Annotated in this window: 49 protein-coding genes, 2 tRNA genes and 1 other RNA gene (2 of these 52 cut by a window edge); 24 read left to right on the top strand and 28 right to left on the bottom strand. The window is 59.7% G+C overall.

All coding sequences use genetic code 11. The annotated features are described in order from the left end of the window. From pgi to ACIPIJ_RS26385, 4 genes are all read left to right on the top strand, one after another. Positions 1–291: the end of a glucose-6-phosphate isomerase gene (gene pgi / locus ACIPIJ_RS26400; protein ID WP_401082530.1), read on the top strand. The gene continues 1,374 nt to the left of window position 1, outside the view; the window shows 291 of its 1,665 coding nt (coding positions 1,375–1,665); its start codon lies off the left edge, out of view; the stop codon is at positions 289–291. 251 nt (positions 292–542) lie between these two features. Beyond that, positions 543–2,477, top strand: coding sequence for an acetate--CoA ligase (gene acs, locus ACIPIJ_RS26395; protein WP_401082527.1), 1,935 nt, complete (start codon positions 543–545; stop codon positions 2,475–2,477). Between the two features lie 41 nt (positions 2,478–2,518). Then, positions 2,519–3,388 (top strand): oxygenase MpaB family protein, encoded by an 870-nt coding sequence (locus ACIPIJ_RS26390; protein WP_401082524.1) that lies wholly within the window; start codon positions 2,519–2,521, stop codon positions 3,386–3,388. 78 nt (positions 3,389–3,466) lie between these two features. Beyond that, positions 3,467–6,403 carry a DUF748 domain-containing protein gene (locus ACIPIJ_RS26385; RefSeq protein WP_401082521.1) on the top strand — a complete coding sequence of 979 codons (2,937 nt, stop codon included), beginning with the start codon at positions 3,467–3,469 and terminating at the stop codon, positions 6,401–6,403. A gap of 67 nt (positions 6,404–6,470) precedes the next feature. Here ACIPIJ_RS26385 and ACIPIJ_RS26380 read toward each other — a convergent pair whose 3' ends face one another. Next, a complete protein-coding gene (locus ACIPIJ_RS26380) occupies positions 6,471–6,884 on the bottom strand; it encodes a VOC family protein (protein WP_010955354.1) in 414 nt (137 codons plus the stop codon). Between the two features lie 60 nt (positions 6,885–6,944). On the opposite strand from ACIPIJ_RS26380, the gene ACIPIJ_RS26375 reads away from it, so the two are divergent. Then, complete coding sequence (locus ACIPIJ_RS26375; protein ID WP_401082518.1) at positions 6,945–7,247, top strand: putative quinol monooxygenase; 303 nt, start codon at positions 6,945–6,947, stop codon at positions 7,245–7,247. 77 nt (positions 7,248–7,324) lie between these two features. Here ACIPIJ_RS26375 and ACIPIJ_RS26370 read toward each other — a convergent pair whose 3' ends face one another. From ACIPIJ_RS26370 to rlmE, 16 genes are all read right to left on the bottom strand, one after another. Then, on the bottom strand, positions 7,325–7,675 hold the full coding sequence (locus tag ACIPIJ_RS26370; protein WP_401082516.1) for a BON domain-containing protein: 351 nt from the start codon (positions 7,673–7,675) through the stop codon (positions 7,325–7,327). Positions 7,676–7,940: 265 nt separating this feature from the next. Next, positions 7,941–10,046, bottom strand: a complete 2,106-nt coding sequence (pnp, locus tag ACIPIJ_RS26365; protein WP_401082513.1) for a polyribonucleotide nucleotidyltransferase — start codon at positions 10,044–10,046, stop codon at positions 7,941–7,943. Between the two features lie 249 nt (positions 10,047–10,295). Next, a complete protein-coding gene (rpsO, locus tag ACIPIJ_RS26360) occupies positions 10,296–10,565 on the bottom strand; it encodes a 30S ribosomal protein S15 (RefSeq protein ID WP_016489163.1) in 270 nt (89 codons plus the stop codon). 146 nt (positions 10,566–10,711) lie between these two features. After that, positions 10,712–11,629 (bottom strand): tRNA pseudouridine(55) synthase TruB, encoded by a 918-nt coding sequence (truB, locus tag ACIPIJ_RS26355; protein ID WP_401082510.1) that lies wholly within the window; start codon positions 11,627–11,629, stop codon positions 10,712–10,714. Positions 11,630–11,632: 3 nt separating this feature from the next. Continuing rightward, on the bottom strand, positions 11,633–12,031 hold the full coding sequence (rbfA, locus tag ACIPIJ_RS26350; protein ID WP_401082507.1) for a 30S ribosome-binding factor RbfA: 399 nt from the start codon (positions 12,029–12,031) through the stop codon (positions 11,633–11,635). Between the two features lie 116 nt (positions 12,032–12,147). Then, entirely contained in the window at positions 12,148–14,676 is a 2,529-nt protein-coding gene (infB, locus tag ACIPIJ_RS26345; protein ID WP_401082504.1) for a translation initiation factor IF-2, read from the bottom strand. A gap of 27 nt (positions 14,677–14,703) precedes the next feature. Next, the gene (gene nusA, locus ACIPIJ_RS26340; RefSeq protein ID WP_346615333.1) at positions 14,704–16,185 is read right to left on the bottom strand and encodes a transcription termination factor NusA; all 1,482 of its coding nucleotides are present in this window, start codon (positions 16,183–16,185) and stop codon (positions 14,704–14,706) included. A gap of 59 nt (positions 16,186–16,244) precedes the next feature. Next, positions 16,245–16,703: a ribosome maturation factor RimP gene (rimP, locus tag ACIPIJ_RS26335; protein ID WP_033702568.1), complete on the bottom strand. Its 459-nt coding sequence runs from the start codon at positions 16,701–16,703 to the stop codon at positions 16,245–16,247. 130 nt (positions 16,704–16,833) lie between these two features. Further along, positions 16,834–16,910, bottom strand: a tRNA-Met gene (locus ACIPIJ_RS26330). Between the two features lie 98 nt (positions 16,911–17,008). Further along, a tRNA-Leu gene (locus ACIPIJ_RS26325) sits at positions 17,009–17,094 on the bottom strand. 21 nt (positions 17,095–17,115) lie between these two features. Next, complete coding sequence (secG, locus tag ACIPIJ_RS26320) at positions 17,116–17,508, bottom strand: preprotein translocase subunit SecG (RefSeq protein ID WP_401082501.1); 393 nt, start codon at positions 17,506–17,508, stop codon at positions 17,116–17,118. 4 nt (positions 17,509–17,512) lie between these two features. Beyond that, complete coding sequence (tpiA, locus tag ACIPIJ_RS26315; RefSeq protein WP_401082498.1) at positions 17,513–18,268, bottom strand: triose-phosphate isomerase; 756 nt, start codon at positions 18,266–18,268, stop codon at positions 17,513–17,515. A 66-nt stretch (positions 18,269–18,334) separates the two neighbouring features. Continuing rightward, the gene (gene glmM, locus ACIPIJ_RS26310) at positions 18,335–19,675 is read right to left on the bottom strand and encodes a phosphoglucosamine mutase (RefSeq protein ID WP_401082496.1); all 1,341 of its coding nucleotides are present in this window, start codon (positions 19,673–19,675) and stop codon (positions 18,335–18,337) included. A gap of 16 nt (positions 19,676–19,691) precedes the next feature. After that, complete coding sequence (gene folP / locus ACIPIJ_RS26305) at positions 19,692–20,543, bottom strand: dihydropteroate synthase (protein ID WP_401082494.1); 852 nt, start codon at positions 20,541–20,543, stop codon at positions 19,692–19,694. Positions 20,544–20,551: 8 nt separating this feature from the next. Then, a complete protein-coding gene (ftsH, locus tag ACIPIJ_RS26300) occupies positions 20,552–22,456 on the bottom strand; it encodes an ATP-dependent zinc metalloprotease FtsH (protein ID WP_401082492.1) in 1,905 nt (634 codons plus the stop codon). A 203-nt stretch (positions 22,457–22,659) separates the two neighbouring features. Next, positions 22,660–23,286, bottom strand: coding sequence for a 23S rRNA (uridine(2552)-2'-O)-methyltransferase RlmE (gene rlmE, locus ACIPIJ_RS26295; RefSeq protein ID WP_258703328.1), 627 nt, complete (start codon positions 23,284–23,286; stop codon positions 22,660–22,662). Between the two features lie 102 nt (positions 23,287–23,388). On the opposite strand from rlmE, the gene ACIPIJ_RS26290 reads away from it, so the two are divergent. Beyond that, on the top strand, positions 23,389–23,697 hold the full coding sequence (locus tag ACIPIJ_RS26290; RefSeq protein WP_102683191.1) for a YhbY family RNA-binding protein: 309 nt from the start codon (positions 23,389–23,391) through the stop codon (positions 23,695–23,697). Between the two features lie 12 nt (positions 23,698–23,709). On the opposite strand, the gene ACIPIJ_RS26285 is transcribed toward ACIPIJ_RS26290, so the two are convergent. From ACIPIJ_RS26285 to grpE, 8 genes are all read right to left on the bottom strand, one after another. Beyond that, positions 23,710–24,159, bottom strand: coding sequence for an MFS transporter (locus ACIPIJ_RS26285; protein WP_401082488.1), 450 nt, complete (start codon positions 24,157–24,159; stop codon positions 23,710–23,712). Beyond that, on the bottom strand, positions 24,137–24,619 hold the full coding sequence (greA, locus tag ACIPIJ_RS26280) for a transcription elongation factor GreA (RefSeq protein ID WP_346615326.1): 483 nt from the start codon (positions 24,617–24,619) through the stop codon (positions 24,137–24,139). Before greA ends, ACIPIJ_RS26285 begins: the two co-directional genes overlap by 23 nt. Continuing rightward, positions 24,616–27,837 carry a carbamoyl-phosphate synthase large subunit gene (gene carB, locus ACIPIJ_RS26275; protein WP_401082485.1) on the bottom strand — a complete coding sequence of 1,074 codons (3,222 nt, stop codon included), beginning with the start codon at positions 27,835–27,837 and terminating at the stop codon, positions 24,616–24,618. The genes greA and carB overlap by 4 nt, the downstream gene beginning before the upstream one ends. A 106-nt stretch (positions 27,838–27,943) precedes the next feature. Beyond that, complete coding sequence (carA, locus tag ACIPIJ_RS26270) at positions 27,944–29,080, bottom strand: glutamine-hydrolyzing carbamoyl-phosphate synthase small subunit (protein ID WP_401082483.1); 1,137 nt, start codon at positions 29,078–29,080, stop codon at positions 27,944–27,946. 261 nt (positions 29,081–29,341) lie between these two features. Next, positions 29,342–30,145, bottom strand: a complete 804-nt coding sequence (dapB, locus tag ACIPIJ_RS26265) for a 4-hydroxy-tetrahydrodipicolinate reductase (RefSeq protein ID WP_401082480.1) — start codon at positions 30,143–30,145, stop codon at positions 29,342–29,344. A 13-nt stretch (positions 30,146–30,158) separates the two neighbouring features. Next, entirely contained in the window at positions 30,159–31,283 is a 1,125-nt protein-coding gene (gene dnaJ, locus ACIPIJ_RS26260; protein WP_401082477.1) for a molecular chaperone DnaJ, read from the bottom strand. 198 nt (positions 31,284–31,481) lie between these two features. After that, entirely contained in the window at positions 31,482–33,407 is a 1,926-nt protein-coding gene (dnaK, locus tag ACIPIJ_RS26255) for a molecular chaperone DnaK (protein ID WP_401082474.1), read from the bottom strand. 101 nt (positions 33,408–33,508) lie between these two features. Beyond that, on the bottom strand, positions 33,509–34,063 hold the full coding sequence (gene grpE / locus ACIPIJ_RS26250) for a nucleotide exchange factor GrpE (protein ID WP_401082472.1): 555 nt from the start codon (positions 34,061–34,063) through the stop codon (positions 33,509–33,511). Between the two features lie 191 nt (positions 34,064–34,254). Between grpE and recN the strand changes: the two genes are divergently transcribed. Then, the gene (gene recN, locus ACIPIJ_RS26245; RefSeq protein ID WP_401082470.1) at positions 34,255–35,928 is read left to right on the top strand and encodes a DNA repair protein RecN; all 1,674 of its coding nucleotides are present in this window, start codon (positions 34,255–34,257) and stop codon (positions 35,926–35,928) included. An 85-nt stretch (positions 35,929–36,013) separates the two neighbouring features. Here the strand turns inward: recN and fur are convergent, their stop codons facing one another. Next, positions 36,014–36,418: a ferric iron uptake transcriptional regulator gene (gene fur, locus ACIPIJ_RS26240; RefSeq protein WP_008096237.1), complete on the bottom strand. Its 405-nt coding sequence runs from the start codon at positions 36,416–36,418 to the stop codon at positions 36,014–36,016. Between the two features lie 97 nt (positions 36,419–36,515). On the opposite strand from fur, the gene ACIPIJ_RS26235 reads away from it, so the two are divergent. Beyond that, on the top strand, positions 36,516–37,052 hold the full coding sequence (locus ACIPIJ_RS26235) for an outer membrane protein assembly factor BamE (protein WP_401082467.1): 537 nt from the start codon (positions 36,516–36,518) through the stop codon (positions 37,050–37,052). Positions 37,053–37,118: 66 nt separating this feature from the next. Here the strand turns inward: ACIPIJ_RS26235 and ACIPIJ_RS26230 are convergent, their stop codons facing one another. Further along, entirely contained in the window at positions 37,119–37,553 is a 435-nt protein-coding gene (locus tag ACIPIJ_RS26230; protein ID WP_401082464.1) for a type II toxin-antitoxin system RatA family toxin, read from the bottom strand. Positions 37,554–37,716: 163 nt separating this feature from the next. On the opposite strand from ACIPIJ_RS26230, the gene smpB reads away from it, so the two are divergent. Next, positions 37,717–38,199 carry an SsrA-binding protein SmpB gene (gene smpB / locus ACIPIJ_RS26225; protein ID WP_012312633.1) on the top strand — a complete coding sequence of 161 codons (483 nt, stop codon included), beginning with the start codon at positions 37,717–37,719 and terminating at the stop codon, positions 38,197–38,199. 70 nt (positions 38,200–38,269) lie between these two features. Here smpB and ACIPIJ_RS26220 read toward each other — a convergent pair whose 3' ends face one another. Then, positions 38,270–39,037, bottom strand: a complete 768-nt coding sequence (locus ACIPIJ_RS26220; protein WP_401082460.1) for an FCD domain-containing protein — start codon at positions 39,035–39,037, stop codon at positions 38,270–38,272. Between the two features lie 255 nt (positions 39,038–39,292). Between ACIPIJ_RS26220 and ACIPIJ_RS26215 the strand changes: the two genes are divergently transcribed. From ACIPIJ_RS26215 to ACIPIJ_RS26145, 15 genes are all read left to right on the top strand, one after another. After that, complete coding sequence (locus ACIPIJ_RS26215) at positions 39,293–40,963, top strand: lactate permease LctP family transporter (protein WP_401082457.1); 1,671 nt, start codon at positions 39,293–39,295, stop codon at positions 40,961–40,963. A 61-nt stretch (positions 40,964–41,024) separates the two neighbouring features. Continuing rightward, positions 41,025–42,170, top strand: a complete 1,146-nt coding sequence (lldD, locus tag ACIPIJ_RS26210; RefSeq protein ID WP_401082455.1) for an FMN-dependent L-lactate dehydrogenase LldD — start codon at positions 41,025–41,027, stop codon at positions 42,168–42,170. Between the two features lie 74 nt (positions 42,171–42,244). Continuing rightward, on the top strand, positions 42,245–45,055 hold the full coding sequence (locus tag ACIPIJ_RS26205; RefSeq protein WP_401082452.1) for an FAD-binding and (Fe-S)-binding domain-containing protein: 2,811 nt from the start codon (positions 42,245–42,247) through the stop codon (positions 45,053–45,055). Positions 45,056–45,215: 160 nt separating this feature from the next. Continuing rightward, entirely contained in the window at positions 45,216–45,509 is a 294-nt protein-coding gene (locus tag ACIPIJ_RS26200; RefSeq protein WP_401082449.1) for a hypothetical protein, read from the top strand. 98 nt (positions 45,510–45,607) lie between these two features. After that, positions 45,608–45,999: a transfer-messenger RNA gene (gene ssrA / locus ACIPIJ_RS26195) on the top strand. 188 nt (positions 46,000–46,187) lie between these two features. Beyond that, on the top strand, positions 46,188–47,444 hold the full coding sequence (locus ACIPIJ_RS26190) for an integrase domain-containing protein (protein ID WP_401082446.1): 1,257 nt from the start codon (positions 46,188–46,190) through the stop codon (positions 47,442–47,444). Between the two features lie 973 nt (positions 47,445–48,417). Further along, entirely contained in the window at positions 48,418–49,815 is a 1,398-nt protein-coding gene (locus tag ACIPIJ_RS26185; RefSeq protein WP_401082444.1) for a YfjI family protein, read from the top strand. Then, positions 49,799–50,158 (top strand): hypothetical protein, encoded by a 360-nt coding sequence (locus ACIPIJ_RS26180; RefSeq protein ID WP_401082441.1) that lies wholly within the window; start codon positions 49,799–49,801, stop codon positions 50,156–50,158. Before ACIPIJ_RS26185 ends, ACIPIJ_RS26180 begins: the two co-directional genes overlap by 17 nt. After that, positions 50,136–51,116: an integrase domain-containing protein gene (locus ACIPIJ_RS26175; protein ID WP_401082438.1), complete on the top strand. Its 981-nt coding sequence runs from the start codon at positions 50,136–50,138 to the stop codon at positions 51,114–51,116. The genes ACIPIJ_RS26180 and ACIPIJ_RS26175 overlap by 23 nt, the downstream gene beginning before the upstream one ends. Beyond that, on the top strand, positions 51,113–51,439 hold the full coding sequence (locus ACIPIJ_RS26170) for a hypothetical protein (RefSeq protein WP_401082435.1): 327 nt from the start codon (positions 51,113–51,115) through the stop codon (positions 51,437–51,439). Before ACIPIJ_RS26175 ends, ACIPIJ_RS26170 begins: the two co-directional genes overlap by 4 nt. 386 nt (positions 51,440–51,825) lie before the next feature. Next, entirely contained in the window at positions 51,826–53,706 is a 1,881-nt protein-coding gene (locus ACIPIJ_RS26165; RefSeq protein WP_401082433.1) for an ATP-binding cassette domain-containing protein, read from the top strand. Continuing rightward, positions 53,681–55,078, top strand: a complete 1,398-nt coding sequence (locus ACIPIJ_RS26160) for an ATP-binding protein (RefSeq protein WP_401082430.1) — start codon at positions 53,681–53,683, stop codon at positions 55,076–55,078. The genes ACIPIJ_RS26165 and ACIPIJ_RS26160 overlap by 26 nt, the downstream gene beginning before the upstream one ends. Then, on the top strand, positions 55,056–56,264 hold the full coding sequence (locus ACIPIJ_RS26155) for a hypothetical protein (protein ID WP_401082428.1): 1,209 nt from the start codon (positions 55,056–55,058) through the stop codon (positions 56,262–56,264). The genes ACIPIJ_RS26160 and ACIPIJ_RS26155 overlap by 23 nt, the downstream gene beginning before the upstream one ends. 2 nt (positions 56,265–56,266) lie before the next feature. Beyond that, positions 56,267–57,211 (top strand): hypothetical protein, encoded by a 945-nt coding sequence (locus ACIPIJ_RS26150; protein ID WP_401082425.1) that lies wholly within the window; start codon positions 56,267–56,269, stop codon positions 57,209–57,211. Continuing rightward, positions 57,184–57,671, top strand: the beginning of a protein-coding gene (locus tag ACIPIJ_RS26145) for a hypothetical protein (RefSeq protein WP_401082422.1). 706 nt of this gene lie beyond the right edge of the window; only the first 488 of its 1,194 coding nucleotides appear in the window; its start codon is at positions 57,184–57,186; the stop codon falls past the right edge of the window. The genes ACIPIJ_RS26150 and ACIPIJ_RS26145 overlap by 28 nt, the downstream gene beginning before the upstream one ends.

Raw genomic sequence — 57,671 nt, 5'->3', positions numbered from 1 at the left:
GAGAAGCTCGCCCCGCACAAGGTGATCCCGGGCAACCGCCCGAGCAACACCCTGGTGGTCGAGCGCATCAGCCCGCGTCGCCTTGGCGCACTGGTAGCGATGTACGAACACAAGGTCTTCGTGCAAAGCGTCATCTGGGGTATCAACGCCTTCGACCAGTGGGGCGTGGAGCTTGGCAAGGAGCTGGGCAAGGGCGTCTACCAGCGCATCGTCGGTAGCCTGGAAGACAGCGCCGAAGATGGCTCGACCCAGGGCCTGATCAACTACTTCCGCGGCCGTCACCGCGGTTGATGGCACCGGGGCCGTCAGCGGCCCCACCTCGGCAAACACACCCTCGCACCAGCCTATTCCAGGCTGGCCTGCGCTGTAACATCTCGTTAAGGTGCGCCTTGGCCGCCCGTCAGCCAACTGACCACACACAGGGTTCACCATCAAGGTGGGCCCTTTGTCTCTCAAGGCCAGGCGAACCCTGCCTGACTACACTTGTCCATCGAATAGCCGTTGCAGTCCATCGCCCCGCCAAGCGCAAAGGACCCCCTGCCATGTTCGATATCCGTAACTATCCCCAAGCCCTCGCCGTCAGCCAGGCCGCCACGCTTTGCGCGGACGACTACCACCGCCTCTACCGCCAGTCGGTCGATGATCCCGACACCTTCTGGGCTGAACAGGCCAAGCGCCTGGACTGGATCAAGCCGTGGTCCAGTGTGCAACAGTGCGACCTCAAAACCGGCAAGGCGCGCTGGTTCGACGGTGCGCAGCTCAACGTCAGCTACAACTGCATCGACCGCCACCTGGCTGAGCGCGGCGAGCAGACCGCTCTGCTGTGGGAGGGCGACGACCCCAAAGATTCAAGGCCCATCAGCTACCGCGAGCTGCACCGCCAGGTCTGCCGCCTGGCCAATGCCCTTAAGGCACGCGGGGTAAAAAAAGGCGATCGGGTGTGCATCTACATGCCGATGATCCCCGAAGCCGCCTACGCCATGCTCGCCTGCACGCGTATCGGCGCCATCCATTCAGTAGTATTCGGCGGCTTTTCCCCGGATGCCCTGCGCGACCGCATTCTGGACGCCGACTGCCGCACCGTGATCACCGCCGATGAGGGCGTGCGCGGCGGCAAACGCATCCCGCTCAAGCAGAACGTCGACAAGGCGTTGGCCAGTTGCCCGGACGTCAGTAGCGTGCTCGTGGTGCGCCGCACCGGTGGCGACGTGGCCTGGAGCGAAGGCCGTGACCTCTGGTATGACCACGCCACCGAAGAAGCCGGCGACGACTGCCCGCCCGAACCGATGGAAGCCGAAGACCCGCTGTTCATCCTTTATACCTCCGGCAGCACCGGCAAACCCAAAGGGGTGCTGCACACCACCGCCGGTTACCTGTTGCAGGCCACCCTGACCTTCAAGGTGGTGTTCGACTACCGCGACGGCGAGGTGTTCTGGTGCACCGCCGACGTCGGCTGGGTAACCGGCCACAGTTACATCGTCTATGGCCCGCTGGCCAATGGGGCGATTTCACTGATGTTCGAGGGCGTGCCGAACTACCCGGACACCTCCCGCTTCTGGCAGGTGGTGGACAAGCACCAGGTGAACATTTTCTACACCGCCCCCACCGCACTGCGCGCGCTGATGCGCGAAGGTTCCGGGCCATTGCAGAGTACCTCGCGCAAGAGCCTGCGCCTGCTCGGCAGCGTAGGTGAGCCGATCAACCCGGAAGCCTGGGAATGGTACTTCGAGGAGGTCGGGCAAAAACGCTGCCCCATCGTCGACACCTGGTGGCAGACCGAAACCGGCGGCATCATGCTCACCCCGCTGCCCGGCACACAAAAGCTCAAGCCCGGCTGCGCGACCCAGCCCATGTTCGGCGTTCAACCGGTGCTGCTGGATGAACAAGGCAAGCTGATCGAAGGCCCAGGCGCCGGCCTGCTGGCGATCAAGGCCAGCTGGCCCGGACAGATCCGCAGCGTCTACGGTGACCACCAGCGTATGGTCGACACCTATTTCAAACCGATGCCCGGCTATTACTTCACCGGCGACGGTGCCCGCCGCGATGCCGATGGCGATTACTGGATAACCGGCCGCATCGATGATGTGATCAACGTCTCCGGCCACCGTATCGGCACCGCCGAGGTGGAAAGCGCGCTGGTGCTGCACGACAGCGTCGCCGAAGCGGCGGTGGTCGGTTACCCGCATGACCTCAAGGGCCAGGGCGTATATGCCTTTGTCACGACCATGAACGGGGTGACCGCAGACGATGCGCTCAAGGCCGAACTGCTGGCATTAGTCAGCAAGGAGATCGGCAGCTTTGCCAAGCCCGAGCTGATCCAATGGGCACCGGCCTTGCCCAAGACCCGCTCGGGCAAGATCATGCGGCGTATACTGCGCAAGATCGCCTGCAACGAGCTCGACAACCTGGGTGATACCTCGACCCTGGCCGACCCGAGCGTGGTGCAGGGGCTGATCGACAAACGCCTCAATCAATAGCCGGCGGCACCTGTTCATGGCCGCCCAGAATACAGGTCGCCATGGAAGCCCTACGCCGTCGCATCGAAACCCAGGTCATGAGCCTCACCGGGCTGGCCCTCGGCCAGCTCGACCTGGAATCCCCCAAGGGTGACCCCGGCCTGTTCGGCCCGCACAGCATGAGCTGGCGGGTTCATGGCGACTTCCCCAGCATGCTGGTCGGCGGCATCAGCGCGCTGATGCTGCAGGTGTTGCACCCTCTGGCCCTGGCAGGCGTATGGGACCACTCCAACTTTCGCCAGGACCTGCTAGGCCGCCTGCGCCGCACCAGCCAGTTCATCTCCGGCACCACCTTCGGCTCGACCCGCGACGCCGAGTGGCTCATCGAAAAAGTCCGCACCATTCACCTGCAGGTGACCGGCACCGCGCTGGACGGCCGCCCCTATGCCGCCAGCGATCCCGACCTGCTGACCTGGGTACACGTGGCTGAAGTGAGCAGCTTCTTGGCTGCCCACCTGCGCTACCGTGACCCGCAGCTGTCGCGCACCGATCAGGACGCCTACTACGACGAAATCGCCCTGATCGCCGAGCGCCTCGGTGCCCGCGACGTACCGCGCTCGTGCCAGCAGGTCGAGGACTACCTGCAACGCATGCGCCCACAGCTGCAATGCGACGCACGCAGCCTGGAAGTGGTCCGCATTCTGCTCGACGCGCCGGCACCGAGCCGCCTCGCTGAACCGGTCGGCAAGCTCATGCTCAAAGCAGGCGTCGACCTGCTGCCGGGCTGGGCCCAAGGCATGCTCGGCCTGCACCACGGCCCGTTGCAGCAGCGCATGATCCGCCTGGGGCTCACCCGCACGGCACCGGTGTTGCGCTGGGCCATGCGTGACGGTTCGGCGCATCGGGCCAAGCGGCGCATGGGCATGGAGTGAGGGCAAATGATCGCCGCAGCGGAACCGATTTAACCTGCCATACTCCAAGCACTCCGGCTTAGACAGACGAAGCGACACATGTACAAAGGATTGACTCGCGCCCTCGGCGCCCTGCTGGCTCTCGTGGCCCTCTATAGCCTGCTTGGCTTCCTCATTCTTCCAGGTGTCGCCCTGCGCATCGCCAACCAGCAGCTGGCGCACTATGCCACCGTGCCGGCGCAGCTGCAGCGTATCGAGCTCAACCCGTTCAGCCTGGAACTCACGCTGTGGGGCCTGCAGATCGGCGAGCCGGGCAAGGAGCAGGTCGGCTTCGATCGGCTGTACGCCAACCTGGCGCTGGACAGCCTGTGGACCCAGGCGCTGCACATCACCGCCGTGGAGCTCGACAAACCGCGCAACGAAGTGCTGTTCGCCAAAGACGGTACGCTCAACCTGCCCCAACTGTTCAAGCTGCCGCCCAGTGAAGCCAAGCCCGACGAGCCGCCCAGCGACCCGTTCCCACTGCGCATTGGCAGTATCAAGCTCAATAGCGGCTACCTGCACTTCGAGGATCAACGCCCGAGCGAACCCATCGTCTTCCTGTACGACGACATGAACCTGGAGCTCAAGAACCTCAGTACCCTGCCGGACGACAATGCCGACATGACCCTGGTGGCGAACGGCCCCAATGGCGGGCGCATCGACTGGAGCGGCACCTTGAGCCTGGCCCCGATCGCCTCGCAAGGTACGCTGAAGGTCACCGACGGCAAGATGAAGGCGTTCTGGCCCTACGTGCGCGATGCCGTGCCGTTGGTGCTGGAAGAGGGGGTGGTCAACCTCGACACCCACTACACGCTGAACCTGTCCAAAACCACTGAACTGCTGCTCGACAACACCTCAGTGCGTGTCGCGCCGTTCGCCATCAAGGCGCCGGACGGTCGCCAGTTGGCGCGCCTGGCCAGCCTGGAAGTCAGCGAAACCTCCATCGACCTGGCCAAGCAGCTGGTCACCGTCGGCAAGATCCGCAGCGAAAAACTGGAAACCTGGGCTGCACTGGAGCAAGACGGCCAACTTGATTGGCAGAAACTGTTCGCCAGCCAACCGGCCAAGGCCACGCCGAAGGAGAAGGAAGCGCCGGCAGCCGCCGAGCCCACGCCTGAAGAGAAGGCCGCCAAGGAGCCGGGCAAGCCCTGGCAGGTGCTGGTCAAGGACGTGCAGCTGCGCAACTATCAAGTGCACCTGGCCGACCGCAGCCAGAAAGAGCCAGTCGCGTTGGATGTCGGCCCGCTGAACCTGGACCTACAGGGCTTCGACAGCCTCAACCAGTCGCCCTTCACCCTCAAGCTCGACACCGGTATCGGCAAGCAGGGCAAGCTGCAAGCTGCCGGTGAGGTCAACCTGGCGCCGGTCACTGCCAAACTCGATGTCAGCACCCGCGACATCGACCTGCGTATCGCCCAGGCGTACATCAGCCCGTTCATCCGCCTGGAACTGCGCAGTGGCATGCTCGCCAGCGACCTCAAGGTCGACCTGAAAAGCACGGAGCCACTGGCCTTCAGCGTGGCTGGCAAGGCGCAGGTCAACCAGTTGCATACCCTGGACACCATCAAGGACCGCGACTTCGTCAAATGGCAGCAGGTGAATGTGGACGGCCTGGCCTACGTGCACGGCGATGCCCTGTCGATCGACAAGGTGACCCTGCTGCAGCCCTATGCCCGCTTCATCATCAACGAAGACCGCACCACCAACGTCGATGACCTGCTGATCCCGCAACCTGCCGGTACACCTGCTGCGAGCCAAGCCAAGCCGGCCAGTCCCTCCAGCAGCAAGCCGCTGGGCATCCGCATCGGCCAGATCAGCATCAACGATGGTTCGGCAAACTTCGCCGACCTGACCCTGACGCCCAACTTCGCCACGGCGGTGCAGCAGCTCAATGGCCAGATCGGCACCATCGACAACCGCAAGCCGGCACCGGCCAAGGTGGATATCAAAGGCAAAGTCGACCGTTACGCACCGGTCACCATCAAAGGTGCGCTTAACCCGTTCAACCCGATGGCCAGCCTGGATATCGCCACCAGCTTCAAGCGTGTCGAGCTGACCACCCTGACGCCCTATTCCGGCAAATTCGCCGGGTTTCGCATCCGCAAGGGCCGCCTCAACCTCGACTTGCACTACCTGATCACCAACGGCCAGCTGAAAGCCGAGAACAAGGTGGTGGTCGAGCAGTTGCAGCTGGGTGAAAAGGTCGACAGCCCGGACGCCGTCGACTTGCCGATCCGCTTGGCGGTCGCGCTGCTGAAGGACACCGAAGGCAAGATCTCGATCGAGCTGCCGGTCACTGGCGATCTCAACAACCCGCAGTTCAGCGTCATGCCGATCGTCTGGCAGACCCTGCGCAACCTGGTGCTGCGTGCAGCGCAGGCGCCGTTCAAGTTCATCGGCGGGCTGATTACCGGCGGCGGCTCGGAAGACCTGGGCAACGTCTCGTTCGCGGCAGGTTCAAGCGAGCTCAGCGGCGATGCGCAGTCGGCCCTGGACAAGCTTGCATCGGCCCTCAAGGAGCGCCCTGAACTGCGCCTGGAAATCGAGGGCACCAGCGCCCAGGGCAGCGATGGGCCGCTGATTGCGCAGCAGCGCCTGGAGCGTGAATACCAGGCGACCTGGTACAAGATTCTGCAGCGCCGTGGCGACAAGGTGCCGGCCAATGCCTCGATGCTGGTGGTCGACGACGATGACAAGCCGGCCATGCTCGAAGGCATCTACCGTACCCGCCTAAAGCAGCAGCCGCCGGCCGAGTGGCAACAGCTGAGCCGCGACGAGCGCACCACCAAGCTGCGCGAGGCAGTGATCAAATCGTGGGCAGAGAGTGCTGCGTTGCTGCGCACCCTAGGCCAGGAGCGGGCCAGCAGTATCAAGGATTACCTGGTCGAGAAAGGCAAGCTGGAAGATGACCGGGTGTATTTCATCGATACCACGCTGGGCCAGGCGGAAAAAGATGGCCGGGTGATTACCCCGATGCACCTGGACGCTGAGTGAATCCGTTAGGGCCTGTTCGCGGGTAAACCCGCGAAGAGGCCAGTACAGTCAATACACTGCCATCACTTCAAACCAACCGCTGCCCCGACACCGCTGGGTGATAGAGCGGCTGCACCTTGTTACCCGCCGGGTCGAGCAAGTGGAAGCTGCGCGCCCCGTCACCATGGTTGAAAGGCCGATCCAGCAAGGTCACCCCATGGGCCTTGAAGTACTGGTACCAGGCCTCCAGTTCCTCCACGCTGTCGACGATGAAGCCATAGTGATCCAGCGTCTGCAGGCCATTGGCAGCCCCGGCCCCGCGCCCCAGCGACAGGTTGTCGTTACCACAGGTCAGGTACACCAGGTCCTCGTTGGCCCGGTTCAGCACCTCCATGCCCAGCACATCGACATAAAAGCGCTCGCATTCTTCAAGGTTGGGTACCAGCAAGGCGATGTGGCGCAGGCCATTCAGGCGGCCGGGGCGTGCAGGCAATTCAGACATTGGCGCGACTCCATTTTTGTATACAATTCAGAATAGAATTTAAAACAAAAGGAACGCCTTGTGTACAGTCTGTTCATCAAGACACGCGTCAAGCCAGGTTGCGTCGAACAATTCCTCGCTGCCATCAAGGTCAATGCCGCCGCTTCCGTGGCCAGCGAGCCCGGTTGCCTGGTGTTTGACGTATCCCAGGACCGGGTCGATCCGCAGGTGATCTACCTCTACGAGATCTACCGTGATGACGAGGCTTACGAAGCGCACACCCGTACGGCGCATTTTCGCGACAGCCGCCCGTTGGTGGAGCCGCTGATCGCCGAGCAGGAGTATTTTGAAAGCGATGTGATCGCGCGCAATCCGGTGTATTGAGCGACAATGAAAAGCCCCGGCCGAGGCCGGGGCTTTGTGTATAAGTGGCCAAATCCGTTTGGCCGACGGGACATCCCTTATTCGGCTTTCAGGCCATCAGCCGAAACAGCCTTCACGCCTTTGATTTTCTTGGTGATGGCAACGGCCATCTCTTTCTGCGATTCGGTCACGGCGGTGGTCGACGACAGCGATACCACGCCTTTGTTGGTCTCGACCTTGATATCAGAGCCCGGAATACCTTTCTCGGTCAGCAGGTCCGATTTTACCTTGGTGGTGATCCAGGTATCGGAAGTAGCTTCCTTGGCTTTGGTCACCTCACCCGCCGCGAGCGTCATTGGGGCCTGGGTGGACTGCTGGGCGAATGCCGCATTAGCCATGGTCAGGGTCAGAGCGGTAGCAGTAGCGGCAGCAATGGCGAACTTCTTCATGTGAGTCACTCCTGTTTTTCGAAAGGTCTGCGCCGTTAGTCCTGGCGGCAGGTATGAAGGTAGTTGCACGGGCTGTGCCAGCTTTTCCGCTTCGCTTGTTTCCTTATAAATCAATTACTTAGGCGACTATGAGGAAACCATCAGTCGTGCAATTTGCAACCTGCGGCATAAATCTGCGTGCAAGATGCAAGTCCGCAAAAGGTTCCGCGCAGGCAATAAAAAAGGGCCCCATCAAGGGGCCCTTTTCTTACAGCGTGTCAGTCGCTTAGACGCCCGAAGCCTTGGCTGCGGCAACGTCCTTGATCGACAGCTTGATACGGCCGCGGTTGTCCACGTCCAGTACCAGCACTTCGACTTCCTGACCTTCTTTCAGGATGTCGGTGACTTTCTCGACACGAGCATCGCTCAGCATGGAGATGTGCACCAGACCGTCCTTGCCCGGCAGGATGTTGACGAAGGCGCCGAAGTCGACGATGCGCTCGACCTTGCCGACGTAGATCTTGCCGATCTCGGCCTCGGCGGTGATGCCCAGGATGCGCTGGCGAGCTGCCTCTGCCGCTTCCTTGGTTTCGCCGAAAATCTTGATCGAGCCGTCGTCTTCGATGTCGATCGAAGCTTTGGTTTCTTCGCAGATGGCGCGGATGGTGGCGCCGCCTTTGCCGATGACGTCACGGATCTTGTCGGTGTCGATCTTCATCGCGATCATGGTCGGAGCGTTGGCCGACAGCTCGGTACGCGATTGACCGATGATCTGGTTCATCTGGCCGAGGATGTTCAGGCGCGCTTCCAGGGCTTGGCCCAGGGCGATCTCCATGATCTCTTCGGTGATGCCGTTGATCTTGATGTCCATCTGCAGTGCGGTAACGCCTTTGGCGGTACCGGCAACCTTGAAGTCCATGTCGCCCAGGTGGTCTTCATCACCGAGGATGTCGGTCAGGACTGCGAACTTCTCGCCTTCCTTGACCAGGCCCATGGCGATACCGGCAACCGGCGCCTTCATCGGCACACCAGCGTCCATCAGGGCCAGGGAAGCACCGCAGACCGACGCCATGGAGCTGGAGCCGTTGGACTCGGTGATTTCCGAAACCACGCGGATGGTGTACGGGAACACGTCAGCGGCAGGCAGCATGGCCTGTACCGAACGGCGGGCCAGACGGCCGTGACCGATTTCGCGACGGCCAGCACCGCCCATGCGACCACACTCGCCTACCGAGAACGGCGGGAAGTTGTAGTGCAGCATGAAGGGGTCTTTCTTCTCGCCTTCAAGGGTGTCCAGCAGCTGTGCGTCACGCGCAGTACCCAGGGTCGCGACGACCAGGGCCTGGGTTTCGCCACGGGTGAACAGGGCCGAACCGTGAGTTTTCGGCAGCACGCCGACTTCGATGTTCAGCGGGCGCACGGTCTTGGTGTCACGGCCATCGATACGTGGCTTGCCGTTGACGATGTTCTCGCGAACGGTGCGGTATTCGATCTCGCCGAAGATTTCTTTGACTTCGGAAGCCGAAGGCTGGCCTTCTTCACCGGAGAACTTGGCGATCGCCTGATCGCGCAGCTCGCCCAGGCGCGCATAGCGGTCGGCCTTGACGGTGATGGTGTAACCCTGCGAAACGCCTTCGCCGAATTCGGCGCGGATGGCGTTGAACAGTTCGGTGTTGGCAACAGCGGGTTTCCAGTCCCAGGTCGGCTTGGCAGCTTCGGCGGCCAGCTCTTTGACAGCCTGGATAACGGCCTGGAATTCGTCGTGGGCGAACAGCACGGCACCCAGCATCTGGTCTTCGGTCAGCTCTTGGGCTTCCGATTCAACCATCAGCACGGCGTCGGAGGTACCGGCAACGACCATGTCCAGGCTCGAGGCAGCCAGTTGCTCGTAAGTCGGGTTCAGCAGGTAGCCGGTGCTTTCGTGGAAGGCAACGCGGGCAGCGCCGATCGGGCCTTCGAACGGAATGCCAGAGATCGCCAGGGCAGCCGAGGTACCGATCATCGCAGCGATGTCCGGATCGGTCTTCTTGCTGGTGGAAACCACGGTGCAGACGACCTGGACTTCGTTCATGAAGCCTTCAGGGAACAGCGGGCGGATCGGACGGTCGATCAGGCGCGAGGTCAGCGTCTCTTTCTCGGAAGGACGGCCTTCACGCTTGAAGAAGCCACCTGGGATCTTGCCGGCAGCGTAGGTTTTTTCCTGGTAGTGGACCGACAGCGGGAAGAAGCCCTTGCCTGGGTCGGCTTGCTTGGCACCGACCACGGTCACCAGCACGGTGACGTCGTTGTCGACGGTAACCAGCACGGCGCCGGTTGCCTGGCGGGCAATGCGGCCCGTCTCGAGAGTAACGGTCGATTGACCGAACTGGAATTTCTTGATTACCGGGTTCACGGTTTCCTACCTTTTCAGTGGCTCTGGGGGAACTGGTTTCTAGCGAATTCTTGGGCAGAACGGGGAATCGGCCCCATTGACCGTCCAGATACAACACGAGGCTGGGAGCCTGGCGCCGAGCGGAAAAAACCGCTCAACATTGCCAGGCTGCCAACCTCGGAGATACGCGTGGCGTGTCCGACGAGAACGCTGCAAAGCAGCGCCCCCGAAGCCTGCAACACGCCATGCACACCACTGACCAGGCCGCTATTAGCGACGCAGGCCCAGGCGACCGATCAGGGCGCTGTAACGAGTGGTGTCTTTGCCCTTCAGGTAGTCCAGCAGCTTACGACGCTGGTTAACCATACGGATCAGGCCACGACGCGAGTGGTGGTCTTTACCGTTGGCCTTGAAGTGGCCTTGCAGCTTGTTGATGTTCGCGGTCAGCAGAGCAACCTGAACTTCCGGGCTACCAGTGTCGCCAGCAGCTTGCTGGTAGTCGGTAACGATTTGAGCTTTTTCTTCAACGCTGAGGGCCATTTGGCTTCTCCTGATAACGGAACCCGCGAACGGGGTCCAATAGGCCAGGGACAAATCCCTGTATTAATAAAAAGGTGTGACCGTGCCTACTGACAGCCACCCTTGTATCCGCGGGCCTCAGCCAAAGCCTTGACCCGTGGTATCGATCATTCCGACCGAATCAGTCGACGCGGCGCAACGCGCCCGTCTTCGCTCACTTCACCAATACCGATGAAGCGGCCATTGTGATCCTGTACCCGGACCATGCCGAACTGCGGCGCGTCCGGCGCGCGTACTGCCTGGCCATGCAGCCAGTAGAAGGCGCTGTGCTCGGAAAGGCTCAGCAGCGGCCAATCCTGCAAGCCACTGTCGGAAGGCATCAGGAAGCGATCGAGCGCTTCGTTGCCACCTTCGGCATGGGCCTGTTCAAGTTCTTCGAGCGTCACGGTCTGGGCCAACTCGAAGGGCCCGGCGTGGGTCCTGCGCAGCTCGGCAACATAGGCACCGCAGCCAAGAGCCTCGCCGATATCCTCCACCAGGGTACGGATATAGGTGCCTTTGCTGCATCCTACGCTCAGCCGTGCACGGGTGCCTTCGCACTCGAGCAACTCCAAGCGGTTAATAGTAACAGAACGCGCCTCGCGCTCCACTACCTCTCCTGCACGTGCCAATTTGTACAGCGGCTGGCCATCGCGCTTGAGCGCCGAGTACATCGGCGGTATCTGGCTGATCGGGCCGCGAAAACGTGGCAGCAACGCCTCGATGTCGGCGCGACCAACGGTCACCTCGCGGGTCTGCAGGACCTCGCCTTCAGCATCGGCAGTGTTGGTAGTCTGCCCCAGCTGCATGACGGTTTCGTAGCCCTTGTCGGAATCGAGCAGGTACTGCGAAAACTTGGTCGCTTCACCGAAGCACAGCGGCAGTACCCCGGTGGCAAGCGGGTCGAGGCTGCCGGTGTGGCCGGCCTTTTCCGCATTGAGCAACCAGCGGACTTTCTGCAGCGCGGCGTTGGAGGTGAACCCCAGCGGCTTGTCGAGCAGGATGATGCCGCTGACGTTGCGGCGGATACGTTTGACCTGGGCCACCGCTTACTCCTTGGTGTCCTGCTCGTCGGCATCCTTGTGCTGGCGGTCTTCGGCCACCGCACGTTCGATCAGCGCCGACAGGTGAACACCACGGCTGACGCTTTCATCGAAGTGGAAGTGCAGCTGCGGCACGCTGCGCAGTTGCATCGAGCGGCCAAGGTGCAGGCGCAGGAAGCTCGCGGCGCTGTTCAGTGCCTTGAGCGACTGCTTGACGGCGTCCGGGGTTTCTTCACCCATGACGGTGATGAAGACCTTGGCATGGCCCAGGTCGCGGCTGACGTCCACGGCGGTGATGGTCACCAGACCGACGCGTGGGTCCTTGACTTCACGGCGGATCAGTTCTGCCAGCTCGCGCTGCATCTGATCACCGATACGTTGGGTACGGCTGTATTCTTTGGCCATTCTTGCTACCTGTAACTTAAAGCGGCAAACGCCCGGTCAGGCTGAAGCCTGACCGGGCGCTACCTACTGAGGCGCTGCCCACCGCCCTGCGGCGGGGGCTTGCGCCATGCTCGCCCTTAGAGGGTACGAGCAACCTGGACTTTCTCGAAGACTTCGATCTTGTCGCCGACCTTGACGTCGTTGTAGCTCTTGACGCCAATACCGCACTCCATGCCCGAACGCACTTCGGAGGCGTCGTCCTTGAAGCGACGCAGCGATTCCAGTTCACCTTCGAAGATCACAACGTCGTCGCGCAGTACGCGGATCGGACGGTTGCGGTAGACGGTACCTTCGATGACCATACAGCCAGCGATGGCGCCGAACTTCGGCGAACGGAACACGTCACGCACTTCGGCGACACCCAGGATGTTCTCGCGAACATCGCTGCCGAGCATGCCGGTCAGGGCTTTCTTGACGTCTTCGATGATGTCGTAGATCACGTTGTAGTAACGCATATCCAGACCTTCCTGCTCGACGATCTTGCGCGCACCGGCATCGGCACGCACGTTGAAGCCGAACAGCACCGCATTGGACGCCAGCGCCAGGTTGGCATCGCTCTCGGTGATACCACCGACGCCGCCACCGATGACGCGAACCTGAACTTCGTCGTTGCCCAGGCCGCCGAGCGAGCCCTGCAGTGCTTCCAGGGAACCGCGCACGTCGGTCTTGAGGACGATGTTGAGGGTCTTCTTCTCTTCCTGACCCATGGTCTCGAAGATGTTTTCCAGCTTGCCGGCGTGAGCACGGGCCAGCTTGACCTCGCGGTACTTGCCTTGACGGAACAGGGCAACTTCGCGGGCTTTCTTCTCGTCGGCAACCACGGACAGCTCGTCACCGGCTTCCGGAGTACCATCGAGGCCGAGGATCTCGACCGGGATCGACGGGCCGGCTTCCTTCACAGGCTTGCCGTTCTCGTCGAGCATGGCACGTACGCGGCCATAGTTGGAGCCGCACAGGACCATGTCGCCCTGACGCAGGGTACCGTCCTGAACCAGGATGGTGGCCACTGGGCCACGGCCCTTGTCCAGGCGCGATTCGACGACCACACCACGACCTGGAGCGGTCGGAGTAGCCTTCAGTTCGAGAATCTCGGCCTGCAGCAGGACGGCTTCGAGCAGTTCGTCGACACCGGTACCCATCTTCGCGGAAACCTTGACGAACGGCGTGTCACCACCCCAATCCTCGGAGGTCACGCCTTCGACGGACAGTTCGTTGCGAATGCGATCGAGGTCGGCACCTGGCTTGTCGATCTTGTTCACCGCGACAACCAGTGGGACGCCAGCAGCCTTGGCATGCTGAACGGCTTCACGGGTCTGCGGCATCACGCCGTCGTCAGCTGCCACCACCAGGATGACGATATCGGTCGCCTTGGCACCACGGGCACGCATCTGAGTGAACGCAGCGTGGCCCGGGGTATCGAGGAAGGTGACCATGCCGCGGTCGGTTTCCACGTGGTAGGCACCGATGTGCTGGGTGATACCACCGGCTTCGCCAGCGGCAACCTTCGCACGACGGATGTAGTCGAGCAGCGAGGTCTTGCCATGGTCAACGTGACCCATGACGGTAACGACCGGGGCGCGCGATTCGGTCTGGCCTTCGAACTTCAGCGATTCGGCCAGGGAGTCTTCCAGGGCGGTATCGCTGACCAGGGTGACCTTGTGGCCCAGCTCTTCTGCGATCAGCTGAGCGGTTTCCTGGTCGAGCACCTGGTTGATGGTGACCGGAGTGCCCATCTTGAACATGAACTTGACCACTTCAGCGCCCTTGACGGACATCTGGTTGGCCAGCTCGGAGACGGTGATGGTCTCGCCGATGGTCACGTCACGGATGACGGGGCCGGTCGGGTTCTGGAAGCCGTGCGCATTACGCTTCTTCAGCTTGCCCTTGCCACCACGACCACGACGAGCGCCATCGCTCTCTTCGTCGGTGGTGCGCGGAGCGGCACGTGGAGTCGGCGCCTTTTCCTTCTCCTTGACCTTGACCTTGATCGAAACGCGCGGTGCCTCGCCACGACGACGGTCGTCATCGCGAGTGCGGCTTTCGTTGCGACGGGTCTCGTCCTTCTTGCGCTCGGCGGCGCGGGCAGCGGCGTCTTCCGACGCAGGTGCGTCGGCGACTACCGGAGCCGGAGCAGCAGCAGGTGCTGGCTCAGCCTTGGCAACTGGCGCAGGCGCAGCGGCGGCAGAGTCGGTCGACTGGCGACGCGCCTGCTCTTCGTTACGCTGGCGAACATCGGCCTCGACCTTCTCGCGAGCGGCATTTTCAGCCGCACGGCGCTCGTCCTGCTCACGCTTCTGCTCAGCCTGGATCTCTTCCGGGCTGCGCTGAACGAATACTTTCTTCTTGCGTACTTCTACGCTGATGCTTTTGCTACCGGCGACACGCAGGGTGCTGGTGGTCTTGCGCTGCAAGGTAATCTTGCGCGGCTCTTCCGCCTTGCTCTTGTGGCTGCTTTTCAAATGAGTCAGCAGGGTCTGCTTCTCATTGTCGGTCACTACCTGACCGGCGTCGGTGTGCGGCAGACCTGCCTCACGCATCTGCTGCAGCAGGCGCTCTACCGGTGCCTCGACCTCTTGGGCCAGTTCTTTCACCGTGACTTGCGTCATGCACTTCTCTCCTCAGGCCGCGCCTAATTACTCGAACCAGTGGGCTCGGGCGGCCATGATCAACTTGCCGGCACGCTCTTCGTCGATGCCGTCGATGTCGAGCAGGTCGTCAATCGACTGCTCGGCCAGGTCTTCGCGGTTAACCACGCCGCGCACCGCCAGTTCCGCCGCCAGGTCCTTGTCCATGCCCTCAAGGGAGAGCAGGTCTTCGGCCGGATGGGCGTCTGCCAGTTTTTCTTCGGTAGCGATGGCCTTGGTCAACAAACGGTCCTTGGCTCGAGCGCGGAGCTCATTGACGATATCTTCGTCAAAGCCATCGATGTTGAGCATTTCTTCCAACGGTACGTAGGCAATTTCTTCGAGGCTGGTAAAGCCTTCGTCGACCAGCACTTGGGCCAGCTCCTCGTCGACTTCCAGTTCATCGATGAAATTGCGCAGGATGTCACCGGTTTCTGCCTGCTGCTTGGCCTGGATGTCCTTCTCGGTCATCACGTTCAGGGTCCAGCCAGTCAACTGACTGGCCAGGCGAACGTTCTGACCACCACGGCCAATGGCCTGGGCCAGGTTGTCCTCGGCAACGGCGATGTCCATGGCATGGGCATCTTCATCAACGATGATCGCCGCGACTTCAGCCGGCGACATGGCGTTAATGACAAATTGCGCCGGGTTATCGTCCCACAGGACGATGTCCACACGCTCACCACCCAACTCTCCGGATACGGCCTGGACGCGCGAACCACGCATGCCGATACAGGCACCTTGTGGATCGATACGCTTGTCCTTGGAGCGGACGGCGATCTTGGCACGCGACCCCGGATCACGGGATGCAGCCATGACTTCAATGAGGCCTTCAGCGATTTCCGGCACTTCAATGCGGAACAGCTCGATCAGCATCTGCGGCGCGGTGCGCGACAGAATCAGCTGAGGACCACGGTTTTCGGTGCGAATTTCCTTGAGCAGCGCACGCAGGCGCACGCCAACACGGAAAGTCTCACGTGGAATGATGTCTTCGCGGGCCAGCAGCGCCTCGGCGTTGTTGCCCAGGTCGACGATGACGTTGTCGCGAGTGACCTTTTTAACGGTACCCGAGATGATCTCGCCAACGCGCTCGCGGTAGGCGTCGACCACCTGGGCGCGCTCGGCCTCACGGACCTTCTGCACGATGACCTGCTTGGCGGTCTGGGCGGCGATACGACCGAACTCGATGGACTCGATCTTCTCTTCGATCACGTCACCCACCTTGGCTTCAGGATGGGTCTCGTGGATCTTGGCCAGCCAGGTCTCGATGGCCGGATCGTCCAGATCGGCCTCGTCGACGACTGTCCAGCGACGGAAGGTCTCGTAGCTACCGGTGTGGCGGTTGATTTCCACACGCAGATCGACTTCGTCTTCAAAACGTTTTTTGGTTGCAGTAGCCAGGGCCACTTCCAGCGCTTCGAAAATGACGCCGGGCGGTACACCTTTTTCGTTGGATACCGATTCAACAACCAGCAGTACTTCTTTGCTCATCGTACGCCTCGCCTTGCGCAAGCCATTGGGCCCGGATAGTCCGCCGGGCCCGGCACGTCTCAGTCAAAACTGGGAATAATATTGGCCTTGTCGATCGAGTCGATCGGCAACAGAAACTCTTGATCGTCCACCTGGACCACCACATCCTGCTCCTCCACACCGCGGAGAAGGCCCTGGAAGTTACGACGACCCTCAAAGGGTGAGCGCAGCTTGATCTTCACTTGTTCGCCGGCATGCGAGGCAAACTGTTCAAGCGTGAACAGCGGGCGTTCCATGCCAGGAGAAGAAACCTCTAGGGTATATTCAGAGCTGATCGGATCTTCCACATCGAGAACGCTGCTGACCTGACGGCTGACTTCTGCGCAGTCGTCCACCAGAATCCCGCCTTCCTTGTCGATGTAGACACGTAGTACCGAATGCTTGCCCTGGGAGACGAATTCAATCCCCCAGCATTCGAAGCCCAGCCCCGTGACCACCGGGGCCAACAAGGCCTGCAACTGTTCTAGCTTGCTCGACACCTGAACCCCCTCGTGCATGCTGTGCAAATGAAAAATGGGCGAAGCGCCCATCCCTGAAAGCGCCGTTGGACAACGACGCCGAAAACTGTTCGGCTAGCAAAAAGCCCCTGAAAAGGGGCTCCGCTGAAGCTGGTTGCGGGGGCTGGATTTGAACCAACGACCTTCGGGTTATGAGCCCGACGAGCTACCAAGCTGCTCCACCCCGCGACAAAGCTGGGGCGAAAGTATAAGACCGAACCCGTTGCTGGGTCAATCTAACCTCCACCTGCAAGAAAGCCCGCTAAAGCGGGCTCTCAAGCTTTAATTGGTACCGAGAAGGGGACTCGAACCCCTACACCCTATGGGCACAACCACCTCAAGGTTGCGTGTCTACCAATTCCACCACCTCGGCAATACTACTTCTTGAAACCCGTTACTTCTGCTCTTCGGTTGGAGGAGGTACATCACCAGCGTGGGTGGTTTCGCTCTTCTGCTCCTGGAGCACCGGTACATCATCATTTACTGCCGGCTTTGGCTGTTGCACTTCCAACACCGCTGGATCCGGAAGTCCCGCCTGGCTCAACTGGTGAGCTTGTTGCTTGGCGAAGTATCCTAACCCAAGTGCTGTCAAAAAGAAAGTGGCAGCAAGTATAGCAGTAAATTTACTTAGGAAGGTAGCAGAACCTTGGCTTCCGAACACAGTATTTGAAGCACCTGCGCCGAAAGATGCACCTGCTTCCGCACCCTTACCCTGTTGCAACAGTACCAGCACTACAAGCGACAGCGCTGCCAACAGATGAAAAACAACGATGACTGTTTCCAGCATTTGTTCAGTTTCCTGCGGCGCGACAAATTGCACCGAATTCGTCTGCGTTCAGGGATGCTCCACCAATGAGCCCCCCATCAATATCCGGCATGCCGAACAGTTCGGCCGCATTGGCCGCCTTCACGCTACCGCCGTAGAGAAGCTGCACGTTTTCTGCAACTTCGGCGTCCTTCGCTGCCAACTGCTTGCGGATGGCGGCATGCACATCCTGAGCTTGTTGCGGCGAGGCCGTCAAACCTGTGCCAATGGCCCAAACAGGCTCATAAGCAATGACTGCATTGGCAAAAGCGGCAATACCGAACGCGTCGATAACACTGCTTAGTTGACGCCCTACAACTTCCAGCGTCTTGCCTGCCTCACGCTCTGCGAGAGTTTCCCCTATGCAGAGCACCGGCGTCAAACCACTTTTCTGAGCGGCTGCAAACTTGCGATTCAGCACTTCTTCACTTTCGCCGATAATCTGGCGACGCTCGGAGTGGCCAATCAACACCAACTTGCAACCCACTTCAGCCAGCTGAGTCGGTGCAACTTCACCGGTCAGCGCACCCTGTTCGGGCTGTACTGCAGAATTCTGTGCACCCACGATGATCCCTTTACCGCTCAGGCCATCAATGACTTCATTGATGAACAAGGCCGGCGGAAACACCGCAACTTCGACACCTTCGGGAATGAGCATTTTGCCCAAGCCCTGAGTCAGCTCAGCGACGCTGGCGCGGTTACCGTGCATCTTCCAGTTACCAGCTACCATGGGGCGACGCATGCTTTACCTCGTCGGTCAAAGTGGGCGCAGATCTTACCCAACCCGATCTGCGCTGGCAAGCCCAATTCAGACACAAACTTCTGCGACCAGCTTGGCCAGCGCTTGCGCGTGCGTGCGCACCTGGTTTTCGTCGTCGCCTTCGACCATTACCCGCACCAACGGCTCGGTACCGGACTTGCGCAACAGCACCCGCCCCCGCCCTGCCATGTCCTCGGTCGCCTTGGCGCTGGCTTCCTTGACTGCCGGGTGCTCCAACGGGTCGACCTTGCTGGCACCGAAGCGCACGTTGATCAGCACCTGAGGGCATTTGCGCAGGGCCTGGCGGGCCTGCGCCAGGGTTTCACCGCGGCGCTTGAGGGCCAACAGTACCTGCAGCGCAGCAATGATCGCATCGCCGGTGGTGGTGTGGTTGCAGCACACGACATGCCCGGAGTTTTCGCCACCTACCAGCCAATCGCGCTCAAGCAGCTCGGCCATGACGTAGCGGTCGCCGACCTTGGCCCGCACGAATGGGATATCCAGGTCCTTGAGCGCAAGCTCCAGGCCCAGGTTGCTCATCAGTGTGCCGACCACCCCGCCTTGCAGCTTGCCACGCTCATGCAAGTCACGAGCGATGATGAACAGCAGTTCGTCACCATCGACGATCGCACCGGTATGATCGACCATCAGCACCCGGTCGCCATCGCCATCGAAAGCAATGCCCAGGTCGGCATGGCCCACCAGGACGGCAGCCTGCAGCGACTCGATATGAGTCGAGCCGCAACCCTCGTTGATGTTGAGACCGTCGGGCTGTGCGTGCAGCACGGTCACATCGGCGCCCAGTTCGCGGAACACGCTCGGCGCGACCTTGTAGGTGGCACCATGGGCGCAATCGACCACCAGCTTGAGGCCTTCGAAGCTGGTGCTGGTCGGCACGCTACTCTTGCAAAATTCGATGTAGCGGCCTGCGGCATCGTTGATGCGCGAGACCTTGCCCAGCTTGCTCGAATCGACAACGGTCATCGGCTGGTCGAGCAGCTCCTCGATCATCAGCTCCACTTCGTCCGGCAGCTTGGTGCCCTGGCCCGAGAAGAACTTGATGCCATTGTCATCGTGCGGGTTGTGCGAAGCACTGATGACGATCCCTGCCTCGGCATGGAAGGTACGGGTCAGGTAGGCGATGGCAGGGGTCGGCATAGGCCCGAGCAGCATCACGTCGGCACCTGCGGCAGACAGGCCGGCCTCGAGCGCGGACTCGAACATGTAACCGGAAATACGCGTGTCCTTGCCCACCAGCACGCGGCAGTTACCCTGCTTGCGGAAGGCCATACCCGCCGCCCAACCCAGCTTCAGCATGAAGTCAGGGGTGATCGGGTAGACGCCGACGCGGCCACGAATGCCGTCGGTACCAAAATATTTTCTGCTCATAGTGACTCCAATACTTTTATTCGGCGTTCTGTACCGCAGCGATCATGCGCACCACATCGGCGGTCTCGGCCACATCGTGGACGCGCAAAATACTGGCGCCCTTGGTCATCGCCAATGCTGCCAGCGCCAGGCTGCCGTACAGCCGCTCACCGACCGGGCGCTCCAGCGTCAGCCCGATCATGCTCTTGCGTGACACACCCACCAACAGGGGGCGCCCAAGGCGGTAGAGCGATTCCATGTGCTTGAACAGGCTGAGGTTGTGAGCCAAGGTCTTGGCGAAGCCGAACCCCGGGTCAAGAATGACCCGCTCGGCGCCGATGCCCGCCGCTGCGCAAGCGGCCATCCGCTGTTCAAGATAGCGCGTTACGTCGGCGGTCACATCCTCGTAATGCGGGTCGTCCTGCATGTTCCCCGGCTCGCCACGCATGTGCATCAGGCACACCGGAAGGCCGGTATCCGCCGCGGCATCCAGGGCGCCATCGCGCTCCAAGGCACGCACATCATTGATCAAGCCGGCACCCAGCCGGGCGGACTCACGCATGACGGCAGGGGTGGAGGTATCGACCGAGATCACGACATCGAGGCGGCTGTTGATGGCCTCGACCATCGGCGCCACACGCTCGAGCTCTTCGGTCACGGAAACTGCACGCGCACCGGGGCGAGTCGATTCGCCACCGATGTCGATCAGCGTCGCACCGGCTGCAACCATCGCTTCGGCATGGCGCAACGCTTCGTCACGCTGGCTGAAGCGACCGCCATCAGAGAAGGAGTCAGGGGTGATATTGAGGATACCCATGACATGGGTACGGGACAAATCAAGAACCCGGTTGCCGCAGGGCAACCGGGTCGGGTACAGCTGTGAGCTCATAGATGCCCTTAGTGTTGAGCCGCTGGACCGCCGATCGGCGATTCCGGGCGATCATCCTGGGCAGCTGGGGTGCCCGAATGCTTGTCATCATCCCAATCACGCGGTTCGCGTGGCGTACGGCCAGCCATGATGTCATCGATCTGATCGGCATCAATGGTCTCGTACTTCATCAGTGCTTCGGTCATCGCTTCGAGCTTGTCGCGGTTTTCGATCAGCAATTGCTTGGCCGTGGCGTAGCACTGGTCGATGATGCTGCGCACCTCGGAGTCGATCAGCTTGGCCGTCTCGCCGGACACGCTGGCGTGCTGGCTGCCGGCACTGCGACCCAGGAACACTTCGCCCTCTTCTTCCGCGTACATCAGCGGGCCGAGCTTCTCGGACAGGCCCCACTTGGTGACCATGTTCCGGGCAATCTGGCTGGCGCGCATGATGTCGTTGGACGCGCCGGTCGTGACACCGTCGAAGCCCAGGGTCATTTCTTCGGCGATACGGCCACCGTACAGCGAGCAGATCTGGCTGATCAGCGCGCGCTTGGACAGGCTGTAACGGTCTTCCTCAGGCAGGAACATGGTCACACCCAGGGCGCGGCCGCGCGGGATGATCGAAACCTTGTAGACCGGGTCGTGCTCAGGCACCAGACGGCCGACGATGGCATGACCAGCCTCGTGATAGGCGGTGTTCCGCTTTTCTTTCTCGGACATGACCATGGTCTTGCGCTCGGCGCCCATCATGATCTTGTCTTTGGCCAGCTCGAACTCTTTCATTTCGACCAGGCGCTTGTTGGAACGCGCAGCGAACAGCGAAGCCTCGTTGACCAGGTTGGCCAGGTCGGCACCGGAGAAGCCAGGGGTACCCCGGGCAATGACCGCCGGGTTGACGTTTTCGCCGACCGGCACCTTGCGCATGTGCACCTTGAGGATCTGCTCACGGCCACGGATATCCGGCAGGCCGACCACCACCTGGCGGTCGAAGCGGCCCGGGCGCAGCAGCGCAGGGTCGAGTACATCCGGACGGTTGGTGGCAGCAATGACGATGATGCCATCGTTCATTTCGAAGCCGTCCATCTCTACCAGCAACTGGTTGAGGGTTTGTTCACGCTCGTCGTGACCGCCACCCATGCCGGCGCCACGGTGGCGACCGACGGCATCGATCTCGTCGATGAAGATGATGCACGGGGCGTGCTTCTTGGCCTGCTCGAACATGTCGCGCACGCGGCTTGCGCCCACGCCGACGAACATTTCGACGAAGTCGGAACCGGAAATGGTGAAGAACGGCACCTTGGCCTCGCCGGCGATGGCCTTGGCGAGCAGGGTTTTACCCGTACCGGGCGGGCCGACCATCAGCACGCCACGCGGGATGCGGCCGCCCAGGCGCTGGAACTTGCCTGGGTCGCGCAGGAACTCGACCAGTTCGCCGACCTCTTCCTTGGCTTCGTCGCAACCTGCAACGTCGGCCAGGGTAGTCTTGACCTGGTCTTCGGACAGCAGGCGCGCCTTGCTCTTGCCGAAACTCATCGGCCCGCCCTTGCCGCCTGCGCCACCTTGCATCTGGCGCATGAAGAACATGAACACGGCAATGATCACCAGGATCGGGAAGCTGGCGACCAGCAACTGCGTCCAGATGCTCTGCTGCTCGGGCTGCTTGCCTTCGACGACCACGTGGTTGTCGACCAGGTCACCGATCAGGCCGTTGTCGGTAATGGCCGGGCGAACGGTCTTGAAATTGTCGCCGTCGGCGCGCTTGCCGGTAATGATGTAGCCGTCGACGGTCACACGCTCGACCTTGCCATCCTTGACCTGCTGGATGAAGTCGGAGTAGTTGAGGGTCTGCGGCTCGTTAGGGCTTGAGAAGTTGTTCATCACTGTCACCAGGACAGCTGCGATGATCAACCACAGGATCAGATTCTTTGCCATGTCGTTCAATTCGCTACCCTCTGAGGCCGGCGCACGACGCAGCCGTGCCTCGCATGATATTCATCGCCCTAACTTACTACATTACCTACGCATCCGCAGGCACCGTCTGTAACCCTTTGTGAAACCTAGACTACACGAAGTTCGGACGATCCTGACGGGGCGGCTGATTGGAAATAACTATCGGCCACCCCGTAGCACGCCTGTCACACGCCCTTGAAGCCCTTGCCCAGCAGGTACTGCTCACGCGAGCGATCGCGTGAAGAGGAAGGCTTGCGCATCTGTACCTTGTCGAACTTGGTACGCACGTCCTTCAGGTACATGTCGAAGCCTTCGCCCTGGAAAATCTTGATGAGGAAGTCACCACCAGGCTTGAGCACACGAGTTGCCAGGTCCAGGGCCAACTCGCAGAGGAACATCGCGCGCGGCATGTCCACTTCAGGCGTACCACTCATATTGGGGGCCATGTCGGAAATCACAAGGTCTACATGCGAATCGCCCACTGCGTCGAGGATCTGCTGCAGCACTTCGTCCTGGGTGAAGTCGCCCTGGATGAAGGTAACGTCCGGGATCGAGTCCATCTCAAGGATATCGGAGGCGATCAGGCGGCCTTGGCCACCAATCAGACGACTGGTCACCTGCGACCACCCGCCTGGGGCGGCGCCCAGGTCGATCACGCTCATGCCAGGGCGGATCAGGCGGTCTTTCTCCTGGATCTCAAGCAGCTTGTAGCTCGCACGCGAGCGGTAGCCATCCTTCTGCGCCTGCTTCACAAAAGGGTCGTTAAAATGCTCTCGCAGCCAGTTAGCGCTGCTTTTGGAACGTTGTACCACGGGGCACCTCGATGATATGCGTCGTGATTGACTGGGCGGAGCCAGGGGCCCTCGGGTAAAATGCCTGTCAATTTTACAGAATCAGACGGAAAGGGTCAGATTATGCCGCTCAATAACGAGCAGAAGAAGCAATACAAGTCCATTGGTCATGACCTGAAGCCGGTCCTGATCGTTGCTGGCAACGGTGTTAACGAAGGCGTTGCCGCCGAACTGGAACGCGCACTCGCCGATCATGAACTGATCAAGGTCGAGATTCGCTCCGAAGATCGTGAAGAACGTGCTGCCGCCATTGCCGAATTGTGCAAGGTTGGCCGCGCCGAGCTGGTGCAGACCATCGGCAAGAAAGCGCTGATCTACCGCAAGAACCCACAGCCGAACAAACAGCTGTCCAACATCCACCGCTACAAATAACGGTGGTGCCGATCAGTGGCGCGCCTTGCGCGCCCTGACCGGAACCGGTTGGGCCACCAGCACGATGCCGGAAAAGCCCAGCACCAGGAAACAGAACATCTGCCAGCGCTCGCCAACCGAAATGCCGTAGCGCAGCGTGTAGTACCCCACGCAGGCCGCAAAACCCAGCAGCAGCATCTGGCCGCGAAATTGCCGCCACCAGGCCGCCAGGCCGTCCACCCTCGCCAGCACCGCCAGCTGGGTCAGCAACCCAAGCAGCGCCACACCAATCAACCAGCGATCGATCTGGCCAGCGACATCCTGCACCAGCAAGGGCGCCAAGCCAGTGACTTTGAGCGCCGGCACCAAGCCCACATGGAACACCCACAGGCCCCCGACCCAGAAAACCTGGGCCAGTTGCCAGAGGATCCCCTCAAGGGATGGCGCCCGCAGGCGCCGGTCAGATGTGCTGGACTTCGACAATCTCGTACTCGACCGTGCCGCTTGGCGTCTTGATGACGACAACGTCGCCTTCTTCCTTGCCGATGATGGCACGGGCAATCGGCGCACTCGCCGACAACTTGCCGAGCTTGATGTTGGCTTCATCCTCGCCGACGATCTGGTATTTCACCCGCTCGTCAGTCTCGGTGTTGGCCAGCTCCACGGTGGTGCCGAAGATCACCTTGCCGGTGTGGGGAATGGTGGTCACGTCGATTACCACCGAGTTCTGCAGACGGCCTTCGATATCGCGGATACGCGCTTCGACCATGCCTTGCTCTTCACGCGCGGCATGGTATTCAGCGTTTTCCTTGAGGTCGCCCAGCTCGCGCGCTTCACCAATTGCCTGGCTCAGGCGCGGGCGCTCGGTCTTGCTCAGGAACAGGTGTTCCTCTTCCAGGGCGCGAGCGCCCTGGACGGTCATCGGGTATTTGGTAATGCTCATGCGTTGAGTCCTGCATGCAGATCCTGCAAGCGACGAACGGTCTTTTCAGGGCCGAATTTCAGCGCTTCACAGATGGCTTCACCGGCCGCAATGGTCGTGGTGCAGTAGATCTTGTGCTGCAACGCATTGCGACGAATCGAGTAGGAATCGGCGATCGACTGGCGACCTTCGGTGGTGTTGATGATCAACGACACTTCGTCGTTCTTGATCATGTCGACCACGTGCGGGCGACCTTCGGTCACCTTGTTCACGCGGCGCACTTTCAGGCCCGCTGCCTCGATCACCTTGGCAGTACCTGCAGTGGCAACCACTTCAAAACCCAGGGCGATCAGGTCACGGGCAACGCCAGCCACTTGCGGCTTGTCGTCGTCACGCACGCTGATGAACGCGGTACCGCCGGTCGGCAGCACTTCGCTGGCACCCATCTGGGCCTTGGCGAACGCTTCACCGAAGCTGTCACCGACACCCATGACTTCACCGGTCGATTTCATCTCAGGGCCGAGGATCGGGTCAACCCCTGGGAACTTGGCGAACGGGAAGACGGCTTCCTTGACGCTGTAGAAGTTCGGAATGATTTCCTGGGTGAAGCCCAGTTCTTTCAGGGTCTTGCCGGCCATGACGCGGGCCGCGATCATCGCCAGCGAGGTGCCGATGCACTTGGAAACGAACGGTACGGTACGCGAGGCACGCGGGTTGACCTCGATCACGTAGATCTTGTCACCCTGCAGGGCCAGCTGCACGTTCATCAGGCCGACAACGCCCAGCTCCAGGGCCATTTTCGACACTTGTACGCGGACTTCGTCCTGCACTTCCTTGCTCAGCGAGTAAGGTGGCAGCGAGCACGCCGAGTCACCGGAGTGAACGCCGGCCTGCTCGATGTGCTGCATGATCGCGCCGATCACCACGTCGGTACCGTCGCAGACCGCATCCACGTCCATCTCGATGGCGCAGTTGAGGAAGTGGTCCAGCAGAACAGGGCTGTCGTTGGACACCTGTACCGCTTCACGCAGGTAGCGCTTGAGCTCGTCCAGTTCGTAGACGATTTCCATCGCACGGCCGCCCAGTACGTAGGACGGGCGCACCACCAGCGGGTAACCGATGCTGCCCGCGGCGCGGATGGCTTCTTCTTCGCTGCGCACAGTAGCGTTTGGCGGCTGCAGCAGGTTCAGGCGCTGAACCATTTGCTGGAAGCGCTCACGGTCTTCGGCACGGTCGATGGCATCCGGGCTGGTACCGATGATCGGTACGCCGGCTTCTTCCAGTGCACGGGCCAGTTTCAGCGGGGTCTGGCCGCCGTAGTGGACGATCACACCCTTCGGCTTCTCGACGCGGCAGACTTCCAGCACGTCTTCCAGGGTCAGCGGCTCGAAGTAGAGGCGGTCGGAGGTGTCGTAGTCGGTGGAGACGGTTTCCGGGTTGCAGTTGACCATGATGGTCTCGTAACCGTCTTCACGCAGCGCCAGCGCGGCGTGCACGCAGCAGTAGTCGAACTCGATGCCTTGGCCGATACGGTTCGGGCCGCCACCCAGGATCATGATCTTGTCGCGGGTGGACGGGTTGGCCTCGCACTCTTCCTCATAGGTCGAGTACAGGTAGGCGGTGTCGGTGGCGAACTCGGCGGCGCAGGTGTCGACGCGCTTGTACACCGGGAACACTTCCAGCTTGTGGCGGTGACGGCGCAGGTTCTTGTCGGTGATCCCGAGCAGCACGGCCAGGCGCTGGTCCGAGAAACCCTTGCGCTTGAGGCGCAGCATCATCGCCTTGTCGATGGCCGACAGGGCCAGGGTCTTAACCTTCTCTTCTTCCTTGATCAGATCTTCCATCTGCACCAGGAACCACATGTCGATGCCGGTCAGGGCAAAGATTTCTTCGCAGGTCATGCCCGAACGCATGGCGTCGGCCACGTACCAGATACGCTCCGCGCCCGGCACGGTCAGCTCGCGCTTGAGGATGCTGGCGGCGTCAGCGCTGGCCAGGTCGACTTTAGGGTCGAGGCCGCAGGCACCGACTTCCAGGCCGCGCAGGGCTTTCTGCAGGGACTCCTGGAAGGTACGGCCGATGGCCATGACTTCACCCACGGATTTCATCTGGGTGGTCAGGCGGGCGTCAGCTTTCGGGAATTTTTCGAAGGCGAAGCGCGGCAGCTTGGTGACAACGTAGTCGATCGACGGCTCGAAGGAAGCCGGGGTGCGGCCGCCGGTGATGTCGTTCTGCAGTTCGTCGAGGGTGTAACCGATGGCCAGCTTGGCGGCGATCTTGGCGATCGGGAAGCCGGTGGCCTTCGAAGCCAGGGCGGACGAACGCGATACGCGCGGGTTCATCTCGATCACGACCATGCGGCCGGTGTCCGGGCAGATACCGAACTGCACGTTGGAACCGCCGGTTTCGACACCGATTTCACGCAGCACCGCCAGCGAGGCGTTGCGCATGATCTGGTATTCCTTGTCGGTCAGGGTCTGTGCTGGAGCCACAGTGATCGAGTCACCGGTGTGCACGCCCATCGGGTCGAAGTTTTCGATCGAGCAGACGATGATGCAGTTGTCCTTTTTGTCGCGGACCACTTCCATCTCGTACTCTTTCCAGCCGATCAGCGATTCGTCGATCAGCAGCTCTTTGGTCGGCGACAGGTCCAGACCACGGGTGCAGATTTCTTCGAATTCTTCACGGTTGTAGGCAATACCGCCACCGGTGCCGCCCATGGTGAACGACGGGCGAATGATGCACGGGAAACCGAGCTTTTCGAGGACCGCATTGGCCTCTTCCATGCTGTGGGCGATACCCGAGCGCGGGCACTCCAGGCCGATGTCCTTCATGGCCTTGTCGAAGCGCGAACGGTCTTCAGCCTTGTCGATGGTGTCGGCGTTGGCACCGATCATCTCGACGCCGAACTTCTCCAGAACGCCGTGGCGCTCCAGGTCCAGGGCGCAGTTCAGTGCGGTCTGGCCACCCATGGTTGGCAGCACAGCGTCTGGGCGCTCTTTTTCGATGATCTTGGCTACCGATTGCCATTTGATCGGCTCGATGTAGGTAGCGTCGGCCATCGACGGGTCGGTCATGATGGTGGCCGGGTTGGAGTTCACCAGGATGACGCGGAAACCTTCCTCGCGCAGGGCTTTGCAAGCCTGGGCGCCGGAGTAGTCGAATTCGCAGGCCTGGCCGATCACGATCGGGCCAGCGCCGAGAATCAGGATGCTTTTGATGTCTGTACGTTTTGGCATGGTTGTCACTCAAATCCGCGGGTCAGTCGGCAAGCCGTCTTGAACAATCTGGGTCAGGCGCTTCCGGGCGCGGCGCGAGCCGGCCCGGGGCCTTGATGCAGGATGCTCAGCGGCGCTTGGCCATGGCATCGGTGAAACGATCGAACAGTGGCGCGACGTCGGTCGGGCCTGGGCTTGCTTCAGGGTGGCCCTGGAAGCTGAACGCGCTCTTGTCGGTGCGCTCGATGCCCTGCAGGGTGCCGTCGAACAGCGACTTGTGGATGGCGCGAACGTTAGCCGGCAGCGTGGCTTCGTCTACGGCAAAGCCGTGGTTCTGGCTGGTGATCATGACCACCCCGGTGTCCAGGTCCTGGACCGGGTGGTTGGCACCGTGGTGGCCGTGGCCCATTTTCAGGGTCTTGGCGCCGGAGGCCAGGGCCAGCAGCTGGTGGCCCAGGCAAATGCCGAACACCGGGATCTCGGTTTCGAGGATCTCTTTGATCGCCTGGATGGCGTAGTCGCATGGCTCCGGATCACCTGGGCCGTTGGACAGGAACACGCCATCGGGGTTGAGCGCGAGCACTTCGCTGGCCGGGGTCTGGGCAGGCACCACGGTCACGCGGCAGCCACGGGCGACCAGCATGCGCAGGATGTTCAGCTTGACGCCGTAGTCGAAGGCGACCACGTGGTACGGCAGCTCGGAAGCTTCCAGGGTCGGGTGGCTGTCGGTTTTCAGTTCCCACACGCTGGAGCGCCACTCGTAACGCTCTTTGGTGGAAACGACCTTGGCCAGGTCCATGCCCTTCAGGCCTGGGAAGGCACGGGCAGCAGCGATGGCGGCTTCTTCGCTTATGTTGTCACCGGCGAGGATGCAGCCGTTCTGGGCGCCCTTTTCACGCAGGATACGGGTCAGGCGGCGAGTGTCGATGCCAGCGATGGCGACGACATTGTTGGCCTTCAGGTAGTCAGGCAGCGACTGGGTGTTGCGCCAGTTGCTGGCCAGCAGCGGCAGGTCACGGATGACCAGGCCAGCGGACCAGACGCGGTTCGACTCGGCGTCTTCCGGGGTGGTCCCGGTGTTGCCGATGTGCGGGTAGGTCAGGGTAACGATTTGCTGCGCATAGGAAGGGTCTGTAAGGATTTCCTGGTAGCCGGTCATAGCGGTGTTGAATACCACCTCACCAACGGTCTGACCGTCGGCACCGATGGCTTCACCGCGAAAAATACTGCCGTCGGCAAGGGCGAGTATGGCTGGCTTTGTCAAGAAGACCTCCCGTAAATCAAGCATGAAAGGGCGATCGCAGGTTGCAAAAAAGCGGAGTGACGTATGGACACGTCACCCCGCTTTTATGTGCTGAATTCAATTCGCTGCGCGCTTTTAGTGGACACACTAAAGCTGTAGCTTACAGAAAAGTGCGTTTCAGGTCTACCGTATATGTGCCTCTAAAACACATGATTGCGACAGGGTGCCTTGCACCCCATCGCCGGCAAGCCGCCGATGAGGCCATCACAATCGCGGCAAGGCTTAGCGCAGCTCCAGCACGTCCTGCATGTCGTAAAGACCCGCCTCACGCCCATCCAGCCACAGCGCCGCACGCACCGCACCCTTGGCAAAGGTCATGCGGCTGGAGGCCTTGTGGGTGATTTCCAGGCGCTCGCCTTCAGCGGCGAACAACACGGTGTGGTCACCGACCACATCGCCGGCACGCACGGTGGCGAAGCCGATGGTCTTGCGATCACGCGCGCCGGTCTGGCCCTCACGGCCATACACCGCCACTTCCTGCAGGTCACGGCCCAGCGCATTGGCAACCACTTCACCCATGCGCAGCGCGGTGCCCGACGGCGCATCGACCTTGTGCCGATGGTGCGCCTCGATGATCTCGATGTCGACGTCATCGCCCAGCACCCGCGCGGCCATGTCCAGCAACTTGAGGCTGAGGTTGACGCCGACACTGAAGTTGGCGGCGAAGACGATTGGAATGTCTTTGCCCGCCTCGGCCAGCAATTGCTTCTCTTCGACGCTGAACCCGGTGGTACCGATGATCATCGCCTTGCCGTGCTTGCGGCAGAACGCCAGGTTCTTCAGCGTCACCGAGGGGTGAGTGAAGTCGATCAGCACATCGAATTCGTCGACCACCTTGGCCAGGTCGTCGGACAGCAATACGCCGATTCGTCCGAGGGCCGCCAACTCACCGGCATCAGCCCCGACCAGCGAACTGTCCGGGCGATCGATTGCGGCCGTCAGACCGGCACCCGGGGTTTGCTGCACGGCTTCGATGAGGGTCTTGCCCATCCGCCCCGCCGCGCCCATCACTGCAATACGTCGCATAGCTATTTCCTTGTCAGAGATCGCCGAAGAAGCGCTTCACGCCATCGAACCAGCCATTGGCCTTGGGCGAGTGGGAGCTGTCGCCTTCCAGTGAATCACGCAGCTCTTCGAGCAGCTCGCGCTGGCGACGGCTGAGGTTGACCGGGGTTTCCACCGCCACGCGGCACAGCAGGTCACCCGCACCACCGCCACGCACCGGCGCGACACCCTTGCCACGCAGGCGGAACTGCTTGCCGGTCTGAGTGCCTTCCGGAATCTTGAGCTTCACACGGCCATCGAGGGTCGGCACTTCCAGCTCGCCACCCAGGGCAGCGTCGGTGTAGCTGATCGGCACTTCGCAATACAGATGCTTGCCGTCACGCTGGAAGATCTCGTGCTCACGCACATTGATCACCACGTACAGGTCGCCAGTCGGCCCGCCATGCGTACCCGCCTCGCCCTCGCCGGACAGGCGAATGCGGTCACCGGTGTCGACACCGGCCGGCACCTTGACCGACAGGGTCTTGTACTCTTCGACACGGCCTTCGCCATGGCACGAGTTGCACGGGTCGGTGATGATCTTGCCCTGGCCATGACAACGCGGGCAGGTTTGCTGCACCGAGAAGAAGCCCTGCTGCATGCGCACCTGGCCGATACCACCGCAGGTTGGGCAGGTGGACGGGGTCGACCCCTTCTTCGCACCACTGCCGTCGCACGGCTGGCAGTTGACCAGTGTCGGTACACGGATATTGACCGTGGTACCGCGCACGGCTTCTTCGAGGTTCAGCTCCAGGGTGTAGCGCAGGTCGCTGCCGCGTGCGGCACCACCACGACCACCGCCACGGCCGCCGCCGAAGAAGTCGCTGAATACATCGCCAAAGATGTCGGAGAAGTTGGCGCCGCCGAAGCCCGCACCACCGCCACCCATGCTCGGGTCGACGCCGGCGTGGCCATATTGGTCGAACGCCGCGCGCTTGCTCGCGTCAGACAGCACTTCGTAGGCCTCGTTGGCCTCCTTGAACTTGTCTTCCGACTCTTTATCGCCCGGGTTGCGGTCCGGGTGGAACTTCATCGCCAGCCGGCGATAAGCCTTTTTCAGGTCAGCTTCACTGGCGCCGCGCTCGACACCCAGGACCTCATAATAATCACGCTTGGACATAGGTCATTTGCACCTTGTTGGGCGTCCGGCATCCGCGCCGCGCCATCAACACCTGCCTGCCAACCACGAATGGCGCAAGACAAATGCTGTAAAAATTCTCGAATTCCAGATACGCCAACGCGGGAGCAAGCCCCCGCGCGGCGACATCCTACCAGCTCACCGGCAAACGCCGGTGAGCTGGCCGACAACATGCAACGATTACTTCTTGTCGTCGCCTTTGACTTCTTCGAACTCGGCGTCAACCACGTCATCGTGCTTGGCTTCCGGCTCGGCCTGCTGAGCGCCGCCCTGAGGCTGTTCGGCCGATTGCTCGGCGTACATCTTCTGGGCAACTGGCGCGGAGACCTTGGACAGCTCTTCGACCTTGGCGTCGATGGCAGCCTTGTCGTCGCCTTTGACAGCGGCTTCCAGGGCAACCACGGCCGCCTCGATGGCCGTCTTCTCTTCGGCAGTGACCTTGTCACCGGCGTCAACGACCATCTTGCGGGTCGAGTGGACCAGCGCGTCACCCTGGTTACGGGCGGCGGCCAGCTCTTCGAACTTGCGGTCTTCCTCGGCGTTGGCCTCGGCGTCACGCACCATGCGCTCGACTTCTTCGTCCGACAGGCCGGAGTTGGCCTTGATCACGATCGACTGCGCCTTGCCAGTGGCCTTGTCTTTCGCGCCGACGTGCAGAATGCCGTTGGCGTCGATGTCGAAGGTCACTTCGATCTGCGGAACACCACGCGGTGCTGGTGGAATGTCAGCCAGGTCGAACTTGCCCAGCGACTTGTTCTGCGAAGCCTGCTTGCGCTCACCCTGCAGCACGTGAATGGTCACTGCGCCCTGGTTGTCGTCGGCAGTCGAGAACACCTGCGACTTCTTGGTCGGGATGGTGGTGTTCTTCTCGATCAGCGCGGTCATCACGCCACCCATGGTTTCGATACCCAGGGTCAGCGGGCTGACGTCCAGCAGCAGAACGTCTTTCACGTCGCCGGCCAGGACTGCGCCCTGGATGGCTGCGCCCATGGCAACAGCTTCGTCCGGGTTGACGTCCTTGCGCGCTTCTTTACCGAAGAAGTCGGCAACGGTTTTCTGTACCAGCGGCATACGGGTCTGGCCGCCGACCAGGATTACGTCGTCGATCTTGCTGGCGTCGATGCCGGCGTCTTTCAGGGCGATGCGGCAAGGCTCGATGGTGCGCTGCACCAAGCCTTCTACCAGCGACTCCAGCTTGGCGCGGGAGATCTTCACGTTCAGGTGCTTGGGACCGGTGGCATCTGCAGTGATGTACGGCAGGTTGACGTCGGTCGACTGCGCGGAGGACAGCTCGATCTTGGCTTTTTCAGCAGCCTCTTTCAGGCGCTGCATGGCCAGCGGGTCGCCCTTCAGGTTCATGCCGGATTCTTTCTTGAACTCTTCGACCAGGTAGTCGATCAGCAGCATGTCGAAGTCTTCACCACCCAGGAAGGTGTCGCCGTTGGTGGCCAGTACTTCGAACTGGTGCTCACCGTCGACTTCGGCGATTTCGATGACCGATACGTCGAAGGTACCACCACCCAGGTCATAAACGATGACGGTGTGGTCGCCCTTGGCCTTGTCCATGCCGTAGGCCAGCGCAGCAGCGGTCGGCTCGTTGATGATACGTTTTACGTCCAGGCCCGCGATGCGGCCGGCGTCTTTGGTGGCCTGACGCTGGCTGTCGTTGAAGTAGGCCGGAACGGTGATGACCGCTTCGGTGACTGGCTCGCCGAGGTAGTCTTCGGCGGTCTTCTTCATCTTTTTCAGGACTTCGGCGCTGATTTGCGGCGGTGCCATCTTCTGGCCGTTGACTTCAACCCAGGCGTCACCGTTGTCGGCCTTGGCGATCTTGTACGGAACCAGTTGAATGTCTTTCTGCACGACTTGCTCTTCGAAGCGGCGGCCGATGAGGCGCTTCACTGCGAACAGGGTGTTGTGCGGGTTGGTGACGGCCTGGCGCTTGGCCGACTGGCCAACCAGGATTTCGCCATCGTTGGCATACGCCACGATCGAAGGGGTAGTACGCGCACCTTCGGCGTTTTCGATGACTTTGACGTTACCGTTTTCCAGGATGGAGACGCAGGAGTTGGTGGTCCCCAGGTCGATACCGATGATTTTACCCATGTTAACTCTCCCGAAACTTGAATTTGGTGGCAGCGACTACTTTGGCCAACTGCGGTAATACTTGAAGGCTTGACACCTAGATGGGGGTGCCCAGGCGGATTTCAAGCCTTCTCATCGATCGAAGGTTGAGCGGCGCTTGGCGCCTTGCTGACCACCACCATGGCGGGGCGCAGCAGGCGGCCATTGAGCAGGTAGCCCTTCTGGAACACGTTCAGCACGCTGTTGGGCTCAACCTCGGCGTTCTCCTGCATGGCCATCGCCTGATGGTGCTCGGCATTGAACGGCTGGCCGTGCGGGTCGATGGCTTCGAGGTTGTAACGCTTGAGGGTGTCCTGGAACATCTTCAGGGTCAGCTCGACGCCTTCACGCGTGTTCTTGACCTGTTCGTCATCAGGGTTGAGGTGCGACAGGGCCATCTCCAGGCTGTCGATTACCGGCAGCAGGTCGCCAGAAAACTTCTCGAGGGCGAACTTGCGGGCCTTCTCGACCTCCTGCTCAGCGCGACGAATGCTGTTCTGGGCTTCTGCAGCAACACGCAGCGATTGATCCTTGGCGGCGGCCAGCTGCTCCTCGAGCTCCTGAACGCGGGCGCCGTTATCCACTGCACCTGCCTCTTCGGCGTTAAGGTCTTGGTCTTTCAGCTGTTCGTCAGCCATGGGGTCTCTCCTCCGCGATTTCTGTGGTACGAGCAAAGCTCGCCGTGTCTGCCGGCTATATGGGGCCGGAAAAACCAGCTTCAAGGGGCAAGGTGGTTTTCCCACCGCATGCAGAATCTGCCAGGAGGCATTGGCAGGCTCGAAAAAACTACTGTATAAATAACCAGACATGACCTTCGGGAGCCGCCCTCATGCTGGCGCATCTGTCCATCCATAATTACGCCATCGTCGAACACCTTGACCTCGAGCTTGCCCGCGGCATGTCCGTCATTACCGGCGAAACCGGCGCAGGCAAGTCGATCATGCTCGACGCCCTCGGCCTGGCCCTGGGCGACCGCGCCGACAGCGGCGTAGTGCGGCCTGGCGCCGACAAGGCGGACATCCTCGCCACCTTCGACCTGGTAGACATCCCCGAGGCACACGCCTGGCTGGCCGAGCGCGACCTGGCCGACGACGGCCTGTGCATCCTGCGCCGCGTCATCACCGCCGAGGGTCGCAGCCGTGGCTACATCAACGGTACGCCCTGCCCGCTGGGCGACCTCAAGGCGCTGGGCGAGCTGCTGATCGATATCCACAACCAGCATGAGCACCAGTCGCTGCTCAAGACCGACACCCACCGCCGCCTGCTTGACGAGTACGCCGGCGCCATCGACCTGGCCCGCCAAGTGCAACTGGCCGCCAAGCGCTGGAACCAGACCCGCCTGGAGCTGGAGCGCCTGACCAACTCCGGCGACGAGCAGCGTGCCCGCCATCAACTGCTGAGCTACCAGCTGGAAGAGCTGGACAACCTTGGCCTGGGCGAAAACGAGCTGGAGCAGCTCGAGCAAGAGCACAAGAACCTGACCAACGCCGAAGCCTTGTTCGGCATCTGCCGCCAGGTCATCGACCAATGCAGCGAGAGCGACTCGGGCAATGTGCTCAGCGCCCTCACGTCCAGCCTCAACCGCCTCGGCGCCGCAACCAATACGCCGAAAGCGCTGGGTGAGGCTGCCAACATGATTGCCAGCGCGCAGATCCAGATCGAAGAAGCCGTGGGCGAACTCAATCGCTTCCTCGACAACTTCGATGCCGACCCCATGCGCTTGCAGGCACTGGAAGAGCGCCTCGACACCATTTATACCCTGGCGCGCAAACACCGCGTGCACCCCACCGAGCTGCCCCACCTGCAACAGCACCTGATGGATGAGGTGGAGGGCCTGAACGCCAGCGACGAGTCGCTCGAGCGCCTGGGCGAGGAACTGGCGGCCTTTGCACAGCACTACCAGGAAAAGGCCACCGAACTGAGCGCGCTGCGCCAGCAGGCCGCACAGCAGCTGGCGCTTGCCGTGGAGCACGAGATCCAACGCCTGGGCATGCCAGGTGGGCGCCTGCGCATCGAGCTCACCCCCAACGAAGGCGGAGACCTGTCGCCACACGGCCTCGAGCAAATCGAGCTGCTGGTCAGCGCCAACCCCGGCCAACCGTTGAAGGGCCTGGCCAAAGTGGCATCAGGTGGTGAGCTCTCGCGTATCAGCCTGGCGATCCAGGTCATTACCGCGCAAACCTCACGCATTCCGACGCTGGTGTTCGACGAAGTCGATGTGGGCATCGGCGGCCCCACCGCCGAAATCGTCGGCCAACTGCTGCGCCGGCTGGGTGAGCGCGGCCAGGTACTGACCGTCACCCACCTGCCGCAGGTAGCGGCACAGGGGCATCACCACCTGTTCGTGCACAAGGTGCGCAACAGCGACACTACCCACACCGCCGTGGCCAGCCTGGGCAAACGTGAGCGGGTCGAGGAAGTGGCGCGGATGCTGGGCGGTATAGACCTGACCAAGGAATCGCTGGCGCATGCGCGCAAGATGGTGGTCAGCGGCAAGGCTTGAACGGCCCACACACCCTTTCCTCCAGCAGCAGAAAGCACAAAGGCGACCCTAGGGTCGCCTTTGCTATTCATAACGATCGAAATCGTTACTTTTTCTTACGCACATAGAGGACCAGGTTATGGTCCACCAGCTCGTAGCCATGCTCGGCCACGATTTCTTTTTGGCGCCGTTCGATTTCGGCATCCATGAACTCGATAACTTCGCTGGTCTCCACGTTGACCATATGGTCGTGGTGACCGCCGTCCGCCAGCTCGAACACCGCGTGACCGCCATCGAAGTTGTGGCGTACCACCAGCCCAGCAGCCTCGAACTGGGTCAGTACGCGATAAACGGTTGCCAGACCGACGTCCTCGCCAGCCTCCATCAGCGCCTTGTAAACATCTTCGGCACTCATGTGACGTTGCTCGGTGGAGTCGAGCATCTGAAGGATCTTGACTCGAGGCAGTGTCACCTTGAGACCGGCTTTGCGCAATTCGCTATTTTCAACCATGGTCAGCTTTCTCGCCGATGCTGCTTCGCAGCTTCTACTAATACGGGTATGATCGGGGTTTACGTTGTCCAGCCAAGATAGTGGAAGTCGCCCACCGATGCAAAACAACACCAAGCTCTTGCTAACCAGCCTCACCTTTGTGGGACTGCTCGCACTCGCCGGTTGCTCGTTTCCCGGGGTTTACAAAATCGACATCCAGCAGGGCAATGTCGTTACGCAAGACATGATAGACCAATTACGCCCCGGAATGACCCGCCGGCAAGTAAGGTTTATCATGGGCAACCCCTTGCTCCAGGATACGTTCAACACCAATCGTTGGGACTACCTGTACAGCTTGCAGCCTGGTGGCGGCCAACGCCAGCAGGAGCGCATGAGCATCTTCTTCAACGACAGCGACCAACTGGTCAACCTGTCTGGTGATTTCATGCCAGGTGTAAGCCGCGACCAGGAAATCCTCGGTGGCAGCAGCGACACCACGGTCAGCCCGGCCAACTCGTCCGAGCAACCCGCCGCACAGCCCGCTGAAAAGCCGGCCAAGCCAGGCTCGGTGGAAGAGTCCATACAGCGCGAGATCGATACCATCGAGACCACGCCGGTACCTACCCCCGCACCGCTGGATACTTCGCCGCAATAATTGCAGGCGCCATGAGAAAGCCCGGACCAAGGTCCGGGCTTTTTTGTGCGCGTCGTTTGGCGGCAATCAGCTATAGAGCTGTTTCGCCCGCTGGCAGAACGCATCCACCAAGGTATTGGCAGCTTGGTTGAACAGCGGGCCCAAAGTGGCGCGCACAATTGGCCCGGCATAATCGAACGACAGGTCCAGGCTGATCTTGCAGGCCTTCTCACCCAACGGCTTGAATACCCACACACCATGCAGCTGGGTGAACGGCCCCTCTTCCAGGTTCATCTCGATCGACTGCCCCGGCACCAGCACATTGCGGGTCACGAAATGTTGGCTCATGCCCCCCTTGGCCACCTCGAGCTTGGCGCGCATGTGCGTATCACCGGCTTCGATCACGCTCGAAGCCGAGCACCAGGGCAGAAATTTAGGGTAGTTGGCCACATCATTGACCAGATCGTAGAGCGCCTGGGCAGGGTACGGCAGCAGGGCGGAGCGTTGAATATGGGTAGTCATCCAGGCGTCACTTCCAAGGCTGGGTGGCGGCGCTTCGCAGCGTGCCAAAAACAGGTTCTGTGCGTATGACAGGGCCTGTATTGTCCGGTATTCATTGCGGTGGCTCAAGCTCACCTAAATCCCGTAGCCGACCACGCGGTGACTTGCCTATAATGCCGCCCCTATGGCTAAACAAAAGAAACATCCGACCGGGACCATCGCGCAAAACAAGAAGGCGCGACACGATTACTTCATCGAACACAAGTTCGAGGCCGGGCTGGTCCTGTCCGGTTGGGAAGTAAAAAGCCTGCGGGCCGGCAAGGCGCATCTGACCGACAGCTACGTGCTGCTCAAGGATGGCGAAGCCTGGCTGTTCGGCAGCCACATCACCCCGCTGACCACCGCCAGCACCCACGTCATCGCCGACCCTATCCGCTCGCGCAAGCTGCTGCTGAACAAGCGCGAGCTGGAGCGAGTGGAAGCTGCGGTGGCGCAAAAGGGCTACACCTGTGTGGCCCTGGCGCTGTACTGGAGCAAGCACCTGATCAAGTGCGAGATCGCGCTTGGCAAGGGCAAGAAGGAATTCGACAAGCGCGACACCGTGCGCGAACGCGATTCCAACCGCGAGCTGCAGCGTGCCGTGCGGAACAAGGGCAAGGAAGACTAAGTCTTCTTAAGCCAGCACCGGCCGCTTCGCGGGCAAGTCCGCGAAGCGGCCGGTGCTGTCAAAGCACATCTCAGCGCCCGCTGCGCCGCTCTGCCCGCGCCACACGCTGCGCCTCGTGCTGCGCTTCTTCCAGCACCTCCTGCACATACAGAATGTGCCGGCTGGATACCTCGCGCGCCTCCTCCGCCCTGCCCTCGACAATCGCCTGATACAACTCACGGTGCTGGCTGATCAGCATGTCCCGCGTCTCGCTGCGCTGCTGATACATGCCGCCGATGTTGGTTACCACGTTACGCTTGAGCAGGTCGAACAGCCCGCGAATGGTGTGCAGCAGCACGGCATTGTGGCTGGCCTCGGCAATTGCCAGGTGGAACCGCGCATCCGCCGCGCCCTCCTCCGCACGCGTGACCTCGTCAGCCCGCGCATAGCAATCCTGCAACGTATCGAACGCTGCCTTCAGGCGCGCACGATCAGGCTCGGTAGCACGTTGCGCCGCGTAATACGCGCATGAGGCCTCGAGCGTATGGCGAAACTCCAGCAGATCGCGCTGCGCTTCGGCGCTGTGCTCGAGCAGCTGCAGTAGCGGATCGCTGAAGGTCGAGCCCAGCGACTCGGCCACATAATTACCGCCACCCTGGCGGCTTACCAGCAACCCCTTGGCGACCAGCTTCTGGATCGCCTCGCGCAGTGACGGGCGCGACACACCGAACTGTTCGGCCAGGGCGCGCTCGGCTGGCAGCCGCTGGCCAGAGGTCAGCGTGCCTTCGAGAATCATCCCTTCCAACCGATCGACGATGTCGTCGGACAGGCGCCGTTGGCGGACCTGATCAAAAACCATCACTCACTCTCCACATACCCCCGGCAATTTTCAGGGGGCCTCTATTCTCGCCGATCCACGCCACGCCGACACCCATCAGCCGACGATTTTCCCACGCCATCAGTCGCCCGCTCATCGGCACACGACCAAAGTTTTGCTCGGGACAAATTGACACACCCACAACCGCGCTTTTAACCTAGCGTCCAGACATTGTAAATTGGTCTTACCAATTATCCAATGCCAGTGCTGACCAACAACAATTAGGGGTTACCCCATATGCAAACCTGGCAACAACTCTATTCCCCGCTTGGTAGTCTTGGCCTGTCCGCACTGGCGGCGGTCATCCCCATCGTGTTCTTCTTCCTCGCCCTCGCCGTGTTCCGCCTCAAAGGCCACGTCGCTGGCAGCATCACCCTTGGCTTGTCGATCCTGGTGGCGATCTTCGCCTTCCAGATGCCTGTCGACATGGCCCTCGCTGCAGCGGGTTACGGCTTCCTCTACGGCCTCTGGCCGATTGCCTGGATCATCGTTGCCGCGGTGTTCCTGTACAAACTCACGGTCAAGAGCGGCCAGTTCGAAGTGATCCGCAGCTCGGTACTGTCGATCACCGACGACCAGCGCCTGCAAGTGCTGCTGATCGGCTTCTGCTTCGGCGCCTTCCTCGAAGGCGCGGCTGGCTTCGGCGCACCGGTGGCCATCACCGCCGCGCTGCTGGTGGGGCTGGGCTTCAACCCGCTGTACGCCGCCGGCCTGTGCCTGATCGCCAACACCGCACCCGTGGCCTTTGGCGCGTTGGGCATCCCGATCATCGTTGCCGGCCAGGTCACCGGCATCGACGCCTTCCACATCGGCGCCATGACCGGGCGCCAACTGCCGCTGCTGTCGCTGTTCGTGCCGTTCTGGCTGGTGTTCATGATGGACGGCCTGCGCGGCGTGAAAGAAACCTGGCCTGCCGCCCTGGTCGCCGGCCTGAGCTTCGCCGTGACTCAGTACTTCACCTCCAACTTCATCGGCCCGGAACTGCCGGACATCACCTCGGCCCTGGCCAGCCTGATCTGCCTGACCCTGTTCCTCAAAGTGTGGCAGCCCAAGCGCTCGTTCGCCGAAGCCAAGGGCAGCGTCGGCGCCGCCAGGGTGCAGCCGAGCGGCAGCCAGCCGACCCCGTACAGCTTCGGGGAAATTTTCAAAGCCTGGTCGCCATTCCTGATCCTCACCGTGCTAGTCACCCTCTGGACCCTGAAGCCGTTCAAGGCAGCGTTCGCCCCGGGCGGCGCGATGTACAACTTCGTGTTCAACTTCGCCATCCCGCACCTCGACCAGCTGGTGGTCAAGACCGCGCCGATCGTCACCGCGCCAACCGCAATGCCGGCCGTGTTCAAACTGGACCCGATCTCCGCCACCGGCACTGCGATCTTCCTGTCTGCACTGATTTCCATGGCCGTGCTCAAGATCAACTTCAAAACTGGTCTGACCACTTTCAAGGAGACCATCTGGGAGCTGCGCTGGCCAATCCTGTCGATCGGTATGGTGCTGGCTTTCGCCTTCGTCACCAACTACTCGGGCATGTCGTCGACCATGGCCCTGGTGCTTGCCGGCACGGGTGCCGCGTTCCCGTTCTTCTCGCCGTTCCTCGGCTGGCTGGGCGTGTTCCTGACCGGCTCGGACACCTCGTCCAACGCCCTGTTCAGCTCGCTGCAGGCCACCACCGCGCACCAGATCGGGGTCAACGACACCCTGCTGGTGGCCGCCAACACCAGCGGCGGCGTGACCGGCAAGATGATCTCGCCACAGTCGATCGCCGTGGCCTGCGCCGCCACCGGCCTGGTCGGCAAGGAATCCGACCTGTTCCGCTTCACCGTCAAGCACAGCCTGTTCTTTGCCACCATCGTCGGCCTGATCACCCTGGTCCAGGCCTATTGGCTGACCGGCATGCTGGTTCATCACTAAAGTGAAAGGGGCCGGGCGCCCGCGCGCCCGGCATCTCCTTCAACCCACGCTGCGAGAATCCATGATCATTTCCGCCTCCACCGACTATCGCGCCGCGGCACAACGCAAGCTGCCCCCCTTCCTCTTCCACTACGCCGACGGCGGTGCGTACGCCGAGCACACCCTGCGCCACAACGTTTCGGACCTGGCCAACATCGCCCTGCGCCAGCGGGTGCTGAAGAACATGTCCGAGCTCAGCCTCAAAACGAAGCTGTTCGACGAAACCCTGAGCATGCCTGTGGCGTTGGCCCCGGTCGGCCTTACCGGCATGTACGCCCGCCGCGGCGAAGTGCAGGCGGCCCGTGCGGCGGCTGCGCATGGCATCCCGTTCACGATGTCCACCGTGTCGGTGTGCCCGATCGAAGAAGTCGCCCCGGCCATCGACCGACCGATGTGGTTCCAGCTGTATGTACTGAAAGACCGCGGTTTCATGCGCAACGCCCTGGAGCGCGCCAAGGCCGCCGGCGTGAAGACCCTGGTATTCACCGTCGACATGCCGGTACCCGGCGCCCGCTACCGCGATGCCCACTCCGGCATGAGCGGCGCCAACGGCCCGATGCGCCGCGTGCTGCAGGCCATGACCCGCCCCGAGTGGGCTTGGGACGTGGGCGTGATGGGCCGCCCGCACGACCTGGGCAACATCTCCAAGTACCGCGGCAACCCCACGGGCCTGGCCGACTACATTGGCTGGCTGGGCAACAACTTCGACCCGTCGATTTCGTGGAAGGACCTGGAGTGGATCCGCGAATTCTGGGACGGCCCGATGATCATCAAGGGCATCCTCGACGCCGACGACGCCCGTGATGCGGTCAAGTTCGGCGCCGACGGCATCGTCGTGTCCAACCACGGTGGCCGCCAGCTCGACGGCGTGCTGTCCAGCGCCCGCGCCTTGCCGGCAATTGCCGACGCGGTGAAAGGCGACTTGAAGATCCTCGCCGACTCCGGCATCCGCAGCGGCCTCGACGTGGTGCGCATGATCGCCCTGGGCGCCGACACCGTGCTGATCGGCCGCGCCTTCCTCTGGGCGCTGGCCGTGCATGGCCAGGCCGGGGTGAAGAACCTGCTCGAGCTGTTCGAAAAGGAAATGCGCGTGGCCATGGTGCTGACCGGTGCCAAGTCGATCAGCGAGATCAGCCGCGATTCGCTGGTCCGCGAACTGGGCGCCTGAGCGCCCGCAACAACACCGCCTGAATGACCGGGGCATACGGCGCACCAGACGCCGTGGCCCCGCGAGGAGATTGCATGAGCCTGCCCGCCGCGTTTCTGCGTGATGCCGAGCGCCTGATACCCGCCGAACGCCGCTTCGACGACCCGACGTCCACCCTGGCCTTCGGCACCGACGCCAGCTTCTACCGGCTGATCCCCAAGCTGGTGGTGCGCGTGGAGTCCGAGGACGAAGTGGTCGGGCTGCTGCACCTGGCCCAGCGCGACCGCGTGCCGGTGACCTTCCGCGCCGCCGGCACCAGCTTGTCTGGCCAGGCCATCAGTGATTCGGTGCTGATCGTGCTCGGCGACAACTGGGGCGGCAAGGAAATCCGCGGCCAGGGCGAGCAGATCCGCCTGCAACCCGGCGTCATCGGCGCCCAGGCCAACGCCTGGCTGGCCCCGTTCGGGCGCAAGATCGGCCCCGACCCCGCCTCGATCAACGCTTGCAAGATCGGCGGTATCGTCGCCAACAACGCCAGCGGCATGTGCTGCGGCACTGCGCAGAACACCTACCACACCCTGGCAGGCCTGCGCCTGGTGCTGGCCGACGGCACCCGCCTGGACAGCGAGGACCCGGCCAGCATCGCCGCCTTCGAAACCAGCCACGCCGCGCTGCTCGAATCCCTCGCCCGGCTCGGCCGCGAAACCCGCGCCAACACCGAACTGGCCGAGCGCATCCGGCATAAATACCGGCTGAAGAACACCACGGGCCTGTCACTCAACGCCCTGGTGGACTACGACCAGCCGCTGGATATCCTGCAGCATTTGCTGGTCGGCTCCGAAGGCACGCTGGGTTTCATCAGCGCTGTCACATACGACACCGTGCCCGATCACCCACACAAGGCCAGTGCGCTGCTGGTGTTCCCTAGCGTGGAAAGTTGCTGCCGCGCGGTCACCGTGCTCAAGCGCCAGCCGGTGTCCGCCGTGGAGCTGCTCGACCGCCGCAGCCTGCGCTCGGTGCAGAACATGCCGGGCATGCCGCTGTGGGTCAAAGGCCTGTCGGACAACGCCTGCGCCCTGCTGATCGAATCCCGCGCCGCCAGCCAGACGTTGCTGCACGAGCAACTGCAGCAGGTGATGGCCGCCATCGCCGACTACCCGCTGGAACAGAAAGTCGACTTCAGCGAAGACCCGGCGGTGTACAACCAGCTGTGGAAAATCCGCAAGGACACCTTCCCCGCCGTCGGCGCCGTGCGCCAGACCGGCACCACGGTAATCATCGAAGACGTGACCTTCCCCGTCGAGCAACTGGCCGAAGGCGTCAACCGCCTGATCCAGCTGTTCGACAAGCACCACTACGACGAAGCGATCATTTTCGGCCACGCGCTGGAAGGCAACCTGCACTTCGTCTTCACCCAGGGCTTCAACAGTGCCGAGGAAGTCGCGCGCTACCAAGCCTTCATGGACGACGTGGCGCAACTGGTGGCGGTGGAGTTCGGCGGATCGCTCAAGGCCGAGCACGGCACCGGGCGCAACATGGCGCCCTTCGTCGAGCTGGAGTGGGGCCACGATGCCTACCAGCTGATGTGGAAGCTCAAGCGCCTGCTCGACCCCAACGGCATCCTCAACCCCGACGTGGTATTGAGCACCGACCCGGACATCCACCTGAAGCATCTCAAGCCGCTGCCCGCCGCCGATGAAATCGTCGACAAATGCATCGAGTGCGGTTTCTGCGAACCGGTGTGCCCCTCCAAAGGCCTGACCCTCAGCCCCCGCCAGCGCATTGTCATGTGGCGCGACATCCAGGCGAAGAAACGCGCCGGCATCGACACCCGCGAACTGTTGCAGACTTACCAGTACCAAGGCCTCGACACCTGCGCCGCCACCGGCCTGTGCGCCCAGCGCTGCCCGGTGGGTATCAACACCGGCGAGCTGGTGAAAAAGCTGCGCAGCCAGGCTGCCGAGCACGAAAAAACCGCCGACTGGCTGGCCGAACACTTCCACACCGCCCTGGGCGGCGCCCGCCTGACCCTGGCCGCCGCCAACACCGCCCGCAAGCTGCTCGGCGCCCCACGCCTGAGCCGCCTGAGCACCACGTTGAGCAAAGCCAGCAAAGGCCGCCTGCCGCAATGGACCGCGGCCATGCCGCAACCCCTGCGCAGCATCGCTTTTGGCCCGGCCAGCCACGATGCCCGCCCCCGCGTGGTGTACCTGGCTGCCTGCGTATCGCGCGTCATGGGGCCGGCCTTTGCCGACCATGAGCAAAGCTCACTGCTCGACAAGACCCGCGCCCTGCTGGAAAAAGCCGGTTACCAGGTGGTGTTCCCCGACAACGCCGACAGCCTCTGCTGTGGCCAACCCTTCGCCTCCAAAGGCTACCCCGAGCAGGCCGAACACAAGCGCCAGGAACTGATCAACGCCCTGCTGCATGCCAGCCGCGGCGGGCTCGACCCAATCTATTGCGACACCAGCCCCTGCACCCTGCGCCTGGTACAAGACCTGGGCGACACCCGGCTCGACCTGTACGACCCGGTGCGCTTCATCCGCACCCACCTGCTGGACAAGCTGGAGTTCACCCCACAGGAAGCGCCCGTGGCCGTGCACGTGACCTGCAGCACCCAGCACCTGGGCGAAAGCCAGGCGCTGATCGACCTGGCGCGGCGCTGCAGCAAGCAGGTGGTGATACCGGAAGGTATCCACTGTTGCGGGTTTGCCGGTGACAAGGGCTTCACCACGCCGGAACTCAATGCGCATTCGCTGCGCAGCCTGAAGGACGCCGTGCAGTATTGCAGTGAAGGCATTTCCACCAGCCGCACCTGTGAAATCGGGTTATCGACCCACAGCGGTATCGACTATCACGGCCTGGTTTACCTGGTAGACCGCGTCACCCGCCCGCGCACCCTCTAACCTGGGGCCGCTCTGCGGCCCATTCGGGGCACAGCCCTCCCCCGCAACATCCCGCCACACACCATCATGTCGCCAAGCCAGCACCCCGATTGAACCCTCGCCAAATCACAGCAGTCCACCCTTACAGGCCCACCTCCCAGAGGCCTTCAAGGAGACACCCATGAAAGGTACCGCGCTTTCGGCCCTCTTCGCGGCCGCCACCCTCCTGGCTTCCCCGGTGTTCGCTGCCGACGACCTGTGCACCATCAACCTGCAGAAGATCGACGACAGCATGGCCACCGCCGGCGCCACCTCCGAAGGCCTGGACAAGGCCCTTACCGAACAGGTCGACAAAGCCAAGGCCAGCCAGGCAGCAGGCGACACCAAGGAGTGCATCGCCATCACCAGCAAAGTGCTGGAGCGCCTTGAGAAAACCGAGAAAGGCGGCGGCTCGGCCGGCGGCAGCGGTGCCTGACCTGAAGCGGGCGGCGGAACCTGCTGTCGACGCCGCCCGCTTTAGCGCGTATACTCAGCCTCACGTGCCGAAAGGTACGGTCAGCTAGAGCTGAGTGTGGGGCCGATTAGGATTCGACGCCGGTAGCGAAACTCTAGGTGCATGCCGAGTTGGTAACAGAACTCGTAAATCCACTGTTGCAACTTTCTATAGTTGCCAATGACGAAAACTACGAGGGTTACGCTCTCGCTGCGTAAGCAGCTGAGCCCGCTCTCCTGGTAGCTTCGGCTCCAGCAATCATCAGGGGATGCCTGTAAACCCGAAATGATTGTCATACAGAACAGGATCGTCGTGTAGCACGTTGGGGGCAAAGCGACTAAAACTTACCCAACTCATCCAAAGCACCCTGCCCGTCGGGCGGCTGCGGATTAAATCAGTAGACACGGCTAAGCATGTAGTACCGACAGCGGAGTACTGGCGGACGGGGGTTCAAATCCCCCCGGCTCCACCAAATGATCAATCAAAGACGTCCACGGACGTCTTTTTTTGTGCCTGGAAGTCAGTGAAATCAAGGGTTTACTGATCTTTTGAGGGCCACAACGGTTTTTTGAGTTCCAGCCATCCCGGTATTCCCGGTGGTATTCCCGCCTACCTGGGGCTAATCTTGGGAATACCAAAAGGTGTCATGGAGCTCATCCTATGTGCGCTCAAACAGCTCGTCTCTCCGACCGCCAGCTCAAGGCGGTCAAGCCCAAAGACAAGGACTACGTCCTCACGGATGGCGACGGCCTCCAGCTCCGCGTCCGGGTCAACCGCTCGATGCAGTGGAATTTCAACTACAGGCATCCGGTCACCAAGAATCGAATCAACATGGCGCTCGGCTCCTACCCCGAGGTCTCTCTGGCGCAAGCTCGGCGGAAAGCGGTTGAAGCTAGGGAAGTACTTGCGCAGGGGATCGATCCCAAAGCTCAGCGCAATGATCTCGCGCAGGCCAAACTAGCCGAGACGGAACATACGTTCGAGAAAGTAGCTAGCGCCTGGTTCGAGCTGAAAAAGGACTCTGTTACGCCGGCCTATGCCGAGGACATCTGGCGCTCACTCACTCTGCACGTTTTCCCGAGCATGAAATCGACTCCGATCTCGGAAGTGAGCGCACCGATGGTGATCAAGATCCTCCGACCCATCGAAGCCAAAGGCAGCCTGGAAACCGTGAAGCGGCTTAGCCAGCGCCTCAACGAGATCATGACCTACGGGGTCAATTCGGGAATGATCTTCGCGAATCCGCTCAGCGGGATTCGAGCGGTGTTCAAGAAGCCGAAGAAAGAAAACATGGCGGCGCTACCACCGGAAGAGCTTCCTGAACTCATGCTGGAAATAGCGAACGCCAGTATCAAGCGCACGACCCGTTGTCTGATCGAATGGCAGTTGCACACCATGACTCGCCCCGCCGAGGCGGCGACTACTCGCTGGGCAGACATCGACTTTGAAAGGCGTGTCTGGACCATCCCGCCGGAGCGGATGAAGAAGCGTCGCCCGCACAGCATCCCGTTGAGCGATCAAGCCATGTCATTGCTGGAGATAATGAAGTCCCACAGTGGTCATCGAGAATACGTCTTCCCGGCAGACCGAAACCCTCGTACTCATGCCAATAGCCAGACCGCCAACATGGCGTTGAAACGCATGGGCTTCCAGGACCGCTTGGTCAGCCACGGCATGCGCTCGATGGCCAGCACCATATTGAATGAACATGGGTGGGACCCGGAGCTCATCGAAGTGGCGTTGGCGCACGTCGACAAGGATGAGGTGCGCAGTGCCTACAACCGAGCCGACTACATCGAGCGACGGCGGCCGATGATGGCTTGGTGGAGCGAGTACATTCTGAAGGCGTCGACAGGCAATCTCTCGGCCAGCGCGATGAATGTGGCCAGGGATCGGAACGTAGTACCCATCCGATAGGGCGGCGACAACGGCGACACTGGCGACACTGGCGACAGACCGCGTGCAATCTACATCCTTGCCGTCTGAGCGGATGGCGACAGTCGCCAACTCGCCTCGATTTTGGTTTCTCCGGCTAAGCCCGTGAGCATGGGGAGGCTTCGCATCCCCATGCTCACGGGCTAACACTAGAAAAGCGACAAACGGCCACTTTGCCACTGACACCCACCGACTTCCAAAGCACGCCAGAGGTGGAATCTGGCGCATTTCCATGTGCCCTTCACCAATTGACCCATGCCGCAGTGACCGATAGAACGAAGATTCAAAGCGCTGCCTTAGGCAGCACCCCTGATGACCAGAGCCTTCAAGGTCATGCCGCTAACCCGGTGGTTCATCCCAAAGTGCGATTCGCGCCCGGAGGCTCGCACGGTCATTCGCAAGAATGATGGACGCCCTCTAAACAATCCGCCTAGTGCGGCTGCCCGCTAACCCTTTAGCCCTGCAGCAACGAACCTGCTCGGCCGACGTTTTGCGCCAACCGTTCGCCCGTCTCTTTTTCCAGAAAAGAGACGGGCGCTCCTACCACTGCTGCAGCCCTCATCGCACAGGGCTTTGCGGCAATTCCCCTCGTGACAATCGGCGTGACAAACGCCGATGTCACCAGCAACAGCGCTGTAGATGATGGTGCCGCAGACCAGGGAATGGACTGCACCTGACTGACAGTCAGGCATGCCCCGGTCATCGCAGTGCTGCTTGCACCTGGCTCAGGATCTCGCGGCACTGGTCTCGTCAGCCAATGCAGCCTCCACCCGCCCACCGGTAACGGTGTTCAGGAGGCCAGATCATGAGATGCCCTTGCTCCTGGTCGTAAGGAGCCGCCAGTCCCGCGTCAGTGGACACCCTCACAGGTCGCAGGGGCCTTGATCCCTGATAACACTCAGCATTCTTGGCGGGATGACGTGAGGGAGAGATCGGTAAATTATGGAGGAAGGCTATGCAACTGCGCGAAGTCCAAGGGCCACCACGCCCCTTGTTGGAACAGCAGATTACGCCCCTACCCTACCCGGTCGCGGCGCTGGGCGATCTTTTGGGGCCGGCTGTAGAGCGCATGGCCGATGTGATCGGCGTGCCCTGCGCCATGGCCGCGCAATCTGTTCTAGCCACGGCAGCTTTGGCGAGCCAGGCGCACGCCAATGTTCACCTCGACGGCCGAATCTATCCGTTGTCGCTGTACTTGCTGACGGTGGCTTGCTCGGGTGATCGCAAAAGCGCGGTGGACCATATTGCGCTGCAGGCCGTACGCGACTGGGAGAGACAGCAGTGGATCGCTTACGGCGGACAACTCAAGGCGCACCGAGCAGCGATGAGCCTCACCGCGAAATCGCCAACCTCGAAAAAGTCAGCACAGCTAGCGCTGGACGCCCAACCTGAACCCGTCCAACCGAGACTCCTCAGTGCTGAGCCGACCATTGAAGGCCTGGTCAAAAGCCTCTGCCATGGTTTGCCGAGCATGGGGCTGTTCAGCGATGAAGGCGGGCAGTTTTTGGGCGGCAGCACCATGAACAAGGACAACATGATCAAGGCCATCACTCACTTGTCGACGTTATGGGACGGTAGCCCGATTGATCGGTCGCGCGCGATGGCTGGGGAAAGTCTGCGTGCCTATGATCGCCGCCTCAGCATGCACTTGATGCTGCAACCCCGCATGGCCGACCGCTTGCTGCAGGACGCTGATATCAAAGACCAGGGCATCCTGGGACGCTGTCTGATCAGTTGGCCAGAGCGTCTGGTTGGACAACGGCTGTACAAAGCCATCGACCTGACCCGTGATCCAACGGTGCACCTGTACCAGCAGCGCATTGCCGCGCTCATGCAGAAGCCTTGGTCACGCCATAAAGACGGCGGCCTCAACCCCGTAACCCTAGAGTTAAGCCCCCGCGCCCGTGAAGCATGGATTGCCATTCACGACACCATTGAATGCGAGTCTGGGGAATTCGGCGAACTGGTCAACGTGCAAGCTGCTGCGGGAAAGGCCGCCGCGAACGTTCTACGCATGGCTGGTGTGATGGCGGTGGTTGAGGAATCAGCTGCCTTGGAAGACGTGCATATCCAACGCGCCTCTACGCTGATGGACTACTACCTGGCCGAGAACCAGCGACTGACTGAACAGGAACCATTGAATAAGCTTCGCGCAGAGGCAGATTGCCTGCTGCGCTGGTTGATTAAGAAGAACTGGCCACCGTTTCGCCTCCGCGATCTCACGCGAAACGGCCCTCGCTTTACCCGTAAAAGCACGCGGCACACCTTCGAGTTATTGCTGCAGCTAGTTGCCCATAACTGGCTGAACAATGCCGGAGACATATTCGAGGTGCGCCATGTTCCGCCTCAATGACGCCGTGCGCCGCTACCAGGCGCAACATCGTTCGTCGTCCGAGTTACGGAGTGTCGCCGCCACTGCCACCACTTTGTCGCCACGTGCCAATCCAGATGAGGCGGGGGTTGTCGCCAGTGTCGCCGCTGTCGCCGCTCCAACATCTGAGTCAACCGATCTCGCTCGGCTCATCGAGCAGTTGCAAGAAGAAGGGGCTTTGCTGCAACGCAGCGAAAATGCCCTCCTCATCCGCCCAGCACACTGGGGACAGTTGGACACCATCGGCGCCCACTGGAAAGCCCTGCTGCTGCTCCTACAGACCGATGATCAAGGTGAAGATAATGGCGCTGGTCGGTCGGCGTGACGGTCGCAACTTTGGCTACGGTCGCCAACTGAGCTACGCCGGTCGGCAGGCACTGGAAGATCTGTTTGCCGGCGGCCACTTCGCCACCGTCAAAGCACACAGCGATCGCTGGCAAGCCTTCGTGCGCTGGTGCCGATCGGAGGACGGCCCCGGTTATAACGATGCACGCCAGATTGATCGACAGACGCTCCAAGACTACGTCACATACTTGCGCAAGCAGATCGAGCAAGGTGAACTGAGCATTGCCACCGCGCAAAACCGTCTTAGCAGCGTCAACCGTACCCTCGCTGCGCTCCGCGGTGATCAGAATGTGAAAATCGCCAGCCCAAGTAAGGCGTTGAGTCAACAGCGCCATACATTGCGCATCAGTGCACCGGATGGCCAAGACCACCAACACGTCCATCGAGTTCTACAGGTGCTTGTCAATCAGAAGCATGAGCGAGTGGCCGCGATTGTCATGTTGGCCCGGGCTACCGGTATGCGGCTGCGCGAGGCAATCCTAGCGGACCTGCCGCGCTTGCACCGCGAAACTAAACACTTGGGCCGTATTAATATCCAGGACGGCACCAAAGGTGGCCGCTCAGGGGCAACAGCACCGCGCTGGATCATCGCCAATGACCAGATCAACGCAGCGCTTCAGTTCGCACTTAAGATGTCGCCCGCCGGCAGCCGCAATCTACTAGACCGGGGCGAAAGCTATGCTGAGTTCTTGCACGGAACAGTTCTGCCCGCCCGCGAGACTCTGCATAGGTATGGGCTAAAGGGCTTTCATGAACTTCGTGCGGCCTACGCTTGCGAACGTTATGAGCAACTCACTGCCCATGCCGCACCAGTCAACAATGGCCATGGCCGCCGTGCTGACCGGAACCTCGATCAGCGGGCGCGCCAGCAGATCAGCCTTGAGCTTGGACATAACCGGAGCGATGTGGCCTCGGCCTATATTGGTGGCCAGTCATGAGTAAACCATTTGACATAACGCTGTTCCTAAGCGGCGTATTGACAGGCGCAACTGCATCTCAGCAACGTCACCTACGGCAAATGCAGATCATGCAAAAGGTCATCCAACAGCGATGGCATCGCGATACCCCATGGAGTTGGCAGCAAAAACATGTGCGCTGGTTTCTTACCCAATACTTGAAAGATTACTCCGCCACCACACAGTATTACTATCGACTCTCAGCTCTATTAGTTTGGAAGCGTTTAAAACGTGACTCACAATTCCTTATTGCTAAATCTGTTCCCGCAGGTAAGAAACCTCACCGGACCAAGCACCCTAAATAACATCGGAGGACAGATGAAGACTCTCTCAGGTGGACGCTTCAATCGGTCGACTTGACGCCAAAACGCAGCCAGTGACGAGTGTGGCACGTCAAAGGCCCCAATTGACGCATCAGCCACTCGTCGCCGCGCAGGTGACGTCTACGCTGGAGGCCGGAGGTGTGAGGCTGGTGCCTGGTGCCTAGTGCCTGGTGCCTGGTGCCTGGTGCCTGGTGCCTGGTGCCTGGTGCCTGGTGCCTGGTGCCTGGTGCCTGGTGCCTGGAGGCATGGAGATTTTTTGGGCTGATCACCCGTACCACTCGCTCGCTCAAAACACCATAAAATGGTATGGTACCTGATAGATTTGTATTAATGGCGTATTCCGCCGTTCAGTAAAGAATAATTGGTTTATGAGCAAAACAGTGAAAACTTATAGCGTAGTGTCGTCTACTCCCAAAGGGCACTACAAAAATATCACAGTACGGGGTGGAGATGAAGCGCCAGTCACTCTACGCGTACATCGTTTTGCAGTTGTGGGAAAGGGTGACCAAATTCGCTTTGGCGCAGCAGGCAATAATAGAGTTTTTGTTGTAGCCAAAGATGAGAAGGAACCAGACATCCCACTAACACCACTTTTCTCAGTAGACGAAAGCGTCTCCATTGGCAAAGAAAAATTTGAGATTCGCATTCGAGAGATAAACTCTGAATCTGATATGCGGGCATTAGAATTTCTTGAGCAATTTCACTACAAAACAAATAACTCCTTACACGAAAAAACTCAAGAAGATGAAACAAAAAGCGTAACCGCGTCAGTAGGAGGACGCAGAGCTGTACTTTATGCCTCCATTAAATTTGGGAAGCGCTGGCTACCCGCGGGGTATATCGACCTACAAATGCCTCTCATGATGTGCAAACCTCGGCACCAAATTTTCAGTCATCCCTTCGACCACCCTGAGCGTAACATCCGCTGGGAGCGCTGGGATCAGCGTGCGATGAAAGACTATTTGAACACTATAGTTCGAATTGGCAGAGTCGTGGTCAGCCCTGAGCTGCGTGGCCTTGGTATTACGCGCCGCCTCATCAAGTCTGCCAAAGCATTTTCAGCTGAACGATGGCATATAGGTGGGGCACGGCCAATCTTTATGGAAATCTCAGCGGAAATGCTGAGCCATATTGACTTCGTCAGTTCGTCTGGATTTAGTTTCATTGGCAAGACCGAGGGTAACATCTCACGTGTTCTAAAAGATATGCAATCAATGGCACGTGCACCTGGTGGTGAGTTTGGGATCATGAGCCTGCAGCGAAAATACTTCAGAGTACTTGAAGATTATTGCAAAACGCTGCAAATCAGCTTCGATGAAGGCCTTGATATTCTCCGACGCAAGATAGAAAAAAACCAAGACGCTTTGACGACAGGCGAGTGGGCAGTCTTGCGATCAGTTATTCGCAACCCGATCCCGTACTATCTATGCCCTCTAGATGACTACGCTACTAGTTACCTCCGGGCAGCAATAAAAGCCCGTGCCCCGGCCGAAGAACTCGCCATAAACAAGGTCGAATTCTCAGCCAAGAGCACACAAATAAATATAAACAACTTATCAATTCGCGCCACTTATCGAATCCCCGAGACTCGATCAACGAAGATTGTAATGGATGCATTCGGCCTTAAAGGCGACACCATATATGCCGACCTTGTCCAAAACATGTCCGTAAAGGCTTCGAATGGCAATATAATTTTTGTAGTTGGCACTAGCGGCAGCGGAAAAAGTGTTTTTTTGAACTCACTAGATCCGGATAAGACGCTAGATGGAAACTTGACAATTAAACGCACAGGAAGCATGAAGCATTCTGCTGGCTGGCTTCGGCCGCTCCGAGAGGACGCACCTGTATTCGAGGTTTTGGCAGAAAAATTTAGTCCAGAGAAGGCTTTTATTGCCCTCAGCCGTGTCGGCCTTTCAGAGGCATTAGCTTTCATAAAACCTTTTTGGATGCTAAGCCGCGGCCAACAGTATAGAGCCATGCTTGCTGACCTTCTGCTTCGAGACGAAGAAGTTTGGCTTCTTGATGAATTTTGCAGTGATTTAGACCCAATTACGGCTAAGATCGTAGCGCATAACTTACGCAAACAAGTTATCGCAACTGGTCGAATTGCCTTTATCGCAGCAGCGAACCATATTCACTACTTAGATGCATTGCGACCGACCAAGGTTCTAATGCTCCGGTCCGGTGATGAACCCGCATGGTTATCTTTCAAGGAATATCAGGATGAGTTTCTCGAGCACGCTGGCTGAGCGATTCGGTACAGTTATCGACAAAAGCCCATATTCGGTCGAAGACCCTTTAGTAAAAGCTCAATACATCTCAAAGGGGCACAACATTGTTTTCGGACGAACGTTAAAAGAAGAAAATCACAGCAACCTCCTCTATATAGGAAAGATACTAGAAAGCACCAAGGGCAAAAATTACCTAGGCGCAGATGCGTGGCTTGACACAACATTTCCGCATGTTATATATATAACTGGTACCAGAGGAAGCGGCAAGAGCTTTGATCTCGGCGTACTTGTTGAGGGCATATCGAAGCTCTCATCCCCCTCGCCAATTCAAAACAATGTTAAGCCAATAACCTCAATTATCATTGACACACAGAGTCAGTTTTGGACTCTTGGTTACTCCCCACGGAAATCTATTGAGGCGAATAAGATTCAGCTTGATGAACTTAAACGCTGGAATTTGAACCCCAATAGCCTGTCAGACGTGAAAGTTTTTACACCACCTGGATCGACTTCCTTCCTTGGCACTGAAAAAACTCTACAGATCAGACCTAGAGATGTACGAGCCGAAGAGTGGTGCGCTTTACTTAGCCAAGAAGTTTACAGCCCTCAAGGACACATAATTACAGCCACACTTGAAGCCCTAGGCGAGAGGGATTTCGAGATCTCGGATATGCTAGACTATATCGCCAACGATAATAACTGGCCAAACATAGCCGACTCATCGCGAAATGCCATAACCTATAAACTTGATGACTATAGACGCACAAACCTGTTCTCAGCCAACGGACTGAACATAAAGGACTTTCTAGAAGACGGTACTTGCAACATTCTATCTTTACGAGAGTTGAGAAACGAAGACAAATCCCTTATTACTGCGGTAATAGCGCGCAATTTATTTGATATCCTAGGGCGACACCACAACAAAAAGAAAACAGCAAGTTTTTTCGATCAAACATTTGAAAGTGATGGAACACCTGATCGTGTCTGGTTGGTTATTGATGAAGCACACGTTGTTGCGCCCAGAGATCAGATCTCTCCAGCCCGAGGCGCACTTGTAGAGTATGTAAAACGAGGCCGCGACGCAGGACTCTCGTTAGTACTTGCGACTCAACAGCCATCAGCACTTGATGATCGAATACTCAGCCAAGTTAACGTCACCTTTAATCATCGGCTAAGCTTTCAAAGCGACATTAATTCTGCAGTCGATCGAATCCCAACAAAATCAGTAAAAAATATGAAATTTGCGGGTACTAATCTGACTGACTTTGGGGATATGGTTAGAGTACTCGACACCGGCCAGTGCTTCTTGGGTGACCAAGCTAGTAGCCGTGCCGTCCTTGTTCAAATTCGCCCAAGGGTAAGTGCACATGGCGGCTACAGCCCATTCTGACCCCTATTCGATTTTGCTCCGAAAAATCGGTTATTCAGTGGGCCTTGAGTTCACGGCAGAGCGGATAAAGAAGTTGACGTCTCGATACCTTCAGGATCGTGATATCAATAATGCAAGCTGGCATCAGCTTGTAACAGGTAGTAAAAATGATGGCTACTGGGGCAGGGATCAAAGTGCAGAGAAGCATATAGCAGATTTCTTCTGCTCACTTCGACTAATCCAACGCACAGCAGGAGATGTGCTGGCGCTCGAGAACCTCGATGCTTTAGCCATCGTTTCTGAGCTACTCAGCGATGAAAAAGAGAAGCGCGCCGCCCAGGATTTTATTTTCCTGTGGGCTGTGATGTCTAATGATGGTGAGATTTTTACAAATCTGTTATTGGCAGGATTCGAAGAAAAGGCCATTAGCAATACATTAACAACCATGATGCTTAACAAGCGCTCAATTGCAGCAGAAGCACTTAAGGGCAAAGCGCCCGAGCAACGCATCAACCGGATTATTACAATTGAGCGCCAAGAAAAAAACGAAGGAAGTAAAGGTGGACGTCAGTCTATAACATCGCTCATACGCACTACTCAGTTGCCGTCCCAGCGTAGCAGCGGGCCAGGCTCTGATGATAGCTACGAGATAGTTTTCTCTAACGATTATTTTCGTAAAGTCCCTCCAAGAAGGCGTGACTGGGCAATTTCGCTTGGACTTTGGGACGGAGAAAAAGGTCTAACACCGAAAGGTAATTACTTCCTAGAAAGCCTACGCCATAGTAAATACATCGACAAAGAAAACTGTTTTACCTACTGGCCAATGGACTATGAATTAGTTAGAGCGGGATTTCGCCCTAATATATTTGGCGACGCAAAAGGGTTATGGGACAGCCTAGTTGATTTCTCATCAGCACTAGCAGGCGTGCAAATCCCTCCGCAGTCGATAATTGATCAAGAAGCCACTATAGACTTGATCAGATCCATGGTGGAAATATTTCGCAGCCTGCACACGCGAAAACTTATGTTAAGGCGAGAGCTACCAATTACTATTGCCTATCCAGCAGCTATGGCACTGCACTATGCAAAAAATAACATTATACTCGACTTACCTGCTGCCATCTTTGCAGAGCAAAAGGGAGAACAGCGCAGAGTAGCTCTGCGTCAGTCGAGGCACACCGGTGGTGCTTTGAGCATAAAGAGATAATTATGCCTGTATTTCTGCTACCCGATTTCATTGCTGACCTCCAAGCACACAATGATGCTAATTTTGCACGGAGAGTCCTTCAAAAAACGATCAAGCCTGATGGAAATTTTCGCCAGGATGCTGACGATCACCCTTATGAAGGGATTGATGGTGCTTGGATACGTTATGTAAGCAGGCAAAACACCGCATATCGAGTTATTTTCCTACGCAAGGGTGAGAATATCTATCTGTTCCGAGCAGGGGAACATAGTATAGAGGACCACCTGAAGAAACCTGCGGAGGGATCTATCAAGGCTGCTGTTCCTGTCAAGCTGGGGGAATCTGAAGTCTCATCGATAGCAGGTGCAATAATTTCGCAACAATCATACACAACATCGGTTACTAGTCAGTTCAAGCGTAATATTCCCGCCGCTCAAATCCAGCAAGAAATATTTTCACGCCGAAACTTACCACATAAAGACATCTGGCTTGTTACCCCGTCAGTAGACCCAGAGCTTTTTTCCCCAACGAAGTCTTTTGGCAAGCTTCTACTCGAGCAAGCTGAAGATGGGGCAAGCGTCGTAATTATCACCGCACCACCCAAAGACATGAACATCGAGTGGATGGAGAAATTAGCAGAGCGGCATATTGGAATATATTTGTATCCACGCTTGAACTCTAATCTCTACTGCTTCGTATTCGACAATAACCGTCGCTATGAAACAGGCTTACTTGAAAGCCAAAAATATTCGTCTTTAATTCTGGTAGGCTCATCTGGACTTACAGCCGCAGGCATGGCTGTGGGAAATGACAGACACAATGAAGAGCTGTGTTATTCTGCACCAGAAAACGAAGTTAGCTTTGTGGAAGAGTACATAACAGAACTAATGCTACACGGATATGAACTACCTGACGTTCGACGCCTAATGGCCCGTGGGCAATGGCAGAAATTGGAGAATATAAAATGACGCTAGCTCCTGGAAGTTACTACGAAAAAGCGAACTTAAAGGACAATCCCTTCCGCTCAACTCCAAATTTTGCTGCGGACCCACGCGCAAAAATCTGGGTTGGCTATGAGAAACAAAAAAAACAGCTTGACAAATATCTTAAACGCTCTCTATCCGATCAAGTTGGAAATGCCAACTTCCTTATGCTCTATGGCGATTATGGCACTGGGAAATCTCATGCGCTCCTTTGGGCGCAAAATAGAATTCTCCACGATGAAAAAAAATCATTTGATTCTGTATGCTATTTCATCCCAACGCTCCAAAAAGGGAAAGGAAAGCTTACCTTTGCCGGAGCTTTTTTAGACGACATCATCGCCAAGTCAGATCTTATGGCGAACGTTAGAGCATTCCAGAATTTTCTGACAGAGAGTATCTCTCACTATCGCGCAGCGCACAATGTCGAGCTCGAGGTAGGCCCGGA

Origin of the sequence: Pseudomonas sp. NPDC087185, from assembly GCF_044744955.1 — a bacterium.
GTDB lineage: Bacteria > Pseudomonadota > Gammaproteobacteria > Pseudomonadales > Pseudomonadaceae > Aquipseudomonas.
This window is presented reverse-complemented; position numbering and strand designations above follow the sequence as displayed.

Excerpts from the sequence above, each read along its gene's own strand:
- fur (WP_008096237.1), bottom strand. The coding sequence starts at position 36,418 with ATGGTTGAAAATAGCGAATTGCGCAAAGCCGGTCTCAAGGTGACACTG.
- ACIPIJ_RS26175 (WP_401082438.1), top strand. The coding sequence starts at position 50,136 with ATGGCGCTGGTCGGTCGGCGTGACGGTCGCAACTTTGGCTACGGTCGC.
- acs (WP_401082527.1), top strand. The coding sequence starts at position 543 with ATGTTCGATATCCGTAACTATCCCCAAGCCCTCGCCGTCAGCCAGGCC.
- smpB (WP_012312633.1), top strand. The coding sequence starts at position 37,717 with ATGGCTAAACAAAAGAAACATCCGACCGGGACCATCGCGCAAAACAAG.
- dnaJ (WP_401082477.1), bottom strand. The coding sequence starts at position 31,283 with ATGTCCAAGCGTGATTATTATGAGGTCCTGGGTGTCGAGCGCGGCGCC.
- ACIPIJ_RS26205 (WP_401082452.1), top strand. The coding sequence starts at position 42,245 with ATGAGCCTGCCCGCCGCGTTTCTGCGTGATGCCGAGCGCCTGATACCC.
- glmM (WP_401082496.1), bottom strand. The coding sequence starts at position 19,675 with ATGAGCAGAAAATATTTTGGTACCGACGGCATTCGTGGCCGCGTCGGC.
- ACIPIJ_RS26185 (WP_401082444.1), top strand. The coding sequence starts at position 48,418 with ATGCAACTGCGCGAAGTCCAAGGGCCACCACGCCCCTTGTTGGAACAG.
- ACIPIJ_RS26215 (WP_401082457.1), top strand. The coding sequence starts at position 39,293 with ATGCAAACCTGGCAACAACTCTATTCCCCGCTTGGTAGTCTTGGCCTG.
- ACIPIJ_RS26150 (WP_401082425.1), top strand. The coding sequence starts at position 56,267 with ATGCCTGTATTTCTGCTACCCGATTTCATTGCTGACCTCCAAGCACAC.
- ftsH (WP_401082492.1), bottom strand. The coding sequence starts at position 22,456 with ATGGCAAAGAATCTGATCCTGTGGTTGATCATCGCAGCTGTCCTGGTG.
- ACIPIJ_RS26290 (WP_102683191.1), top strand. The coding sequence starts at position 23,389 with ATGCCGCTCAATAACGAGCAGAAGAAGCAATACAAGTCCATTGGTCAT.
- recN (WP_401082470.1), top strand. The coding sequence starts at position 34,255 with ATGCTGGCGCATCTGTCCATCCATAATTACGCCATCGTCGAACACCTT.
- ACIPIJ_RS26165 (WP_401082433.1), top strand. The coding sequence starts at position 51,826 with ATGAGCAAAACAGTGAAAACTTATAGCGTAGTGTCGTCTACTCCCAAA.
- ACIPIJ_RS26180 (WP_401082441.1), top strand. The coding sequence starts at position 49,799 with ATGTTCCGCCTCAATGACGCCGTGCGCCGCTACCAGGCGCAACATCGT.
- ACIPIJ_RS26220 (WP_401082460.1), bottom strand. The coding sequence starts at position 39,037 with ATGGTTTTTGATCAGGTCCGCCAACGGCGCCTGTCCGACGACATCGTC.
- ACIPIJ_RS26160 (WP_401082430.1), top strand. The coding sequence starts at position 53,681 with ATGAGTTTCTCGAGCACGCTGGCTGAGCGATTCGGTACAGTTATCGAC.
- dnaK (WP_401082474.1), bottom strand. The coding sequence starts at position 33,407 with ATGGGTAAAATCATCGGTATCGACCTGGGGACCACCAACTCCTGCGTC.
- rpsO (WP_016489163.1), bottom strand. The coding sequence starts at position 10,565 with ATGGCCCTCAGCGTTGAAGAAAAAGCTCAAATCGTTACCGACTACCAG.
- ACIPIJ_RS26380 (WP_010955354.1), bottom strand. The coding sequence starts at position 6,884 with ATGTCTGAATTGCCTGCACGCCCCGGCCGCCTGAATGGCCTGCGCCAC.
- nusA (WP_346615333.1), bottom strand. The coding sequence starts at position 16,185 with ATGAGCAAAGAAGTACTGCTGGTTGTTGAATCGGTATCCAACGAAAAA.
- ACIPIJ_RS26200 (WP_401082449.1), top strand. The coding sequence starts at position 45,216 with ATGAAAGGTACCGCGCTTTCGGCCCTCTTCGCGGCCGCCACCCTCCTG.
- rbfA (WP_401082507.1), bottom strand. The coding sequence starts at position 12,031 with ATGGCCAAAGAATACAGCCGTACCCAACGTATCGGTGATCAGATGCAG.
- secG (WP_401082501.1), bottom strand. The coding sequence starts at position 17,508 with ATGCTGGAAACAGTCATCGTTGTTTTTCATCTGTTGGCAGCGCTGTCG.
- folP (WP_401082494.1), bottom strand. The coding sequence starts at position 20,543 with ATGAGCTCACAGCTGTACCCGACCCGGTTGCCCTGCGGCAACCGGGTT.
- carB (WP_401082485.1), bottom strand. The coding sequence starts at position 27,837 with ATGCCAAAACGTACAGACATCAAAAGCATCCTGATTCTCGGCGCTGGC.
- ACIPIJ_RS26230 (WP_401082464.1), bottom strand. The coding sequence starts at position 37,553 with ATGACTACCCATATTCAACGCTCCGCCCTGCTGCCGTACCCTGCCCAG.
- tpiA (WP_401082498.1), bottom strand. The coding sequence starts at position 18,268 with ATGCGTCGCCCCATGGTAGCTGGTAACTGGAAGATGCACGGTAACCGC.
- ACIPIJ_RS26235 (WP_401082467.1), top strand. The coding sequence starts at position 36,516 with ATGCAAAACAACACCAAGCTCTTGCTAACCAGCCTCACCTTTGTGGGA.
- lldD (WP_401082455.1), top strand. The coding sequence starts at position 41,025 with ATGATCATTTCCGCCTCCACCGACTATCGCGCCGCGGCACAACGCAAG.
- grpE (WP_401082472.1), bottom strand. The coding sequence starts at position 34,063 with ATGGCTGACGAACAGCTGAAAGACCAAGACCTTAACGCCGAAGAGGCA.
- dapB (WP_401082480.1), bottom strand. The coding sequence starts at position 30,145 with ATGCGACGTATTGCAGTGATGGGCGCGGCGGGGCGGATGGGCAAGACC.
- ACIPIJ_RS26155 (WP_401082428.1), top strand. The coding sequence starts at position 55,056 with ATGGCGGCTACAGCCCATTCTGACCCCTATTCGATTTTGCTCCGAAAA.
- ACIPIJ_RS26385 (WP_401082521.1), top strand. The coding sequence starts at position 3,467 with ATGTACAAAGGATTGACTCGCGCCCTCGGCGCCCTGCTGGCTCTCGTG.
- ACIPIJ_RS26190 (WP_401082446.1), top strand. The coding sequence starts at position 46,188 with ATGTGCGCTCAAACAGCTCGTCTCTCCGACCGCCAGCTCAAGGCGGTC.
- ACIPIJ_RS26370 (WP_401082516.1), bottom strand. The coding sequence starts at position 7,675 with ATGAAGAAGTTCGCCATTGCTGCCGCTACTGCTACCGCTCTGACCCTG.
- ACIPIJ_RS26170 (WP_401082435.1), top strand. The coding sequence starts at position 51,113 with ATGAGTAAACCATTTGACATAACGCTGTTCCTAAGCGGCGTATTGACA.
- greA (WP_346615326.1), bottom strand. The coding sequence starts at position 24,619 with ATGAGCATTACCAAATACCCGATGACCGTCCAGGGCGCTCGCGCCCTG.
- infB (WP_401082504.1), bottom strand. The coding sequence starts at position 14,676 with ATGACGCAAGTCACGGTGAAAGAACTGGCCCAAGAGGTCGAGGCACCG.
- ACIPIJ_RS26390 (WP_401082524.1), top strand. The coding sequence starts at position 2,519 with ATGGAAGCCCTACGCCGTCGCATCGAAACCCAGGTCATGAGCCTCACC.